At 63.8% G+C, this 57,347-nt stretch carries 48 protein-coding genes, 1 pseudogene and 1 riboswitch (2 of these 50 only partly in view); of the genes and pseudogenes, 27 read left to right on the plus strand and 22 right to left on the minus strand.

The features are described from left to right. From IFT44_RS01940 to IFT44_RS01955, 4 genes are all read left to right on the plus strand, one after another. Positions 1 to 659 carry the 3' portion of a PQQ-dependent sugar dehydrogenase gene (locus IFT44_RS01940; RefSeq protein WP_122478163.1) on the plus strand. The gene continues 487 nt to the left of window position 1, outside the view, so 659 of the gene's 1,146 nt are visible here — the last part of the coding sequence; its start codon lies beyond the left edge, outside the window; its stop codon occupies positions 657 to 659. A 107-nt stretch (positions 660 to 766) separates the two neighbouring features. Continuing rightward, positions 767 to 1,417: a glycosyltransferase gene (locus tag IFT44_RS01945; protein ID WP_192175315.1), complete on the plus strand. Its 651-nt coding sequence runs from the start codon at positions 767 to 769 to the stop codon at positions 1,415 to 1,417. 15 nt (positions 1,418 to 1,432) lie between these two features. Beyond that, entirely contained in the window at positions 1,433 to 2,278 is an 846-nt protein-coding gene (locus IFT44_RS01950) for a glycosyltransferase family 2 protein (protein WP_199861455.1), read from the plus strand. Between the two features lie 84 nt (positions 2,279 to 2,362). Continuing rightward, positions 2,363 to 2,821, plus strand: a complete 459-nt coding sequence (locus tag IFT44_RS01955) for an REP-associated tyrosine transposase (RefSeq protein ID WP_192057112.1) — start codon at positions 2,363 to 2,365, stop codon at positions 2,819 to 2,821. A 490-nt stretch (positions 2,822 to 3,311) separates the two neighbouring features. Here the strand turns inward: IFT44_RS01955 and IFT44_RS01960 are convergent, their stop codons facing one another. From IFT44_RS01960 to IFT44_RS01990, 7 genes and pseudogenes are all read right to left on the minus strand, one after another. Next, positions 3,312 to 5,285, minus strand: coding sequence for a response regulator (locus IFT44_RS01960; RefSeq protein WP_192057111.1), 1,974 nt, complete (start codon positions 5,283 to 5,285; stop codon positions 3,312 to 3,314). Continuing rightward, positions 5,275 to 6,150, minus strand: coding sequence for a sensor histidine kinase (locus IFT44_RS01965; protein WP_122478158.1), 876 nt, complete (start codon positions 6,148 to 6,150; stop codon positions 5,275 to 5,277). Before IFT44_RS01965 ends, IFT44_RS01960 begins: the two co-directional genes overlap by 11 nt. Beyond that, positions 6,143 to 7,159 (minus strand): annotated as a pseudogene (locus IFT44_RS01970) (ATP-binding protein). The gene IFT44_RS01965 and the pseudogene IFT44_RS01970 overlap by 8 nt, the downstream one beginning before the upstream one ends. Continuing rightward, positions 7,150 to 7,554 (minus strand): anti-sigma regulatory factor, encoded by a 405-nt coding sequence (locus IFT44_RS01975; RefSeq protein ID WP_049859585.1) that lies wholly within the window; start codon positions 7,552 to 7,554, stop codon positions 7,150 to 7,152. The pseudogene IFT44_RS01970 and the gene IFT44_RS01975 overlap by 10 nt, the downstream one beginning before the upstream one ends. After that, entirely contained in the window at positions 7,551 to 7,913 is a 363-nt protein-coding gene (locus IFT44_RS01980; RefSeq protein ID WP_122478154.1) for an STAS domain-containing protein, read from the minus strand. The genes IFT44_RS01975 and IFT44_RS01980 overlap by 4 nt, the downstream gene beginning before the upstream one ends. A gap of 4 nt (positions 7,914 to 7,917) precedes the next feature. Next, the gene (locus tag IFT44_RS01985) at positions 7,918 to 8,769 is read right to left on the minus strand and encodes an STAS domain-containing protein (protein ID WP_192056088.1); all 852 of its coding nucleotides are present in this window, start codon (positions 8,767 to 8,769) and stop codon (positions 7,918 to 7,920) included. Positions 8,770 to 8,905: 136 nt separating this feature from the next. Beyond that, entirely contained in the window at positions 8,906 to 9,268 is a 363-nt protein-coding gene (locus IFT44_RS01990) for a YkgJ family cysteine cluster protein (protein WP_122797656.1), read from the minus strand. 214 nt (positions 9,269 to 9,482) lie between these two features. On the opposite strand from IFT44_RS01990, the gene IFT44_RS01995 reads away from it, so the two are divergent. The 5 genes from IFT44_RS01995 to IFT44_RS02015 all read left to right on the plus strand — a co-directional run bounded on the left by IFT44_RS01995 (position 9,483) and on the right by IFT44_RS02015 (position 18,108). Next, complete coding sequence (locus IFT44_RS01995) at positions 9,483 to 10,223, plus strand: FadR/GntR family transcriptional regulator (protein WP_122478282.1); 741 nt, start codon at positions 9,483 to 9,485, stop codon at positions 10,221 to 10,223. 325 nt (positions 10,224 to 10,548) lie between these two features. Beyond that, entirely contained in the window at positions 10,549 to 11,910 is a 1,362-nt protein-coding gene (locus tag IFT44_RS02000) for an MFS transporter (protein ID WP_122478149.1), read from the plus strand. An 87-nt stretch (positions 11,911 to 11,997) separates the two neighbouring features. After that, a complete protein-coding gene (gene garD, locus IFT44_RS02005; protein WP_192057108.1) occupies positions 11,998 to 13,551 on the plus strand; it encodes a galactarate dehydratase in 1,554 nt (517 codons plus the stop codon). A 148-nt stretch (positions 13,552 to 13,699) separates the two neighbouring features. After that, positions 13,700 to 15,340, plus strand: coding sequence for a phosphoglucomutase (alpha-D-glucose-1,6-bisphosphate-dependent) (pgm, locus tag IFT44_RS02010; RefSeq protein WP_192175316.1), 1,641 nt, complete (start codon positions 13,700 to 13,702; stop codon positions 15,338 to 15,340). Between the two features lie 383 nt (positions 15,341 to 15,723). After that, on the plus strand, positions 15,724 to 18,108 hold the full coding sequence (locus IFT44_RS02015) for a UvrD-helicase domain-containing protein (protein WP_342214251.1): 2,385 nt from the start codon (positions 15,724 to 15,726) through the stop codon (positions 18,106 to 18,108). A gap of 1 nt (position 18,109) precedes the next feature. On the opposite strand, the gene IFT44_RS02020 is transcribed toward IFT44_RS02015, so the two are convergent. From IFT44_RS02020 to IFT44_RS02030, 3 genes are all read right to left on the minus strand, one after another. Next, positions 18,110 to 20,137: a response regulator gene (locus tag IFT44_RS02020; RefSeq protein WP_192175317.1), complete on the minus strand. Its 2,028-nt coding sequence runs from the start codon at positions 20,135 to 20,137 to the stop codon at positions 18,110 to 18,112. A gap of 2 nt (positions 20,138 to 20,139) precedes the next feature. After that, positions 20,140 to 21,624, minus strand: coding sequence for an ATPase domain-containing protein (locus IFT44_RS02025; protein WP_240998775.1), 1,485 nt, complete (start codon positions 21,622 to 21,624; stop codon positions 20,140 to 20,142). Between the two features lie 136 nt (positions 21,625 to 21,760). Continuing rightward, positions 21,761 to 22,816 (minus strand): tetratricopeptide repeat protein, encoded by a 1,056-nt coding sequence (locus tag IFT44_RS02030; protein WP_192175318.1) that lies wholly within the window; start codon positions 22,814 to 22,816, stop codon positions 21,761 to 21,763. Positions 22,817 to 23,001: 185 nt separating this feature from the next. Here IFT44_RS02030 and IFT44_RS02035 point away from each other — a divergent pair, with 185 nt between their 5' ends. The 9 genes from IFT44_RS02035 to IFT44_RS02075 all read left to right on the plus strand — a co-directional run bounded on the left by IFT44_RS02035 (position 23,002) and on the right by IFT44_RS02075 (position 35,674). Then, on the plus strand, positions 23,002 to 24,663 hold the full coding sequence (locus IFT44_RS02035) for an MFS transporter (protein ID WP_122478138.1): 1,662 nt from the start codon (positions 23,002 to 23,004) through the stop codon (positions 24,661 to 24,663). Then, positions 24,660 to 25,832: an HlyD family secretion protein gene (locus IFT44_RS02040; RefSeq protein WP_192175319.1), complete on the plus strand. Its 1,173-nt coding sequence runs from the start codon at positions 24,660 to 24,662 to the stop codon at positions 25,830 to 25,832. Before IFT44_RS02035 ends, IFT44_RS02040 begins: the two co-directional genes overlap by 4 nt. A 218-nt stretch (positions 25,833 to 26,050) precedes the next feature. Further along, positions 26,051 to 27,079, plus strand: a complete 1,029-nt coding sequence (locus IFT44_RS02045; RefSeq protein WP_192175320.1) for an ABC transporter substrate-binding protein — start codon at positions 26,051 to 26,053, stop codon at positions 27,077 to 27,079. Then, positions 27,076 to 28,116, plus strand: coding sequence for a FecCD family ABC transporter permease (locus IFT44_RS02050; RefSeq protein ID WP_122478133.1), 1,041 nt, complete (start codon positions 27,076 to 27,078; stop codon positions 28,114 to 28,116). The genes IFT44_RS02045 and IFT44_RS02050 overlap by 4 nt, the downstream gene beginning before the upstream one ends. Further along, the gene (locus IFT44_RS02055) at positions 28,113 to 28,868 is read left to right on the plus strand and encodes an ABC transporter ATP-binding protein (protein ID WP_122478131.1); all 756 of its coding nucleotides are present in this window, start codon (positions 28,113 to 28,115) and stop codon (positions 28,866 to 28,868) included. The genes IFT44_RS02050 and IFT44_RS02055 overlap by 4 nt, the downstream gene beginning before the upstream one ends. 31 nt (positions 28,869 to 28,899) lie before the next feature. Continuing rightward, positions 28,900 to 29,095, plus strand: a riboswitch (cobalamin riboswitch). A 90-nt stretch (positions 29,096 to 29,185) separates the two neighbouring features. Further along, positions 29,186 to 30,241: a cobalamin biosynthesis protein CobW gene (gene cobW, locus IFT44_RS02060; RefSeq protein WP_192175321.1), complete on the plus strand. Its 1,056-nt coding sequence runs from the start codon at positions 29,186 to 29,188 to the stop codon at positions 30,239 to 30,241. A 3-nt stretch (positions 30,242 to 30,244) separates the two neighbouring features. After that, positions 30,245 to 33,997: a cobaltochelatase subunit CobN gene (gene cobN, locus IFT44_RS02065; protein WP_192175322.1), complete on the plus strand. Its 3,753-nt coding sequence runs from the start codon at positions 30,245 to 30,247 to the stop codon at positions 33,995 to 33,997. A 13-nt stretch (positions 33,998 to 34,010) separates the two neighbouring features. After that, positions 34,011 to 35,018, plus strand: a complete 1,008-nt coding sequence (locus IFT44_RS02070; protein WP_192056076.1) for an ATP-binding protein — start codon at positions 34,011 to 34,013, stop codon at positions 35,016 to 35,018. Further along, entirely contained in the window at positions 34,943 to 35,674 is a 732-nt protein-coding gene (locus IFT44_RS02075; protein WP_192175323.1) for a VWA domain-containing protein, read from the plus strand. Before IFT44_RS02070 ends, IFT44_RS02075 begins: the two co-directional genes overlap by 76 nt. 2 nt (positions 35,675 to 35,676) lie before the next feature. Here IFT44_RS02075 and IFT44_RS02080 read toward each other — a convergent pair whose 3' ends face one another. Further along, the gene (locus IFT44_RS02080; RefSeq protein ID WP_122478126.1) at positions 35,677 to 36,369 is read right to left on the minus strand and encodes a DUF421 domain-containing protein; all 693 of its coding nucleotides are present in this window, start codon (positions 36,367 to 36,369) and stop codon (positions 35,677 to 35,679) included. Here IFT44_RS02080 and IFT44_RS02085 point away from each other — a divergent pair. Next, positions 36,368 to 36,544, plus strand: a complete 177-nt coding sequence (locus tag IFT44_RS02085; protein ID WP_192175324.1) for a hypothetical protein — start codon at positions 36,368 to 36,370, stop codon at positions 36,542 to 36,544. The two genes, IFT44_RS02080 and IFT44_RS02085, sit on opposite strands and share 2 nt — an antisense overlap. 36 nt (positions 36,545 to 36,580) lie before the next feature. Then, positions 36,581 to 37,510: a sigma 54-interacting transcriptional regulator gene (locus IFT44_RS02090; RefSeq protein ID WP_192056073.1), complete on the plus strand. Its 930-nt coding sequence runs from the start codon at positions 36,581 to 36,583 to the stop codon at positions 37,508 to 37,510. Positions 37,511 to 37,516: 6 nt separating this feature from the next. Here IFT44_RS02090 and IFT44_RS02095 read toward each other — a convergent pair whose 3' ends face one another. Together IFT44_RS02095 and pnuC are read right to left on the minus strand one after the other, a co-directional pair. After that, a complete protein-coding gene (locus IFT44_RS02095; protein WP_192056071.1) occupies positions 37,517 to 38,044 on the minus strand; it encodes an AAA family ATPase in 528 nt (175 codons plus the stop codon). Next, positions 38,041 to 38,604 (minus strand): nicotinamide riboside transporter PnuC, encoded by a 564-nt coding sequence (gene pnuC / locus IFT44_RS02100; RefSeq protein ID WP_192175325.1) that lies wholly within the window; start codon positions 38,602 to 38,604, stop codon positions 38,041 to 38,043. The genes IFT44_RS02095 and pnuC overlap by 4 nt, the downstream gene beginning before the upstream one ends. A 242-nt stretch (positions 38,605 to 38,846) precedes the next feature. Between pnuC and IFT44_RS02105 the strand changes: the two genes are divergently transcribed. Together IFT44_RS02105 and IFT44_RS02110 are read left to right on the plus strand one after the other, a co-directional pair. After that, positions 38,847 to 39,677: an undecaprenyl-diphosphate phosphatase gene (locus IFT44_RS02105; RefSeq protein ID WP_122478277.1), complete on the plus strand. Its 831-nt coding sequence runs from the start codon at positions 38,847 to 38,849 to the stop codon at positions 39,675 to 39,677. A gap of 52 nt (positions 39,678 to 39,729) precedes the next feature. After that, positions 39,730 to 40,107 carry a DUF1294 domain-containing protein gene (locus IFT44_RS02110; RefSeq protein ID WP_122478275.1) on the plus strand — a complete coding sequence of 126 codons (378 nt, stop codon included), beginning with the start codon at positions 39,730 to 39,732 and terminating at the stop codon, positions 40,105 to 40,107. A 24-nt stretch (positions 40,108 to 40,131) separates the two neighbouring features. Here the strand turns inward: IFT44_RS02110 and IFT44_RS02115 are convergent, their stop codons facing one another. Next, positions 40,132 to 40,893, minus strand: a complete 762-nt coding sequence (locus IFT44_RS02115) for an OBAP family protein (protein ID WP_192136804.1) — start codon at positions 40,891 to 40,893, stop codon at positions 40,132 to 40,134. A gap of 246 nt (positions 40,894 to 41,139) precedes the next feature. Here IFT44_RS02115 and IFT44_RS02120 point away from each other — a divergent pair, with 246 nt between their 5' ends. Then, positions 41,140 to 42,177, plus strand: a complete 1,038-nt coding sequence (locus tag IFT44_RS02120) for an alpha/beta hydrolase family protein (RefSeq protein ID WP_192102013.1) — start codon at positions 41,140 to 41,142, stop codon at positions 42,175 to 42,177. Here the strand turns inward: IFT44_RS02120 and IFT44_RS02125 are convergent. The 5 genes from IFT44_RS02125 to IFT44_RS02145 all read right to left on the minus strand — a co-directional run bounded on the left by IFT44_RS02125 (position 42,171) and on the right by IFT44_RS02145 (position 47,751). Further along, the gene (locus tag IFT44_RS02125) at positions 42,171 to 43,352 is read right to left on the minus strand and encodes an MFS transporter (protein ID WP_192056063.1); all 1,182 of its coding nucleotides are present in this window, start codon (positions 43,350 to 43,352) and stop codon (positions 42,171 to 42,173) included. The genes IFT44_RS02120 and IFT44_RS02125 overlap by 7 nt on opposite strands. A gap of 244 nt (positions 43,353 to 43,596) precedes the next feature. Beyond that, a complete protein-coding gene (locus IFT44_RS02130; protein ID WP_192175326.1) occupies positions 43,597 to 44,028 on the minus strand; it encodes a DUF1810 domain-containing protein in 432 nt (143 codons plus the stop codon). A 74-nt stretch (positions 44,029 to 44,102) separates the two neighbouring features. Beyond that, positions 44,103 to 44,912, minus strand: coding sequence for a DeoR/GlpR family DNA-binding transcription regulator (locus IFT44_RS02135; RefSeq protein WP_185793350.1), 810 nt, complete (start codon positions 44,910 to 44,912; stop codon positions 44,103 to 44,105). Positions 44,913 to 44,953: 41 nt separating this feature from the next. Next, positions 44,954 to 46,303 (minus strand): GntT/GntP/DsdX family permease, encoded by a 1,350-nt coding sequence (locus tag IFT44_RS02140; protein WP_185793349.1) that lies wholly within the window; start codon positions 46,301 to 46,303, stop codon positions 44,954 to 44,956. Positions 46,304 to 46,377: 74 nt separating this feature from the next. Beyond that, a complete protein-coding gene (locus IFT44_RS02145; protein WP_192175327.1) occupies positions 46,378 to 47,751 on the minus strand; it encodes a homoserine dehydrogenase in 1,374 nt (457 codons plus the stop codon). Between the two features lie 241 nt (positions 47,752 to 47,992). On the opposite strand from IFT44_RS02145, the gene otnK reads away from it, so the two are divergent. Both otnK and otnC read left to right on the plus strand, forming a co-directional pair. Then, complete coding sequence (gene otnK / locus IFT44_RS02150; RefSeq protein ID WP_192175328.1) at positions 47,993 to 49,282, plus strand: 3-oxo-tetronate kinase; 1,290 nt, start codon at positions 47,993 to 47,995, stop codon at positions 49,280 to 49,282. Continuing rightward, a complete protein-coding gene (gene otnC, locus IFT44_RS02155) occupies positions 49,279 to 49,917 on the plus strand; it encodes a 3-oxo-tetronate 4-phosphate decarboxylase (RefSeq protein ID WP_185793346.1) in 639 nt (212 codons plus the stop codon). Before otnK ends, otnC begins: the two co-directional genes overlap by 4 nt. 221 nt (positions 49,918 to 50,138) lie before the next feature. Here the strand turns inward: otnC and metH are convergent, their stop codons facing one another. After that, positions 50,139 to 53,831 carry a methionine synthase gene (gene metH / locus IFT44_RS02160; protein WP_192175329.1) on the minus strand — a complete coding sequence of 1,231 codons (3,693 nt, stop codon included), beginning with the start codon at positions 53,829 to 53,831 and terminating at the stop codon, positions 50,139 to 50,141. A 274-nt stretch (positions 53,832 to 54,105) separates the two neighbouring features. On the opposite strand from metH, the gene IFT44_RS02165 reads away from it, so the two are divergent. After that, positions 54,106 to 55,128, plus strand: a complete 1,023-nt coding sequence (locus IFT44_RS02165; RefSeq protein ID WP_192175330.1) for an acyltransferase family protein — start codon at positions 54,106 to 54,108, stop codon at positions 55,126 to 55,128. A 77-nt stretch (positions 55,129 to 55,205) separates the two neighbouring features. Continuing rightward, positions 55,206 to 55,790 (plus strand): Fe-S biogenesis protein NfuA, encoded by a 585-nt coding sequence (gene nfuA / locus IFT44_RS02170; protein ID WP_049859622.1) that lies wholly within the window; start codon positions 55,206 to 55,208, stop codon positions 55,788 to 55,790. An 88-nt stretch (positions 55,791 to 55,878) separates the two neighbouring features. Here nfuA and IFT44_RS02175 read toward each other — a convergent pair whose 3' ends face one another. Both IFT44_RS02175 and cobM read right to left on the minus strand, forming a co-directional pair. Next, complete coding sequence (locus tag IFT44_RS02175; RefSeq protein ID WP_192175331.1) at positions 55,879 to 56,877, minus strand: GlxA family transcriptional regulator; 999 nt, start codon at positions 56,875 to 56,877, stop codon at positions 55,879 to 55,881. Positions 56,878 to 56,891: 14 nt separating this feature from the next. Continuing rightward, positions 56,892 to 57,347 carry the 3' portion of a precorrin-4 C(11)-methyltransferase gene (cobM, locus tag IFT44_RS02180; RefSeq protein ID WP_122478107.1) on the minus strand. The gene runs 291 nt beyond the window's last position, so the window shows 456 of its 747 coding nt (coding positions 292–747); its start codon lies off the right edge, out of view; its stop codon occupies positions 56,892 to 56,894.

A 57,347-nucleotide genomic window follows, 5' to 3' on the forward strand; every position in this document is an offset into this window, starting at 1 on the left:
TGGTCTTCGACCGCGACGGCTACCTGTTCATCGCCCTGGGCGAAAACAACGAGCGTGCCACCTCTCAGGACCTGGACAAGCTGCAGGGCAAGGTTGTGCGCATCTTCGCCGACGGCAAGGTGCCCAAGGACAACCCGTTCGTGGGGCAGAAGGGCGTGCGTCCGGAAATCTGGTCATTCGGGCATCGCAACCAGCAAGGCGCTGCGCTGAACCCGTGGACCGGCACCCTCTGGACCCATGAGCACGGCGCCCGTGGCGGTGACGAGCTGAACATCATCGAGCGCGGCGCCAATTACGGCTGGCCGCTCTACACCCACGGGATCAATTACTCCGGGGAGCCGATTCCCGAGGCCCGCGGCAAGACCGGGCCGGGCATCACCGATCCGTATCATGTGTGGGAAAAGTCACCGGCCATCAGCGGCATGGCGTTCTATGACAACGACAAGTTCAAGCGCTGGAACCACAATCTGTTCATCGGTGCGTTAGCCTCCGAAGACCTGATTCGCCTGCAGTTCGAGGGTGACAAGGTGGTTCACGAGGAACGTCTGCTGGGTGAACGCGGCGAGCGGATCCGCGACGTGCGCCAAGGCCCGGATGGCTATCTGTATGTGTTGACCGATGACGACGACGGGGAATTGCTCAAGATCGGTCTTGAATGAATCTGCACGTTTCATCGTTTATCTGAAACCTCTCGTTCATCTTCGAGTCGATTGCTGGTCAATGGCCAGCATGGTCTCGACGATTTCGTCTCTTCAAGAGGTTCAGCATGATCGGCGTCATCATTCCTGTGCAAAACGAGCACGCCAGTCTCGACCGATGCCTGCGATCGGTCATGTTGGCTGCCGAGCACGGCACGCTGTGTACCGAACTGGTACGCATCGTCGTGGTGCTCGACGCCTGCAGCGACAGGTCGCGCGATATCGCCCAGCGCTATCCGGTACGGCTGATCGATACCAATGCCGCCAACAAGGTAGCGGCGAGGGCCGCAGGCGCCGCACACCTGGTACAGGCTGGCGCACGATGGCTGGCCTGGACGGAAGCGGATGTGCGGGTGCCTGATGACTGGCTGGCCGCGCAGCTAGCCTACGGAGTCGACGCTGTGTGCGGGCGGGTGGATGCCGAGCCGGGTGCCAGCCGCCTCGTACAGGGTCGGCGGCGGCGCTCGGTGACCATGGATGAACGGCGCTCGAACGTGCATATGGCCAATCTCGGTATGAGCACCTTGGCCTACACGGATGCCGGAGGGCTGAATGCGAGCTTGGGTCATGACGAGCGGCATCTGATCGAACAGGTGGAGGCCCGCGGCCGGCGCATTGCCTGGAGCGGCTCTGTGCGCGTCAGCCGATGTGCACCGGCGGGCAGCGGTTACGGCGAGCCGGCGCGGTTGCCGGGGTTGTGCAAGGTGAGTGGGTTCTGACGAGGTGAACGTGACATGGTGAGTGTGATCACACTGGTGCATGGCCGCGAGCGACAGCTGGACAATGTCATCCGTGGACTGGAGCAGGGCAACCTGATGCCCGAGGCGTTCTGGGTGGTGTTCATGAATCAGCCGGCGCGTGATTTGCACAGTGAGTGCTTTCCCATCCACTGCCTCGTGGTCGATGATGCGTCTCATGGCTTGCCGCTGGCGAAAGCGCGCAATGCCGTGCGCCAATGCGGGGGCGAGCATTGGGTGTTCCTCGACGTGGACTGCATCCCGAGCCAAAGCCTGCTGTCCGATTACGCTGCCGCGCTGCGCGAAAGGCCTGAAGCCCTGCACCTGGGCGAGGTCCGTTACTTGCCCAGTACCGCCCGGATGGAAGACTGGACTCAAGCCACGTTGATGCGCGACGGCGTTGCCCATCCGCTCAGCCAATACCGCGGGAAGCCGGGTTCGCTGCTTGCGCATCACCTGTTCTGGTCGCTGAATTTCGCTTGCACCCGTGAGGTATTCGAACGCATCGGTGGCTTTGACGAGGGGTACCTGGGCTACGGCGCCGAAGACACCGATTTCGCGTTCAGCGCACGTCACCATGGCGTGGAGCTACGAGTGGCAGCGGCCCTGGCCTTCCATCAATACCACCCGACCTGGCGTCCGCCGCTCAACCATTTTTCGGCGATCGTAGCCAATGCTCAGCGCTTTAACCAGCGCTGGGCGCAATGGCCGATGGAAGGCTGGCTCAGCGAATTTGCTGAACTGGGCCTGGTGAGCTGGACGTCCGACTCGCTGGAGATCCTGCATCATCCCACTGATGCCGAGGTCGATGCTTGCCTCGACCAGGCCGGCTCCGGGTTCTAAAAGCCTGGTCAGATTCGGCAATGATTGTGCGCTTGTCCAGGGGCCATCTGTTTTCTAAGGTGAAGGCTTTTCGGTGGACAGGGAATGTCGGCGTGCAGAAAAGCCTATGTATTGCGCAAGGGGCGCTTCAGCGAGCTAGGCCGGCTTTACTCGATCACCTGTGTGACGGCTGATCGGGCTGCCGTTTTTTCCTGCTTGCAAACCGCCCGGGCGCTGGTTGCTCAGTTGCGCGCCCTGCATGACGCAGGGGACGTAGAGTCGTTGGCGTGGGTGGTGATGCCGGATCATCTGCACTGGTTGTTTCAATTGCGAAAAGGCGATTTGGCTACGATCGTTTGCCGGATGAAAGCGCGCAGCAGCCTGGCCATCAATCGCCGCAACGGGACCTGTGGCCGACTCTGGCAGAAAGGGTATTACGACCGTGCCCTGCGCCGCGAAGAGGATCTCAGAAGCGCAGCGCGCTACATCATCATGAACCCGGTCCGCGCCGGGCTGGTTCAGAAGGTTGGCGATTATCCTTTGTGGGACGCGATCTGGCTGTGATCAGCGATCGCGTGCACCGCCGACGCGGCTCGCGCGGTGGTGGGTCAGGCGCAACGCGGACACCGCCGACGCGGCTTGCGCCGCTGCTACAGGCACCGAGAACCCCTGTAGCAGCGGCGCAAGCCGCGTCCGGGAGCGCTGCGGTGTGTCAGACGGAACGCGTGTACCGCCGACGCGGCTCGCGCCGCTGCTACAAATCGCTCGCCTGTAGCAGCGGCGCAAGCCGCGTCCGGGGGTGGTGTGGTGGGTCAGGAGGAATGCGTAGACCGCCGACGCGGCTCGCGCCGCTGCTACAAATCACTCGCCTGTAGCAGCGGCGCAAGCCGCGTCCGGGCGCGCTGTGGTGGGTCAGGCAGAACGCATAAACCGCCGACGCGGCTTGCGCCGCTGCTACAAATCACTCGCCTGTAGCAGCGGCGCAAGCCGCGTCCGGGAGCGCTGTGGTGGGTCAGGCAGAACGCGTGTACCACCGACGCGGCCTGCGCCGCTGCTACAGGGGATCGCGTTCGAGGAGGTGGGTGATGCGGCCGACCAGGTCACCCATGCGGAAGGGCTTGATGACCATGTCCATGCCTTCAGCGAGGAAGGTCTGCAGGTCCAGGGCGTTTTCCGCGTAGCCGGTCATGAACAGCACCGGCAGCTCTGGACGCAAGGCTCGAGCAGCGTCGGCGAGAACGCGGCCGTTCATTTGCGGCAGGCCGACGTCGGTCAACAGCAGCTGGATCGACGGGTCATCGCGCACGATATCCAATGCATCCAGCGCGCTTTCTACCTCGGTGCAGCGGTACCCTGCGTCGATCAGCGCCTCGACCACGAACATCCGTACCGACGCCATGTCTTCCACCACCAGCAAGTGCTCGCCGTTACCGCGGTTCTCCAACTGCACCGGCTCGCTGGGCTGCGGCAGCAGCGCCAGGCCAGCCGGCAGCATCAGGGTCACCTCGGTGCCGTGGCCAAGCAGGCTGCGGATCCGTACGTCGCCACCGGACTGCCGGGCAAATCCGTAGATCGTCGACAGACCCAACCCCGTACCCTTGCCAACGGCCTTGGTGGTGAAGAACGGGTCGAAGACCTTGTCGATGATGCTGTGATCGATCCCGGTACCGTCGTCACGCACCGACAGCACCACGTAGTCGCCATCGGCCAGGCGTGTGTCGCCCCGCGAATAGGCGGCGAAGGTCGACAGACGGATGTTGCCGCCTTCGGGCAGCGCGTCGCGGGCATTGATCACCAGGTTGAGCACCGCATTCTCGAATTGGATCGGATCGACCATGGCGATGGCTGCGCTGTCGGTCAGGTCCAGGCTCAGGGTGATCCGTTCACCGATGGTGCGGCGCAACAGGTCTTCCAGCGAATGCACATGCTGGTTGATCGCGATCGGCCGCGTATCGAGCGGCTGCTGGCGGGCGAAGGCCAGCATGCGATGGGTGAGGGCGGCCGCATTGGTTGCCGACTGCAGCGCCGCATCGGCATAGCGTGACACGGCTTTGTCGACGCTGCCGGTGGCACCTTGCACAGCGGAGGGCTCGACCCGCTTCTTGATCAGTTCCAGCGCCGTGATGATGCCGGTCAGCAGGTTGTTGAAGTCATGCGCAATACCCCCGGTGAGCTTGCCCAGGGCGTCCATTTTCTGCACTTGCAACAGTTGCGTCTCGGTGCGCGCGCGCTCGGCCACTTCCTGCGCCAGCAATGTCTGTGCGTCGGCCAACTGGATCTGCTGCTGACGCTCGCGCTGCCGGTGCTCGGTCACGTCCTCGATGAACACCAGGCTGTGCCCGGGCGCGCGATAGGGCGAGACCTGCCATTCGGTTTCACGCAGTTGATCGTCGACTCTGATGGTCAGGTTGCCACGCCAGCGTTCGCCTTTGCTCAAGCGCACCTGCAGGTCGTCCAGCACGCTTTCCTGCCCGGCCGCCAGTTGCGCTTGCAGGCTGGTGAGGGACACCGGGGTAGGCAGCAGTTGCGAGAACGCATGATTGCACTCGATCACCTGCAGCTGCTCGTCGATCACCGCGATGGGCGCGGCGATGTTGGCGAAAATCTCGCGAAAGCGTGCCTCGCTTTCGCGCAGCGCGTTCTCGGTGTCACGCACGCGCAGCAGAGTGCGCAGGGTGGCCAACAGCACGTCGGCGTCCACTGGATGGATGAGGTACGCATCGGCTCCGGCTTCCAGACCCGTGATGATGTCGCCGGTCTGAATGGACGCCGCCGACACATGGATGATCGGCAGCAGGGCGGTGGCTGGCTTGGCGCGCAGCAGTCGGACGATGTCGAAGCCGCTCATGTCCGGCAGGTTGACGTCCAGAATCAACGCGTCCAGTTGCTCGCTGGCGATCAGCGCCAGGCCATCGCCGCCAGTGCCGGCTTCCAGAATGACGATGCCGTGGCGTTCCAATCGGCGCCGCAGCGCGTAGCGAGTGGCGCTGTTGTCGTCGACGATGAGTACCCGCACTTCAGGTGTCATGGCCAGGCTCCGGCGCAATGGCCAACGGAATGATCACAAAGAATGTCGAGCCCACCCCCGGGCTGCTTTGCACGCCAACCGTGCCGCCCAGCAACTCGGCGAAGCGCTTGCACAGCGACAGGCCCAAGCCGGTGCCACGCAGGCGTTTCTGCACCGGCGAATCGATCTGGGCAAAGTCCTCGAACAACGTACCGTGCAGCTCGGCGGGAATGCCGATACCGGTATCGCTCACGGCGAAGCGGATCTGCGATGGCGATTCGAGCCTGGCCGACACCCGCACCTCACCTGCGAGGGTGAACTTCAACGAGTTGGAAATGAAGTTGCGCAGGATCTGCGCGAGTTTCTTGTCATCTGTATAGAGGCGTGGCAGTCCGACAGGCTCTTCGAAGATGAGGTCCACGGCGCTGGCATTGACGATCGGCCGGAACATGCCGCGCAACGCCGAGAACAGATCGAACATGTCGAACCATGCCGGCGATATGCTGATCCGACCTGCCTCGATCTTGGCCAGGTCGAGCAGGTCGTCGACCATGTCGCTGAGTTCCTGGGCGGCGTGAGTGATGAAACTCACCTGCTTCTGCTGCTCCGGCGCCAAGGGGCCGTCCAGTTCATCGGCAAGCAGGCCGGTAATGCTCAGGATCGAGCCCAGCGGGGTGCGGAATTCGTGGCTCATGTAGGACAGGAAGCGGCTCTTTAGGTCCGAAGCCTGGCGCAGTTCCTCAGCCTGGCCGTCGAGTTCGCCATACAGTGCCAGCACGCCCTGGTTGGTTTCATCCAGTTCGTCACGCAAGGCCTGGGCCTCGGCACGCAGTTGGGCGATCAATGCCGCACTGGCCTCGGCATCCAGATCGAGGGGTTCAGACATGGGGTGGCTCCAGAGCGATGACCAATACGGTGATGTCGTCGCGGCCGCGACAGAAGTCGCGGTACAGCACCGACGCAATGATGGCGGGGTGAAGGTGGACCAGACCCGGGTAGTCGGCCATGTTCCAGCGCGACTGCAACCCGTCGCTGTACAGAACGAGCAACTGCTCGTTCGCCTCGTCGAACGTGAAGGCTTGCGCGCGACGGAACTGTCCGCCGACGATGCCCGGATGGGACGCCAGTCCGCGGCTCTTGCCCGGCGATAGCAACATGGCGCCGATGTTGCCGATGCCGGCGAAACGCAGTTGCCCGGCGTGGTATTCGAACTGGGCAACGGCTACTGCGCCACCGCGTGTGCCGTTCATGGCCTGGTGCATGTCGTCGAGCACATGTTAGGGCCGTGCGAACGGTGCCTGAGCGAACGCCTGGCAACCTGCGCGTGCGGCCTTTTCGGCCTCTTCGCCATGACCGAGACCATCGACCACCACGGCGCTGATACCCTCGCCGGCGAACGTTACCTGCCAGGCATCGCCACACGCCGGGTCGTCGTGCAGCGAGCGCTGGGTCACGCCCAGGCGCAGGTCGGCGAGCTTGTCGCGCTTGCGGTACAGGCGTGCCAGCACCACTGAACCGCGGGCGTCGCTGTACGCATCGAACACTTCCGATTGCCGCGCCAGCGCGCCGAGGCCGATGCCTTGAGTGCCGCGCGTGGAATAGCCATCGGCCATGCACTCGTGCAGCTCGAAACCAGTGCCGCGGTCCACTGCCAGCAGCTCCACACCCGGTGAAGTTGGATGGGGCAGGGCACGCAGGTGCAGCTCGCCGTGGCCGGCATGCTTGAGGATATTGCTGGCCAGCTCGGTGGCCAGCAGCGCCACGCGGCCGCAGTCGGTTTCGTCCAGGCCCTGCGCCTGCGCCATCTTCTGCGCGGCACGGCGGGCTTCGCCGACCTGGCTGGGGTCCTGCAGTGCGATCACCTGGGTGATGACACTGCGCAAGGTCAGGTCCATCGAGTGATCGTCACGCGGGTGCCCTGGCCAGGCGCGGTGTCCAATTCGAATTCCTCGACCAGGCGACGTGCACCGGTCAGGCCCAGGCCAAGCCCGTTGCCCGAGGTCCAGCCGTCGGTCAGCGCCAGCTTCAGATCGGGAATGCCCGGGCCTTCGTCGCGAAACGTCAGGCGCAGGCCCTTGCGCACACCGTCGTCGAGAATCTGCCAGTCCATGTCGCCGCCACCGCCATAGACCACGGTGTTGCGCGCCAGCTCGCTGACCGCCGTCACCAGTTTGGTCAGGTCGATCAGGCGCATGCCGCAGTCCTGGGCCAGCTTGCGCGCGGTCTGGCGGGCCAGCACCACGTCCTGTTCGAGGCGCACCGGTTGACTGCCGCTGCTCTCGACGTTCATGAGCCGTTCACCCGTGCCTGCAGCAGGCGCATACCGCGCTCCACGTTCAGCGCGGTGCTCACGCCCGGCAGGTTCATGCCCAGCTCGACCAGCGTGATCGCCACGGCGGGCTGCATGCCGACCAGCACGGTTTCGGCGTCCATGATCCGCGACAGGCCGGAGATGGTGCCGATCATCCGGCCAATGAACGAATCGACCATGTCCAGCGCGGAGATATCGATCAACACGCCTCGGGCCGAAGTCTTGCTGATCTTTTCCGACAGGTCATCCTGCAGCGCCAGCGCCAGTTGATCGTGCATGTCGACCTGGATGGTCACCAGCAGGTACGCGCCCATCTGCAATATAGGGATGCGTTCCATGGGCTCAAACCGCCTTGCTGACGGTCAGGTTCAGGCGGCGCAAGGCCAGGGCCAGGGCGTCTGCCAGATTGGCCTTGGTGACCACGCCTTGCAGGTCCAGGCCCAGATGGACGATGGTCTGAGCGATCTGCGGGCGCACGCCGCTGATGATGCAATCGGCACCCATCAGGCGAATGGCGGTGACTGTCTTGAGCAGATGCTGGGCCACCAGGGTGTCGACCGTCGGCACCCCGGTGATATCAATGATGGCTATTTCCGAGCCGGTGTCGACGATGCGCTGCAACAGCGATTCCATCACCACCTGGGTACGCTGCGAGTCCAGCGTGCCGATCATCGGCAGGGCCAGTACGCCTTCCCACAGCTTGACGACGGGCGTGGAGAGTTCGAGCAGTTCTTCCTGCTGACGCTTGATGACCATCTCGCGGGACTTTTGGAAAGTGCGGATGGTGTGCATGCCCAGCCCGTCGAGCAGGTCCGAGACCAGCAGCACCTGCTCGGCAAGCTCGGCCGGATGGCTGGCGTACGCTGCCTGCAGCACGGCGAACAGCGGGCGCTTGAGGGCAAAGATGAAATGCGCGGTCTGGTGCGAGTCGTGGCCCAGCAGCGCGCGGCTGTGGGACAGTTTCTCCAGTACCTGACGGACATCGGCCCATTGGCTGCCGGCAATGTTGTGGGTCTGACTGGTTTCCAGGGCGATGATCAACTGGCTGAGCAGCTCGCTGCTCTGCTGCCGAAGGTCGGCTTCCTTGATGTTGCGCGTCGCTCCGCTGGCTTCAAGGCCTGCGAGCCACTGCTCGACAATGGCATTTTGCTGGGATTTGAAAGCGTCAACGGTTTGCGTGTTCAGCGCGGCCATGCAAGAACTCCTGGTACAGAGATGGGGCGAGATAGCGTAATGATGGCCGATTATCTGCTAAACGCCGAATCCCGTCGATGGCCAAAAGCGCACGGCATCCGGCTGCTCTCGGCGCAGAGCGCGGCGCTTGAACCGGCTAGCTGGCGAGGAGGGTCATGACCGGCTCCGGCAACGGCGGCAAGCCATGGGCTGCACGCGCCTTGTCGCACGCCGGGTTATGTTCGCCGTGTTCCCAGGAAGCGTCGAACTCGCGGCAGGTACTGGAGCGCTGGGCATACATCGTACAACCGATTCCGACCTTGCCCACCTCGCCGGCGAGGGCGACGCAGCGCGTGGGCTTGGCGTCGGTGCCGAGCATCGCCACCCGATTGTGGGTGACCTGAATGACCTGCTCGTCAGGCACCAGGCCGCCCGCAGACTGGCATTCGCCCCAATAGAAGGACACACGGAAATGCGCGCAGCAGGCGCCGCACTCAAGGCAGGGATTGGCTTTGGACATGTTGGCTCGGGAGGGGGGGCAACAGCGTTATTGGGGACCGCGACCACGCCGCCATTCTAGGCCTGCCGTAGCGGTTGGGAAGGGGGGGTTCAAGGTATATTTCAAGGGCGCCGCACCTACCGCGAACACCTCGAAAGGCGGCATGTTCGCGCTGTCATCACACAACTTGCTGATATATGATCGGTTTTCCTTTTCCAGCCATGATCGCGCCGCCATGAGCAACGACATCGTCACCGCCGACATCACGCGTCGCAGGCCGGGCAACCTGGCCCAGAGCCTGGTGGACGATGTCTGCAGGATGATCAGCCAGGGTGTGGTCAAGCCCGGAGACAAGCTGCCCACCGAACTCGAATTGATGGCGGTGGGCGGTGTAAGCCGGGCTACCGTGCGCGAGGCACTGTCCCGCCTGCAGGTGTCGGGCATCGTCGAAACCCGTCGCGGCATCGGCACCTTCGTCCTCAACGTCCCGGGTTCGACCGTATCGCGCCTGGACCCGGCCACTATCGTCACCCTGCAGGACGTCATCGCCATTCTCGATGTGCGCATCAGTTTCGAGATCGAAGCGGCGGGGTTGGCGGCACTGCGGCGCAGCGACGACCAGTTGGCGTGTATCGAAGACGCGCTGAAGCGCTTCGAACAGGCGTCCGACACCAGCGGGTCCATCGTCTCCGACTTCCAGTTCCACCTGCAGATCGCCCAGGCTTCCAACAACCGCTATTTCGCCGACATCATCACGCATTTCGGCACCAGCATGTTTCCCCGTGCACGCCTGGACACCGTGGCCATCGCACGTCTGGACCGCCAGCAGAAACACGAACGGCTGGTCCGCGAACATGCGCACATCTTCGAAGCGGTCGCCCGCTGTGACTATGATGCCGCCCGCGCCGCGATGCGCATCCATCTGGCCAACAGCCGGGCGCGCGTGGTCAAGGCGCACGAAGATCTGTCCATCTGACCCTCCAAGTCAGCGCCTGCAACGTAGTACGATGACTTCCCGCCCACATCGCTACATCTTTGGAAATAATTCATCTCCGAGGTATGGATATAATCAGCGTTGTACGATAACGTAACTGCAGTACCGGCACAGACCGGTGTCCCCTAATAATTCCAACGTCCAGGGTGCTGCAACCATGATTATCCACGTGATGTCTTCCCGCTGTTGTCCGACTTCCTCCGTCCTACAGGGCCATGGTTTGCAGCCCGGCTGAGTCAGCGACACCTGAAATACCCGGCTTCATACCCTCTACCCGCATAAAAATAACTCGTGGGAGTACCTTCGCATGCCAGCGACGAAGAAGACGCATGTGCGCTACATGATCCTGTTCCTGTTGTTCGTGGTGACAACACTGAACTACGCGGATCGCGCCACCATTTCCATCGCCGGTGCCAGTCTGCAGAAAGACCTGGGCATCGACGCCGTCACCCTCGGCTATATCTTCTCCGCGTTCGGTTGGGCTTACGTCCTGCTGCAGATCCCCGGTGGCTGGTTGCTCGACCGCTTCGGCTCGAAGAAGGTGTACGCCTGGAGCATTTTCCTTTGGTCGCTGTTCACGGTAATGCAGGGGTTCGTCGGCTACCTGCCGATGGCCAACGCGGTGATCGCGCTGTTCATGCTGCGCTTTCTGGTCGGCGCAGCCGAAGCGCCGTCGTTTCCCGGTAACGCACGCATCGTTGCGGCCTGGTTCCCGACCGCCGAGCGCGGCACGGCGTCGGCGATCTTCAACTCGGCGCAATACTTCGCCACGGTGCTGTTCGCTCCGCTGATGGGCTGGATCGTGCACTCCTGGGGCTGGGAGCATGTCTTCGTGGTCATGGGCGGCCTGGGCATCCTCTTTTCGGGCGTATGGCTCAAGTACATCCACAATCCCAAGGAACACCCAAGCGTCAGTGCCGAAGAGCTGGAGTTCATAGAGCAGAACGGCGGGCTGGTGGACATGGACCAGGCCAAGGGCGGCAAGTCCAAGCCGAAGTGGAACTACATTCGCCAACTGCTGACCACGCGCATGATGCTTGGTGTGTACCTGGGGCAGTTCTGCATCAACGGCATCACCTACTTCTTCCTCACCTGGTTTCCGGTGTACCTGGTCCAGGAACGCGGCATGACCATCCTCAAGGCAGGCTTCATTGCCTCGCTGCCGGCCATCTGCGGCTTCATCGGTGGCGTGTTGGGCGGGGTCATCTCGGACAGCCTGCTGCGTCGCGGCCATTCCCTGACCTTCGCGCGCAAGACGCCGATCGTCTGCGGCCTGATGCTGTCGACCACCATGGTGATCTGCAACTATGTGCAGGCCGAATGGATGGTGGTGGCGTTCATGGCTTTGGCGTTCTTCGGCAAGGGCGTGGGTGCGCTGGGCTGGGCCGTGGTGTCCGACACTTCGCCCAAGCAGATCGCCGGGATCAGCGGCGGCTTGTTCAACATGTTCGGTAACGTGGCGTCCATCACCACGCCGATCGTGATCGGCTACATCATCAGTGCCACCGGCTCGTTCAAGTACGCGCTGGTCTACGTCGGTGCCAATGCCCTGGTAGCGGTGTTCAGCTACCTGGTGATTGTCGGCCCGATCAAGCGCGTGGTACTGCGCGAAGAGAACGGCGACCCGGTCGTCGACGATGCACCGCAGCTCAATGCCGCTCGTCCCTGAAGCGTCTGCAGCCAACGACAAGACCGCGGCCGGCACTGCCGGTACGCGGCTCTGGATTCAGCCTGAATTGATTGGAAGGGCCAAGCCATGCAATTGATCGAACATTCCGATTCTCCCCGCTACGTGCGCCTGCACGCAGACGATAACGTCGTGGTCGTGGTCAACGATCAGGGCGTGGCCGAAGGCAGCCGTTTTCCCGATGGCCTGACGGTCATCGAAGGTGTGCCGCAGAGCCACAAGGTCGCCACCGTCAACATCGCCGAGGGCGGTGCTGTGGTGCGTTACGGTCAGATCATCGGCTACGCACTGGAGCCGATCCGTCAAGGCAGTTGGGTCAAGGAAAGCCAGCTGGCCATGCCTTCGGCGCCGCCGTTGGACAGCCTGCCGATGTCCGACGCGGTACCGCCGGCTCTGCCGCCGCTGGATGGCTTCACCTTCCAGGGCTACCGCAATGCCGACGGTACCGTGGGTACGCGCAATATTCTGGGGATCACCACCACGGTGCAGTGCGTGACCGGAGTGCTGGACCACGCGGTTAAGCGCATTCGCGAAGAGCTGCTGCCCAAGTACCCCCACGTCGACGACGTGGTGGCGCTGACCCATAGCTACGGCTGCGGCGTGGCCATCAATGCGCGCGATGCCTACATTCCGATTCGCACCGTACGCAACCTGGCGCGCAACCCGAACCTGGGTGGCGAAGCCCTGGTGATCGGCCTGGGTTGCGAAAAGTTGCAGGCCGGGCAGGTTATGCACGAGGACGATCCCTCGGTAGACCTGAGCGAGCCGTGGCTGTACCGCCTGCAGGACTCCGGGCATGGCTTCGGTGAAATGGTCGAGCAGATCATGGCGCTGGCCGAGACGCGGCTGGCCAAGCTGGACCGTCGGCGTCGCGAAACGGTGCCCGCCAGCGAGCTGATCCTGGGCATGCAGTGTGGCGGTAGCGATGCGTTCTCCGGGATCACCGCCAACCCGGCCCTGGGCTTCGCCTCCGACCTGCTGGTTCGCGCCGGGGCCACGGTGATGTTCTCCGAGGTCACCGAGGTGCGCGATGCCATCTATATGCTCACCTCGCGGGCCGAAACCCACGAAGTGGCTACCCAGCTCGTGCGCGAGATGGACTGGTACGACAATTATCTGGAACGCGGTGCGGCGGACCGCAGTGCCAACACCACACCGGGGAACAAGAAAGGCGGTTTGTCCAACATCGTCGAGAAGTCCCTAGGGTCGATCGTCAAATCGGGCAGCAGCGCCATCAACGGTGTGCTCGGTCCGGGCGAACGGGTCAACCGCAAAGGCCTGATCTACTGCGCCACGCCCGCCAGCGACTTCGTTTGCGGCACGCTGCAATTGGCTGCGGGGATGAACCTGCACGTGTTCACCACGGGGCGCGGCACTCCCTACGGCCTGGCGATGACGCCGGTGGTGAAAGTGTCTACCCGCACCGAGCTGGCCGAGCGCTGGCCTGACCTCATCGATATCGACGCCGGGCGCATTGCCACCGGGCGGGCGACCATCGAGGAACTGGGCTGGGAGCTGTTCCATTACTACCTGGCCGTGGCCAGCGGTGAAAAACAGACGTGGGCCGAGCGCTATCGCCTGCACAACGACATCACCTTGTTCAACCCCGCGCCGATCACCTGATCAGGCGTCCCGAAGGGCAGCAGGCAACCTGCTGCCGGTCGGTTCGACAAAAGAAGCGTCAAAAAAGGGAATCAAATAGCTACCTCCAGTGTCGAAGTGCCACTAAACTGTCATTCTCCGTTTCGGTACCTACACTAGAGGTTTTTGCATGAAGCTCAGTCCGTTTGCGGGCAAACCTGCTCCAGCCCAGCTGCTGATCGACATCCCGCGTCTGGTCACGGCCTATTACACCGGCCAGCCGGATGCAAGCGAGCCCACTCAGCGTGTGGCGTTCGGGACCTCGGGGCACCGCGGCAGCTCGTTCGACTTGAGCTTCAACGAGGCCCATGTGCTGGCGATCAGCCAGGCGATCTGCCTCTACCGCAGCAGCAATGGGATCGACGGCCCGCTGTTCGTCGGCATCGACACCCACGCGCTGTCGACCCCGGCAGGCGCCAGCGCCCTTGAAGTGTTCGCCGCCAATGGCGTGCAGGTGATGTTGTCCAAGGACGACGAATACACCCCGACACCGGCGGTCTCCCACGCGATCATCTGCTACAACCGTGAGCGCAGCAGCGGCCTGGCGGACGGTGTGGTCATCACGCCGTCGCACAACCCTCCGCAAAGCGGTGGTTTCAAGTACAACCCACCCAATGGCGGCCCGGCCGACGGTGACGTGACCAAGTGGATCGAAGCCAAGGCCAACGAGCTGCTTGCCGATGACCTGCGCGGCGTCAAGCGCATGCCTCACGAGCAGGCGCTGAAGGCTGCCACGACTCACCGGCACGACTACATCGGTCACTATGTGGCCGACCTGGTCAATGTGATCGACTTCGACGTTATCCGCAAAGCCGGCCTGCGCCTGGGTGTGGATCCGCTGGGTGGGGCAGGTGTGCGCTACTGGTCGGCCATTGCCGAGCACTATCGGCTCGACCTGCAGGTGGTGAACACCGAAGTCGATGCCACCTTCCGCTTCATGTGCGTGGACTGGGACGGCCAGATTCGCATGGACCCATCGTCCAGCTACGCCATGCAGGGGCTGATCGGCCTGAAGGACCGCTTCGACGTGGCCTTTGCCTGCGATCCCGATCACGATCGTCATGGCATCGTTACCCCGACGGGCGGGTTGCTGGCCCCCAACAACTACCTGGCGGTGGCGATCGACTATCTGTTCCAGAACCGTCCGCAGTGGCGCACCGACGCGGCCGTGGGCAAGACCGTGGTCAGCAGCGGCATGATCGACCGCGTCACTGCGCGCCTGGGGCGTCGTCTGCATGAAGTGCCGGTGGGCTTCAAGTATTTCGCCGACGGTCTGTTCGATGGCTCGCTGGGGTTCGGCGGTGAGGAGAGTGCCGGTGCGTCGTTCCTGCGCATGGACGGCAGTGTGTGGACCACCGACAAGGACGGGTTGATCCCGGCCCTGTTGGCCGCCGAAATGACCGCACGTACGGGCCGCGATCCAAGCCAGGCGTATGAAGCGCTGACCCGGAGCCTGGGCGAGCCGTTCTCCACGCGCGTGGAGGCCAAGGCCAACCCGCAGCAGAAAGCGGCCTTGAGCAAGCTGTCGCCCGAACAGGTGAAGTCGACCGAACTGGCAGGTGAGCCGATCGAGCAGATCCTCAGCCATGCGCCAGGCAATGGGCAGGCGATCGGTGGCTTGAAAGTCATCACGGCCAACGGCTGGTTCGCCGCGCGTCCCTCGGGCACCGAAGACATCTACAAGATCTACGCCGAAAGCTTCATCGACGAGGCGCATCTGCAACGTCTGGTAGCCGAAGCGCAAGTGCTGGTGGATTCCGCCATCGGCTGATCCCGCACGCACCTTCCGTGGTGGCGGGCATCGGCCGCGAAGAGGGCGCTGCGGAGTATCTGATAGACCGAGTCGCCCGTTTCGCGGCCGCGGACCGCTCCTACAGGAAATCCGGTATCGCGTAGGAGCGGTCATCGGCCGCGAAGAGGGCGCTGCGGAGTATCTGATAGACCGAGTCGACCGTTTCGCGGCCGCGGACCGCTCCTACAGGAAATCCGGTATCGCGTAGGAGCGGTCATCGGCCGCGAAGAGGGCGCTGCGGTGGGTCAGGTACACCGCACAGGCCGCCGACGCGGCTTGCGCCGCTGCTACGGAGGGTGTGCAGCGTTTGAAGGTGGGATCTTTGGTATATTGCGGTCCTCGCGATATGCCCAGGAGTTTTCGTGTCATCGCAACCTACCGACAAAGACCGTCAAGCCCCAGGCCTGATCGCCCGGGGCTGGCGTTGGCTGCGCTCGCAGCAGCGTGACGCCTGGTTTCACACGCCGCTCACAGAAGCTACCGCGCCGGCCCCGCCTGTCGAACCACCCCCCGAGTCACAGTCGAAACGGCCACCCCGCGCGCCGAAAAAACCCGTCAACTCACAAACGCCACAGCCGTTGCTGTTCGCGCCCTGGCAGCTCGAACTGACGCCAGCGCTGAAGAAAACCATCAAGGCTGACGTCGCTACCCGCCTGCCCGAACACGCCCAGCCCAGCCCTGCGCAGTGGAAAATGATCTTCAGCACGACACCCGCCACGTGCGTGGTGGCTGGTGCAGGTGCAGGTAAATCCACATCGTTGGTACTGCGCGTGCTTGTGCTTCACCACTACATGGGCTTCGAACTCGACAGCCTGAGCGTGGTGACCTTCACCCGGGAATCACGTCGAGACTTTATCAAGAAGTTGTGCCAAGTCTTTGATATGTGGGAAGTACCTTACGTATTCGAGAAAGTACGTGAAATGGTCAGAACCTATCATTCCCTGGTTCTGCCGCTGATTCACGCGCTGCCTGGGCTGGCTGAGGTGCGCGCTTTCGAAAACCTCGGGGCGGCAGCAACGGGTAGCGAGGAAGCGAATCCGTTCCAACTGCGGCTCAACGACACCCAGCGTCAGTTGATGAACGAATGCTATCGCAGCCTGATGAGTAGCGATCCTTCGTTCAGTGGTCACATCGGCAGCTTGCGCGCGAGCGCAGCCCAACTGCGCAAGCTGGACCCGCAGGATCCCGATGTGCAGAAGCGGCTCAAAGCCCTCAGCCTGGCCAGCGCTCGCGACGCCGAACTGTGTGACTTGATCGAAGAACACTGGCGTGCGCAGGATGCCTGGCCTATAAAGGGGATCAAGATAGATCGACAAGCCATTGATATAAAAGGTTTTACCTTTCATACACATGGCTACATTGCACGCTTGAACACCTGGGTCGTGCTAGGGTTCGAACCCGGTACCGATGCCCAACTCACCCGGCCCACGGCCAAGATTCCAATCTGGGGCGAATGGGCAGTCAAGCGCACCCTGTTTCAAGCTTTCTGTGATAAGCCGCTGATATGGCTGGATAATCCTTCCGATGCCAAGAAGGTTTTGACGTCCTTGAACAGCAAAGGGTTGACCGGGCCCGGGTTCGAATACCAGTTGCCCGGCGAACTTGCCCCGGCGCCGCTGCTGGACTGTTTCGTGGCTGCCGCGACCTTCATCGAGAACCTCGGAGTGCAGGTCGTCGACGCCATCGACCGGATGAGCTGGAACGCGGAAGATTCCGAAGCGGACTTTTTCGCTGCCTTGCGCCTGTTCTGGCCGGCACTCGAAGCGCATCTGCAAAACCAGACGCCGCCAGTCATGCTGTTCAATCGCATGTTCGCCTTGCTTGGCGAAGGGCCAGGCTCGCGAGTCAGCGAACTGCCTGACGACGCACTGCGCCCCATGTCCCATCTGCTCGTCGACGAATTCCAGGATATTTCCGCACAGATCGTTGGCTGGTTGAGGGCCAGTCTTGCGGAAATCCTGCGCCGCAGCACCGCGTTGGCCGGTGAGCGAGCCGCGCAGCACAGCTCGCTGATGTGCGTTGGCGACGACTGGCAGTCGATCTATGGCTGGCGCGGCAGTAACCCAAGCTACTTCATGCAGTTCAACCGCACCTTCAGCGCTCACAAGCACACGCGCGTACTGCTGATCGACAACTACCGCAGCCATCAGGCGATCATCGACGCCGCCGAGCATATCGTGGCGTCGGCACCGGCCATACCCGGCAAGAAGGCCCTGGCCCGTCGTGTATTCGATCGCGAGCCATCGCCTGTGACCCTCTTGAGTCGAGACCTTGCCGATCTGGCACGGCGCGCCGCCGAGCATCACGCTGCAGGCGACTCGATTCTGGTGCTCTATCGTCGCAACAGTGACCGCCAGGCTTTGGCCGAGCATATCCAGGGCCTGCTGCAGGCAGATCAAGCGTTGCCAGCCGAGCAGCGTCGTTTGCGCCAGCTCACGTTCCACAGCGCCAAGGGTCTGCAGGCCGACGCGGTATTTCTGCTGGGCGATTGCCAGTATGCCAGTCGCTCGCCCTACAAGAACCAGGTCTATGCCCTGGCGGGCCTGGCGCAGGCGGATCAGGTGGACGGTTACGACAGTGCCCAGCACGAGGAAGCGCTGCGCCTGGCCTATGTCGGCATCACCCGGGCCATCCACAGCTGCTATTGGTATGTGGAAACCGCTGCCAAACCAGGCGCCCGCGCCTCGGATCGAGTGGACGCCAGAATGCCGTGCTTCAACGATGTGCGGACCAAGCCCAAGCGCTGATTCAGGCCTGGGACATCTCCCGCACCTTGGCCGTGAGCACGTCGAACGCGAACGGCTTGGTGATCATCTGCATGCCGTCATCGAGAAAACCGGCGCGCACTTCGGCGTGCTGGGCATAGCCGGTGATGAACAGCACCTTGAGTCCCGGCCGCAGATGGCGCGCGACTTCGGCCAGTTGCCGACCGTTCATGCCGGGCAGGCCGACGTCGCTGATCAGCAGGTCGATGCGCTGCCCGGACGCCAGGATCGGCTGCGCGGCGCTGGCATCGGCTGCCTCCAGATAGCAGTAACCCAGTTCGCGCAGGACTTCGCACACCAGGCTACGCACGGCATGGTCATCCTCGACGATCAAAACCGTTTCGCCATTGGTGGCCATCGGCGATTCGATCACCGGCGCAGTGGCCTGGGGCAGTTGCGAGGCATAGCAGCGCGGCAGGTAGAGCTGCACCGTAGTGCCCTGGCCGGGGGTGCTTTGGATCGCGACGTGGCCCCGCGACTGCTTGCTGAACCCGTAGATCATCGACAGGCCCAGGCCAGTGCCCTGGCCAATGGGCTTGGTGGTGAAGAATGGATCGAATGCGCGATTGATCACGGCCTGGTCCATGCCCGACCCGGTGTCGCTCACACTGAGCATGATGTAGTCGCCCGGTGCCAGGTTCTGGTGCGCACTGGTAAAGCTCTCATCGAGGTGCCGGTTGGCCGTTTCGACGATCACTTCGCCACGCCCTGGCATGGCATCGCGGGCATTGATCACCAGGTTGAGCAGGGCACTTTCCAGTTGATGGGGGTCCGCCTCGGCTATCCACAGTTCAGGATCCAGGTGCATGCGCAGCGCAATGCTTTCATTGAGGCTGCGGTGCAGCAGTTCTTCCATCGACTGCACCAGTCCGTTCACCTGGACTGGCTTGGAATCCAGTGACTGGCGGCGGGAAAACGCCAGCAGGCGGTGAGTGAGGGATGCGGCGCGGTTGGCCGAGCTGATACCCATGTCGATCAGCTTGGGCAGGTCGTCGAGCTGGTTGCGGCTCAGGCGTCGGCGCATCAGCTCCAGGCTGCCGATGATGCCGGTGAGCATGTTGTTGAAGTCGTGGGCGATACCGCCGGTCAACTGGCCCACCGCTTCCATTTTCTGCGCCTGGCGCAGGGCCTCTTCGTTGATCCGTACCTGGGCCGTGCGTTCCTCGACCTGCTGTTCCAGATTGCCGTTGAGTTCACGCAACTGTTGTTCGGCGGCTTTCTGTTCGGTGATATCGGTGGTAACCCCGACCAGTGCCTGGATGCGTCCCTGCCTGTCGGGAATGGCGCGGGCGCGCATGTCCACCCAATGCACTGAACCGTCAGGCCAGCTGTTGCGGAACTGCAAGGCGAAGTCGGCGCCCAGCTGCAGGCTGTTGATCAGTGCCTCCTGCATCATGGCCTGATCGCCCGGATGCACGCACAGCAGCCAGTCTGAGTAGTCGAAACGGGTGCTGGGCTCGATGCCGTAGTGGGTGCGGGTCCGGTCCGAGCAGTTCAACTGCAGCGGGTTGCAGGTCAGCTCCCAGGCTCCCAGGCGCCCGGCACTCATGGCGTGCTGCAAACGCTGTTCACTTTCGCTCAGGTCCAGCAGACGGTCACGCGCTTCATATTGACGGCGCCGACCACGAATGGCCGTCTTGGCCAGGCTGATCAAGGTCAGCGGGTGAAACGGGCGTTCCACGAACGTGACGTTGCCCAGGCGCGCAGCGAGCAGCATGGACTGCGCCTGGTCGGCCGCGCGTTGATGGGTCATCAGCACGATCGGCAAGTCGGACCAGGCCGGCTGCTGGCTCAGGTACACCAGCAACGGCTGCATCCTGGCTTCGGACAGCGCTTCGTTGGCGACAATGCAGACACCTGCGCCTTCGCGCTGCAGGTGCGCACAGAGATCGTCGACGTCGGCCACGGCGATGCCTTGAATACCCGCCTGTCCGAGAATCTGCAGGGCCACCTGGCTGTCGCGTCCCATGGGGGCAAGCACCAGCACTCGTTCCGATGTGGGTATCGACATCTTCACTGATCATCTGCTTCAAGCAGGGGACGGGCTTCGCCGACGTAGGTCGGGACACCGCGCAACACCCCCTGGAAAGCGCTCAGTGGCTCACCGACCTTCATGCCCTGGCTGCTGATCTTGTATTCGCGAATGGTGTTCTCGTGGCCGCCAAAGCGCTTCTTGATCACCGACACCGCACGCCGCACGTTGCCCAGCGCCTCGAAGTAGCGCAGGAGAATGACGGTGTCGGCCAGGTAGGTGATGTCCACTGGCGCCTTCATGTCGCCGACCAGCCCCTGTTGGGCCACGGTCATGAAGGTCGAGGCGCCCAGGCGGTTGAGGTACAGCAGCAGCTCATGGATGTGCAGCACGGGTGTGCTTTCGCCCATCATCGCGGCGTGGTAGCCATTGATGCTGTCGATCACCACTGTCTTGATGTCGTGCAGGATGACGCTGGTGCGGACCATGTGGGCAAATTCGCCCGGCGACTGTTCAGCGGCGTCCACCTGCTGGATGACCATCTTGCCACTGCGCTGATAGGCTTCCAGATCGATGCCCAGGTTTTTCATGCGCTCGAACAGCAAGCTGAGCTCTTCGTCGAAGATGAACAGCGCGACTTTTTCGCCACGGGCCACGGCCGCAGCGGCGAAAACCATGGAAATGAGCGATTTGCCGGTACCCGCGGGGCCGATGATCAAAGTGCTCGAACCGTTCTCGACGCCGCCGCCCAGAAGGGCGTCCAGCTCCGGGATGCCCGAAGTGAGTTGGGTACGCTCGTAGCGGGCGCGATGTTCGGCCGCAACCAAGCGCGGATAGACGTGAATCCCGTCCGCCTGAATGGTGAAGTCGTGATAACCGCCGCGGTATTTCTGCCCGCGGTACTTCATGATGCGCAGGCGCCGGCGCTCGGCGCCGTAGTCCGGCGCGGTTTCTTCCAGGCGAATCACGCCGTGGGCGATGCTGTGCAGGGTCTTGTCCAGTGGCTCGCTGGTCATGTCGTCGAGCAGCAGGACGGTCGCATTGAAACGCGCAAAATAGTGCTTGATGGCGAGAATCTGCCGCCGATAGCGCAGCGAGCCCTGAGCCAGCAGACGTACCTCGGACAAACTGTCCAATACCACCCGTGAAGGCTTGACCCGTTCGACTTCGTCGAAGATCTGCCGCGTCGCTTCGCCCAGTTCAAGGTCGCTGCTGTAGAGCAGGCTCTGCTGCTGTTGCAGGTCGAGCACCAACTCCGGCGGCGTCAGCTCGAACACGGTGACGCGCTCGTCCAGTTCCCAGCCGTGGGAGCGAGCGCCTTCGCGCAGTTCCTTGGTGGTTTCGGACAAAGTGATGTAGAGACAGGTTTCGTTCTGCGCAACGCCTTCGAGCAGGAACTGCAGGGCTACCGTCGTCTTGCCCGCACCTGGCTGACCCTCGAGCAGGAAGATATGGCAGCGGGTCAGACCTCCACCAAGAATGTCGTCCAGCCCGGCGATACCGGTGGCTGCTTTGGCCGTCGTCAAAAAGGTGTCCTCGGGTAGCGGAAGGGGCTGCAGTGCAGAACGCGACGCAGCTTGATACTGGACACCGGGCCGTGGGCGGGGTTCCGAGCTCATTCAGACAAAAACGGGCGAGGGTGGCCCTGAAAAAGGCGCGACTTCACAACCCCTGCTGCAGGCTGGGGTCGTCGGCGTTCTGCTGCTCGAGTTCGGCCAGCAGCACCTGCACGTTCTGCAACTGACCGGTTTCTTTCCAGTACTGGATCAGCAACACCCGTGCGCGGCGGTTGGCCGGGTCACGGCGCAGGATCTCTTCGAGCTGCTTCTGCGCCGCTTCCACCTGCTGCAGGTCGTGCAGGTTGGTGGCCAGTACATAGCGGTAGTCAGTGTTGTCCGGTGCCAGCTCCACCGCACGAGCGAGGGCGAGCAGGGCGTATTCATCCTCGTCATGGGCCATCAGCCACAAGCCCAATTGCTGCTGCAACAGGGCCGATTGTGGATGCACCAGCAACTGTTCGGCCAGCAGGCGCCGCGCCTGGTCACTTTTGCCCTGGTGCTCGTACAGCTCGACCTGCATGGCAATGGCTTCCAGGTCGTCGGGCTCGAGCAGGCGATAGCGGGCCAGCGCCTGCTCGGCCTGAACATGCGCGCTCTCGTGCAAGTACAACCGGGCCAGCGCCAGTTGGGCGGCAGCGCTGTCGGTCTGGCCCTGCAGGGCAGCAATCCAGGCGTTCACCACCTTGTCCAGGTGGCCGAAATACAGGCCCAGTTCATCGGCTGGCAAGCCGAGCAACCCCCGCGCGGCGTGAAAGCGGATCGACTCGTCACGGTCTTCCAGCAAGGGCCCCAGCAGTACGCTGCGCTGGCTCTCGGGCACCAGGCCGATGACGGCATCGATTGCCGCATGGCGGACGTCGACAAGCTCGCTCTGCAAGTCGGCAGTGGCGAGTTTGAGGGCTTGAGGACTGGGGTAGTTGGGCAGTTCGGCGTACAGCGCAGCGCGCCGCTCGGCGCTGAGGTCAGTGCGGGCCAACTGCTGATAAAGGACTCGTGCGGCGCCCGGCTGACCATGACGAGCCTGGCTCAGGGCTTTGCCGTAGCCCTGCTGCGGCGCTGCCGGAACCGTAAGGGCCGCAGGGCGCCAGGCGTACCAGAGCGCTATCAGCAGCAGTGCCACGAGCAGCAGGGTCAGCGGAAGGCGAACGCGTTTGAACATGCGGGTATCCGAAAGGGCGCAGGCTTGGCCGGGGCATTCAGCTTGGGTCACTGCCGGGGTGCAGTCAAATCATGGCAGCGACGAGCATTGGCAAGCCCCCCGCCGGTGAGGTTTACTAGCGCCCGATCTTCGTCGTTTCTTCGTCGTTTCTTCGTCGTTTCTACGCTCCCCGCCAAGGCCACCGCATGACCCGCTACACGAGCCGCGATTGGCTGCCCCACGAAAAGCCGAACTTGCCGGGCTCTCCCTCGACGCCTCTGCATTCGACGCGCAAGCGCCTGGCGTTCGGTATCGTCGGCCTGCTGGTGGCACTGACCGGCGGCCTCGGCAACTCGCTGGTGGTGGCGAACCTGCAATTCCTGCAGGGCTCGCTCGGCGCCACGGCGGCGGAGATGGCCTGGCTGCCTGCGGCCTACGTGATGACCAATGTGTCGATGAACCTGCTGCTGGTGAAATTCCGCCAGCAGTTCGGTCTGCGCACGTTCACCGAACTGTTTCTGATGCTGTATGCGCTGGTCACCTTTGGCCATCTGTTCGTCAACGACCTGGGCTCGGCGATTGCCGTTCGCGCCGCCCACGGCATGGTCGGGGCGGCGCTGAGTTCCCTGGGTCTGTACTACATGATCCAGGCGTTTCCTGCCAAGTGGCGTCTCAAGGCCCTGGTGCTGGGCCTGGGCACCTCGCAGCTGGCCTTGCCGCTGGCGCGGGTGTTTTCCGAGGACCTGCTGCAGATCGCCGAATGGCGTGGCCTGTACCTGTTCGAACTGGGCATGGCGCTGCTGACCCTGGGTTGTGTGTTCCTGCTCAAACTGCCGCCGGGCGACCGCTTCAAGACCTTCGAGCCGCTGGATTTCCTCATTTTCGCGATTCTTGCCTCCGGCATTGCGCTGCTCTGCGCGGTGCTGTCCCTGGGCCGGATCGACTGGTGGCTTGAGGCACCCTGGATAGGCTGGGCCTCGGCTGGGGCCATCGTCCTGATCCTCGGTGGCCTGGCGGTGGAACACAATCGCAGCAACCCGATGTTGATGACTCGCTGGCTGGGCAGCGGTGTCGCCATCCGCCTGGCCCTGGCAGTGATTCTGACGCGCATGGTGCTGTCGGAGCAGTCCACCGGGGCGGTCGGTCTGTTGCAAGCGTTGAACATGGGCCAGGAGCAGATGCGCACCCTTTATTGCGTGATGCTCTTCGGCGCGGTGGCGGGGCTGGCCGTGAGTGCCTGGACCATCAACCCCGAGCATCTGTTCATGCCACTGATCATTGCCCTGGCGCTGATGGCGGTGGGTTCGGCCATGGACAGTTTCTCCAGCAACCTGACGCGTCCGGCCAATATGTACGTCAGCCAGTTCCTGCTGGGCTTCGGTGGCACGTTTTTCCTGGGCCCGACCATGGTGCTGGGCATGCGCCACGTGTTGACCAACCCGCGCAACCTGGTCAGCTTCTCGGTGCTGTTCGGTATCTGCAACAATTTGGGCGGGTTGATCGGCGCAGCGTTGCTGGGCACGTTCCAGATCGTCCGCGAGAAATACCATTCGAGCATGATCGTCGAGCACCTGACCCTCATGGACCCGCTGGTCCAGGCGCGGGTCAGCAATGCCGCCGCCAGCTACCTGGCGCACATCGCCGACCCGGCCCTGCGGGCCACTTTGGGCACCCGTGCGCTGGCGACGGCCGCCACGCGCGAGGCGAACGTCATGGCCTACAACGATGTCTTCATGCTGATCTGCATCATTGCCGTATTGACCATGCTGTGGATCTTCGTCCGCAGCCTGTGGCTGATGAGCACCACCCGGGCGGTGACCACCGCCGCGACACCTACCGTATCCACCAGCGGCGCCAGCACTTCATGACCGAACCGACGTCCACGACCACCAATGCCATCGCCGCCACGCCCGAAGGCCAGACCCCACCGCCCAATCCAGCGGCCACCGAACCGCGTTCGCGGCGGGTGCGGGTACTGTCCAGCCTGATTTTCGCCAGCATCGCGTTGGTGGGGGTGGCGATCGTGCTGTATGCCTGGCAATTGCCTCCGTTCAGCAGCCACATCGAAAGCACCGAAAATGCCCTGGTGCGTGGCCAGGTGACGATCATCGGGCCGCAACTGGCAGGCTATGTGTTCGAAGTGCCGGTACAGGACTTCCAGTTCGTCAAGGCAGGCGACCTGCTGGTACGCCTGGACGACCGTATCTACCGCCAGCGCCTGAACCAGGCGCTGGCGCAGGTCCAAGTGCAGAAGACCGCCTTGGCCAACAACCTGCAACAGCGCCGCAGTGCCGAAGCCACCATTACCCAGCGCCAGGCGGCGGTGGCGAACAGCGAAGCGCAGGCGCGCAAGGGCGCTGCCGATCTGGGCCGCAACCAGAACCTGATCAGCGACGGCTCGGTGTCGCGCCGCGAGCTCGATGTGACCCGCGCTGCCAACGCCCAGGCGCTGGCCTCGGTGGCACAGGCCAAGGCTGCGCTGGCCATTGCCCGCGAAGACCTGCAGACGGTGATCGTCAACCGTGACTCGCTGGCCGCCAACGTCGCCAACGCCGAAGCCGCGGTAGAGCTGGCACGCATCGATCTGGACAACACGCGCATCCTGGCGCCGCGCGACGGCCAGCTGGGGCAGGTCGGCGTGCGCCTGGGTGCCTATGTGAATTCCGGTGCGCAACTGATGGCGCTGGTTCCCGATACGCTGTGGGTCATGGCCAACATGAAGGAAACCCAGATGGCCGATGTGCGCATCGGCCAACCGGTGACCTTCACCGTCGATGCGCTCAATCACCTGCGCCTGCGCGGGCACGTACAGCGCATCTCGCCTGCCACCGGCTCGGAATTTAGCCTGTTGCAGGCCGACAATGCCACCGGCAATTTCGTCAAGATCGCGCAGCGCATTCCGGTGCGCATCACCGTGGACCCGGACCAGGACGGGGCCCATCGGCTGCGCCCCGGCATGTCGGTGGTGGTCAGCATAGACACGGGCTATGTGGTCGAGCAGGACCGTACCGACCGGCCCCGCGACGGCGGCCCCTAGGCAGGCAATCGGGGTATCCACAGCGCGTTGCGCGGGTTAAACCATTTGATCTTTGCCGACGGGTCGCCTACCGTCTGCGCCGCTTGTCTTCGCCCAGAGCAGGAAGCCGGTTCGAATCCGGCGCGGTCGCGCCACTGTGATCGACATGTTGCATGTCGTCAGCCAGACCTTGCTGGGGGTTTCTTCGATCTGTTGGACGCGCCATCCAAGGAGTTGCAATGAATCTTCCTGCCGTATTCGTCCGCGCCAGCGTCGCTGCCGTCGGTCTCTTCGCTGCCGTCGCCAGTCACGCCGCCACCCACTATCCACTGACGTTGCCCAACTGCGGCGCGCCCTTGACCGTCCAGGCCGCGCCGCAGCGTGCCGTCAGCCTGGGCCAGGCCAGCACCGAGATTCTCCTGTCGCTGGGCCTGGCGCCACGCATGGTGGGCACCGGGGTCTGGTTCGGGCCGTTGCCCGAGCCTCTGCGCGCGGCCAATGCCCAGGTGCCACGCCTGGCCGACAATGCCCCCAGCTTCGAGGCAGTGGCTACTACCGCGCCTGACATCGTGGTGGCGCAGTACACCTACCACGTCGGACCCAACGGCGAAGTCGCCAAGCCCGAGCAACTGGCCAGCCTTGGCATCCCTTCCTATGTGTCGCCCAGTGACTGCGACGGCAAGGAAGTCACCGCCACCTCCAATGCCGACGGCAGCCGCAGCCAGGTGTTTTCCATGGCACTGGTGGACAAGGAAATCCGCGAGCTGGCGAGCATCTTCGATGTCGAGGCGGCCGGGGAGCGCCTGACTGACCAGTTGCACGCACGCATCCAGAAAGCCAGCGAGCGCGCCGGCAGCGCCGGGCACGCACCGCTGTCGGTGGTGTACTGGTTTTCCAGCACGCGCCTGGAAGGCGACCCCTGGGTGGCCGGCAAGAGCGGCGCGCCCGGCTATATCAACCGTCTGCTGGGCCTGCGCAACATCGTCGACAGTGACGAGGAATGGCCTGGGGTGAGCTGGGAAAGCATCGCTGCGAACAATCCCGATGTCATTGTCGTCGCGCGCATGCAGCGGCGTCTGTACCCGGCCGACGATGTCGAGAAAAAGCTGGCGTTCCTGCGCAGCGACCCGGTGACCCGTGAGCTGGATGCCGTGCGCAATGGCCGCATCATCGTGGTCGATGCGCAGTCGTTGAACCCTTCCATGGATGTCGTGCGCGCGGTGGAAGACATTGCTGCCGGCCTCGAGCGTACACGGGCCACACCTTGATCCAGCGCCTGGCGCGTGAAGATGGCTGGGTCTGGCGCCTCCTGTTGGCGCTGCTCGCCCTGGCGACGTTGAGCGTGTCGATCGCCCTGGCGGTGTCGGTGGGGGAAATGGGCATTGCCCTGGCCACGGTCGGCAAGGCGCTGCTCAATGGCGTGGGGCTGGCCGACTACCCGGTGCCGAGAATCATCCAGGGCATCATTTGGGAATACCGCCTGAGTCGCGCGCTGGTTGCCGCCTGTTGTGGCGCCGGCCTGGCGATCTGCGGCGCGGTGTTGCAGGCGCTGCTGCGCAACGTGCTGGCCGAACCCTACGTGCTGGGCATCTCCGCAGGCGCCTCGACGGGCGCGGTGGTGGTGATGCTGCTTGGGCTGGGCGGCGGCGTGATCGGCATTTCCATGGGCGCGTTTCTCGGTGCGGCCCTGGCGTTCGGCCTGGTGCTGCTGCTGGCTGCCGGCACTCGCAGCGGCCCGGCGCAGGTGATCCTTGCCGGTGTCGCCGGATCGCAACTGTTCAATGCGCTGACGGCCTATATCGTCTCGACCTCGGCCAATGCCGAGCAGGCACGCAGTGTGATGTTCTGGCTGCTCGGCAGCCTGGGCGGGGTGCGTTGGCCCGACGTAGGCCTGGCCGCGGTGGTGGTCGGGGCGGGCCTGGTGCTGTGCCTGTACTTCGCGCGGGCGCTGGATGCCTTCGTGTTCGGCGAAGACGCTGCCGCCACCCTTGGCGTGCCTGTGGTCGCGGTGCGGCTGGTGTTGTTCGCGACCACCGCGCTGATCACTGCGACCATGGTCAGCATCGTCGGCGCAGTGGGTTTCGTCGGTTTGGTGGTGCCCCACATTGCGCGCTTTCTGGTGGGGCCCAGCCACGTCCGGCTGTTGCTCGCCTCGGTGCTGATCGGCGCCAACTTCATGGTGCTGGCCGATATCGTCGCGCGCATCATCGTGCCCGGCCAGGTGTTGCCCATCGGGGTGGTCACGGCCCTGGTCGGCGCCCCGGCGTTTGCCTTGATCCTCTACCGCGCGAGGCGTCGAGCATGAGCCTGCAATTGCACCAGGTCAGCTGGAAAGCGGGTGGGCTGCTGATTCTCGACGACGTCAGCCTGGCCATCACGCCCGGCAGCATGGTCGGCCTGATCGGCCCCAATGGCTCGGGCAAGTCGTCGCTGCTGCGCCTGCTGGCCGGGCTCGGGCGTCCCAGCCAGGGGCAGGTCACACTCGACGATCAGCCCATGGCGGACGTATCGCGGCGAGCGGTCGCACGCCAGGTGGCGATGGTGGAACAACACGCCAGCACCGAGGTGGACATTCGCGTACAGGAGGTGGTGCGCCTGGGGCGCACGCCGCACCGCTCGCCGTTCGCACCGTGGCTGCGCGAAGACGACCTGGCGATTGCCCAGGCCCTGGCCCAGGTCAACCTGAGCGGCCATGCACAGCGGCGCTGGCACACCTTGTCCGGCGGCGAGCGGCAACGGGTGCAGATCGCTCGCGCCCTGGCCCAGCAGCCTAGCGAACTGCTGCTCGACGAGCCCACCAACCACCTCGACATCCAGCACCAGCTGGAATTGCTGCAACTGATTCAGAACCTGCCGTTGACCTGCGTGATGGCGATTCATGATCTGAACCTGGCGGCGATGTTCTGCGACGTGCTGGTCGTGCTCAAGGGCGGCCGTCTGGTTGCCAGTGGTGCGCCGGCGCTGGTCTTGACCGAGCGGCTGATCGCCGAGGTCTATGGTGTTCATGCCGAGGTTAGCCTGGCCGGCGGCCGCCCCCATGTACGCTATCGGGTCTGAGCCGTATCACTGACACGTCCCGTGCCCTGTGGTAGCCTTGCGCGTTCGAGGTTCTCTGCCCAGCAGAGCTAAGACGGGAACGCGGTCCAAGCCGCGGCTGCCCCCGCAACTGTAAGCGATGAAGGCTGCGCCAAGGCCACTGCGAACGCTCGCGGGAAGGCGCCGCAGCCTGGGCCAGAATGGCCGGCATCGCGAGCCAGGAGACCTGCCTCGACTGTTCTTTCCTATTCAACCGGGCGGGGTGATCCGGTGACGAATGCTGGCGCCTGCCGTTGCGGCGCTCGTCTCGTGCCCTGCCGCGCAATCAGGGCGACCCGATGAAAACGCTGTCCAAACTACCCGTCACCATCGTCACCGGCTTTCTCGGCTCGGGCAAGACCACCTTGCTGCGCCATATGCTCGACAACGCGCAGGGCCGGCGCATCGCCGTGATCGTCAACGAATTCGGCGAGCTGGGCATCGACGGCGAGATCCTCAAGCAGTGCACCATCGGCTGTACCGAAGAAGAAGCCAATGGCCGGGTCTACGAGCTGGCCAACGGCTGCCTGTGCTGCACCGTGCAGGAAGAGTTCTTCCCGGTCATGCGCGAGCTGGTGGCACGGCGCGCCGACCTCGATCACATCCTCATCGAAACCAGCGGCCTGGCCTTGCCCAAGCCGCTGGTCCAGGCCTTCCAATGGCCGGAAATCCGCAGCGCCTGCACGGTCGATGCGGTCATCACCGTGGTCGACAGCCCGGCCGTGGCGGCGGGTACCTTCGCAGCCTTCCCCGAGCAGGTCGATGCCCAGCGCAAGCTCGATCCCAACCTGGACCATGAATCGCCGCTGCACGAGCTGTTCGCCGACCAGTTGGCCAGCGCCGACCTGGTCATTCTGAACAAGGCCGACCTGATCGACGCAGACGCCCTGGCTGCGGTGCGCGCCGAGGTCGCCGAGGAACTGCCGGCGGCAGTGAAGGTGGTCGAGGCCAGCAGTGGCCGTTTGCCGCTGGCGGTACTGCTGGGCCTGGGCGCAGAGTCCGAGCAACACATCGACGGCCGCAAGACCCACCACGACCACCATGAAGGCGACGACCACGATCACGACGCCTTCGATTCGATCTCCATCGAGCTGCCGCAGGCCGAAGAAGCCAAGCTGCTGCAGGCGCTCAACGCTGCCGTGGTCCAACACGGCATCCTGCGCGTCAAGGGCTTCGCGGCCATTCCAGGCAAGCCGATGCGCCTGCTGATCCAGGGCGTGGGCACGCGTTTCGACAAGCACTTCGATCGTGCCTGGGGCGCAGACGAAGCGCGCAGCACGCGCCTGGTGCTGATCGGTCAGGAACTGGATGCAGCATCGCTGCAAGCGCAACTGCGCGCCGCGCTGGAAGCCTGACCTATGCACCTGCTGAGGACCCAACCCGGCGGCTTCGTGCCGGACGACAGCATCGCCGACCTCGGCCAGACGCCCGCCGAACTGGTCATCCTCTGCAGCGGCGATTCGCACCTGGCCTTGCTGGCCGAGGCCAGCGAGCGTCTGCCGGCCGACTACCCGAGCCTGCGCCTGGCCAACCCCATGCAGGTGCAGAATCATTCTTCGGTCGACCTCTATGTCGACCAGGTGCTGCGCCACGCCAAGGTCATTCTGATTTCCCTGCACGGCGGCATCGGCTACTGGCGCTACGGCGTCGAGCAGTTGATGCAGCTGGCCGAGCGGGGCGTGCAGGTCATCCTGGTGCCAGGCTGCGATCGCCCCGATCCCGAACTGGCCGAGCGCTGTACGGTGCCTGCCGAACAAGCCGACCGCCTGTGGCAGTACCTGCGCCAGGGCGGCATGGAAAACGCACGCAACCTGTTCGGCTACCTCGGCAATACCTGGTTCGGACGCACCGAACCGTGCGAAGCGCCTCAGACGCTGCCGCGCACGGTCATCTACCATCCGACGCAACCGACCGCCGACCTGGCCTACTGGCAGACGCAGTGGCAAGCTCAATGGCCTGTGGTGCCGTTGCTGTTCTATCGCTCGCACCTGCAGGCGGCCAACACCGGTTTCGTCGACACCTTCTGTGCCAGGCTGCAGGCGGCCGGGCTCAATCCGTTGCCGATCGCCGTGGCCAGCCTCAAGGAAGCTGCATGCCTGGCGCAGGTGCAGGACTGGATGGACGAGGCGGGCGCCGCGATCATTCTCAACACCACCGGCTTTGCCCAGTCCAGCCCGGAAGCACCGCACCTGCGGCCGTTTCGCCGTGACATTCCGGTGATCCAGGCCATCTGCGCGCAAGACAACCAGGCATTGTGGCAGGCGAGCGAGCAGGGTCTGGGCGCGCGCGACCTGGCCATGCACATTGCCTTGCCGGAGCTGGACGGGCGCATCATCAGCCGGGCCATCAGCTTCAAGGACCTGGCCTGGCACAACGAGCGCAGCCAGAGCGATGTGGTGTGCTACACGGCGCATGTCGAGCGCATGGATTTCGTCGCCGAACTGGCGCGCAAATGGGCCGCTTTGGCGCGCCTGCCCAATGTCGACAAGCGTGTCGCCCTGGTGCTGGCGAACTATCCGACCCGCGATGGCCGAATCGGCAACGGCGTAGGCCTCGACACTCCGGCTGCGGCGCTGAACATCCTGCGCGCGATGCAGCAGCAGGGCTATCCGGTGGCCGATCTACCCGACAGCGGTACGGCGCTGATTCACCTGCTGCTCGGCGGCGTGACCAACGATCTGGAGCAACTGGACCTGCGCCCCTGTGCCCAGAGCATGGCGCTGGACGACTACCTCGCCGCCTTCGCCTTGCTGCCGGCGGCCAATCAAGCCGCCGTGCGCGAGCGCTGGGGCGAGCCAGGTGCCGACCCCATGTGCCGTAACGGCCGCATGATGATCGCCGGTCTGCGCATGGGCCTGACCTTCGTCGGCATCCAGCCGGCGCGCGGTTACCAGGTGGACGTCAGCGCGGTCTACCACGACCCTGATCTGGTGCCGCCCCATGGTTACCTGGCGTTCTATTTCTGGCTGCGCCACACCTACGGCGCCGATGCACTGATCCACGTGGGCAAGCACGGCAACCTGGAATGGCTGCCGGGCAAGGGCGTCGGGCTGTCCGAGCAGTGCTGGCCCGATGCGGTACTGGGGCCAATGCCGAATATCTACCCGTTCATCGTCAACGATCCGGGCGAGGGCGCCCAGGCCAAGCGGCGCACCCAGGCGGTGATCATCGACCACCTGATGCCGCCGCTGACCCGCGCCGAGACCTACGGGCCGCTGCGCGATCTGGAACTGTTGGCCGACGAGTACTACGACGCGCAGATGCTCGATCCGCGCCGCGCCCAGGCCCTGGAACAGGACATTCTGGCGCTGGTGCGCGAAACCCGCATCGATCACGAGCTGCAGATGGCCGAGGGTGCCGAAGCGGCGGTGTGGCTGCCGCGCCTGGACACCTATCTGTGCGACCTCAAAGAGTCGCAGATACGCGATGGGCTGCACGTGTTCGGCGAGTCGCCCCAGGGTCGCCTGCGTGCCGATACCCTGCTGGCACTGCTGCGCATTCCTCGGGGCGACGGCCGCGACGCCCAGGCCAGTATGCTGCGAGCATTGGCCAAGGCTTTCGAACTGGGTTTCGATCCGCTCGACTGCGACCTCGGCGCACCCTGGGACGGACCACGGCCGACGGCCCTGGCCGCGATCAGCGAGGAGCCCTGGCGCAGTGCCGGCGACAGCCGCGAACGGCTCGAACTGTATGCCGCCCAGCTGATCGAGCAGGCCTTGAACGGTCCGCTGGAACTGGGCGAAGGCTGGAGCGACGTGCAACTCATCCTGGGCCACCTGTGCGACACCGTGGCACCGCGTCTCGATGCCTGCGGACCGGCCGAAATGCACGGCCTGCTCAGCGCATTGTCGGGCCGTTTCGTGCCCGCCGGGCCGAGCGGGGCACCCAGCCGCGGGCGCCTCGACGTGTTGCCCACCGGGCGCAACTTCTTTTCCGTGGACGTGCGCAACCTGCCGACCACCACTGCCTGGCGCATCGGCTTCGCCTCCGCCAACCTGATTCTCGAGCGGCACCTGCAGGACCATGGCGATCACCTGCGCCAGCTGGGCCTGTCGGTCTGGGGCACGGCGACCATGCGTACCGGCGGCGACGACATCGCCCAGGCCATGGCGCTGATGGGTGTGCGCCCGGTGTGGGCCACCGGCAGCCAGCGGGTGGACGATTTCGAGATTCTGCCATTGAGCCTGCTCGATCGCCCGCGGGTGGACGTGACCTTGCGGGTGTCCGGGTTCTTTCGTGATGCCTTCGCCAACCTGTTGCGCCTGTTCGATGCGGCCGTGCAGGCCGTGGCGGCGCTCGACGAGCCCGACGATCTCAACCCGCTGGCAGCCAAGGTCCGTGCCGAACAGGCGCAACTGCTGGCCGAGGGCGTGCCTGCCGAGCAGGCCGCCCGCGAGGCGGGCTGGCGTATCTTCGGCGCCAAGCCCGGTGCCTATGGCGCCGGGGTGCAAGGGGCCATAGACGGCCGCCTGTGGCAGACCCGCGAAGACCTGGCCGAGGCCTACCTGAACTGGGGCGCCTATGCCTATGGTGCGGACGACGAGGGGACCGCCGCACGCGCACCTTTCGCCCGGCGCCTGGGGCAGGTCCAGGCCGTGCTGCAGAACCAGGACAACCGCGAGCACGACCTGCTCGATTCCAACGATTACTACCAGTTCCAGGGCGGCATGCTGGCCGCTGCGGAAACCCTGGGCGGGCAGAAGACCGCCAGTTACCACGGCGACCACAGCCAGCCAGACGTGCCGCGCGTGCGTACCCTGAAAGAAGAGCTCAACCGCGTGGTGCGCGCCCGCGCGGCCAATCCGAAGTGGATCGAAGGGGTCAAGCGGCACGGCTACAAGGGCGCCTTCGAACTGGCCGCGACGGTCGACAACCTGTTTGCCTTCGATGCGACCACGCACCTGATCGACGATCACCAGTACGCGTTGCTCACCGACGCCTACCTGCTGGATCCTTCCACCCGCAGTTTTCTGCAGGAGCACAATCCGGCGGCGCTGCGCGACATGGCCGAACGTCTGCTCGAGGCTCAGCAGCGAGGCCTGTGGGCTGAACCGGGCGACTACCGACAAGCCGTGGAAGACCTGCTGCTGGATACCGAAGAAGATGCCTGAAGAGATCCCTGCAATGACCGACACTCTGCACTTTCCCCTGGCCGCCGTGGTCGCCGCCGATTCGCTGAAACTGGCGTTGTGTCTGGCCGCTATCGATCCGCGCATCGGTGGCGTGTTGATCGAAGGGCCACGGGGCATGGCCAAGAGCACCCTGGCGCGCGGGCTGGCCGATCTGCTCGCCGGTGGCCAGTTGGTGACCTTGCCGCTGGGTGCCAGCGAGGACCGCCTGGTCGGCACGCTCGACCTGGAAGCGGCGCTGGGCGAAGGGCGGGCACGCTTCTCGCCAGGCGTGCTGGCCAAGGCCGACGGTGGCGTGCTCTACGTGGATGAGGTGAACCTGCTCGCCGATCACCTGGTCGACCTGTTGCTCGACGTCGCTGCCAGCGGCGTCAACCGCATCGAGCGCGATGGCATCTCCCACGCCCATCCGGCGCGCTTCGTGCTCATCGGTACCATGAACCCCGAGGAAGGCGAGTTGCGTCCGCAGCTGCTCGACCGCTTTGGCTTCAACGTTGCCCTGGATGGCCAGCCCGCGCCGGCCGAACGCAGCCAGATCATTCGCCGCCGTCTGGCATTCGACAGCGACCCCCAGGCGTTCTGCGCGCAGTGGGCTGCCGCGCAGGCGGCGCTGCGGCTGCGTTGCCAACAGGCGCGGGAGCGTCTCGAGTCGATTCCGCTGAGCGACCAGGCGCTTGAATCGATCACCACCCGTTGCTTCGCCGAAGGCGTGGACGGCCTGCGCGCCGACCTGGTCTGGCTGCGCGCGGCGCGCGCCCATGCGGCCTGGCGCGGCGGCGACGCTATCCTCGACGAAGACGTCGACGCGGTTGCCGAGTTCGCCCTGCGCCATCGCCGCCAGGCTAGCCGGCCGCCAGAGTCCAGCGCAACACCGCCACCGCCGCCCGCTCCCAGCACCGCGCAACCCTCCGGCCCCGGTCAAGGCCAGTGGGGCGACATGCCGGCGCAGGCCGTTCCGGTGGGCGAACGGCGCACGGTGCCGAGCTGGCCAAAAAAGCCCTGAGCATCCGTCCGCGCCCGGCGGATGCTCGGCCCGGCAAGGGCAACCTCGAACAAGGGCGGCAAGGCGCGGCGCGCGCGGCATCGGCCGGCAAGGTCGACTGGCCGGCTACCCTGCTGCAGGGGCGGCCGCGCCAACGTGACGACCTGCGTTGGCAACAGCGTCGCAGTGCCGCCCAGCAGCTATGGCTGATAGTGGTGGACGCGTCGGCTTCGACCCGCCGACATGGCGCCCTGGCCGAGGCCAAGGGCGTGCTGGCCCAGGTCTTCGACGATGCCTACCGGCAACGCGCCCGGCTGGCGTTGCTCACCGCCAGCGGCACCGGGCCGGCCTGGCAATGCCACGGTTTGAAGGCTTCGGCGGCGTTGCAGCCCTGGCTGGCCGAGCTGGGCGCAGGCGGCGGCACGCCACTGCTGGCAGCACTGGACCAAGCTCGCGAATGGCTGCAACAGCGCGCACGCCAGCACCCCCAGGAAGCACAACGCTGCCTGGTGTTCACCGACGGGCGTCTGAAGTCACTGGAAGGCGCGGTGCCAATGGCCTGCCCGGCATTGCTGGTGGACATGGAGAAGGGCCCGATTCGGCTGGGTCGCGCCCGCGCTCTGGCCGCGGCGCTGAACGCCGGGTATCAGCATCTGGACGACTTGCCGCGCCGGTAGCCTCAGGCCGCCCGTGGATTGCAGAGCGCCTTGCTCCACACCGGATTGTCGCAACGCGGGCAGGGCAGCGCCTGCTGGTGAACCAGGGTTTCCAGGTGGCCGCAATACTCGCAGGCATACAGGTCCTCGCGATCGGCCGTGGTCAGCGACTCCCGATGCTCGGGCGGGAGGATCGACAACCCAGGCTTTACATCCTCGCGTTCGTGGAAGTACAGGCTGACGTCACCATTCACCTCGAGGATACCCAGCCGCACCTGGCCCAGGTGCTCGACGCCGCGAAGGCGCAGTTCCATCAGGAACTCGGCGTGGGTGATGTTGCCGCTCTGCAGCGCCTTGAGCTCGAACACACCGTCGCGAATGATCAGAAACGGCTTGCCCTCCAACCATTCGCCGAAGCGGCCGCTGCGCTCGGTCAAAAAGGTGGTGAGGCGATACAAGATGATCATCGCCAGGAACACCACCAGCACGGGCAATACGGGTACGTCCTCATAGAAGGTCACATCGCCAGCCGCCGAGCCCAGCGTCAGGATCACCACCAGCTCGAACAGCGACAGCTGGCGCACCCCGCGCCGTCCGGCGATTTTCAGAAACAGGAAGACCACCACATAGGCCATGAGCGTACGCGCGACCACCTCGCCCAGAAATCCCGTGTTGACATCACCCAGCAGCACACGGTGCCAATCGAACGCGTTCATGCTCATCCTTGCCGATACTGAAAAGCGGCGATTGTACACCGGCGTCGCGCTCGCTCCGCGAGACGTATCGCTGACGCGCCAATGTCGCGCGACGACGATCAATGACCAGCCCGAAGGGGTTAAACGTCAATTTTCCGTTACCGTTTTGGCACAACTTGCAAGCCGCTGTTTTTGATGTATTTTCCCGATCACGTCCCAGCAAGGAAAGGCCATGCCTGTGAATTCGAACGCCTACCCCTGCGAGCCTTGCGGACTGTTGGGCGATAGTCAGCCCATGCGCGACTTGTACAAGCTCATCAACAAGTTCTCGACCACCGATTCCCCGGTCTTGATCCGGGGTGAAGCGGGTACCGGCAAGCAGTTGATCGCCCGCGCACTGCACCAGCAGTCTGCGCGCCGACTGCAGCCCTTCATCGTCTTCGACTGCCAGGCTCGTGCCCACCGCCCGGGCCAGACGCCACTCTTCGCGCCTGGCTGTGGCGAGACCAATGTGCACCCGTTGTCCGGCAGCGTGCTGCAGGCCGCCCATCGCGGTACCTTGCTGCTCGAGCAGGTACATGGCTTGCCGCTGGACATCCAGGAGCAACTGCTGCGGTTTCTGCAGCGCAAGGGCTCAGGCGAGGTGGACGTGCGCGTGGTGGCCACCAGCGACAGCGACCTGGCAGGCGCCATGCGCAAGGGGCAGCTGCGTGAAGATCTCTACTACCGGCTCAACGTGCTGGAGATCGTAGCGGTACCGTTGCGCGAACGCTATGGCGACCTGGCCATGCTGGCCAATCATTTCGCCCAACGCTACAGCCGCGAGAACGGTCGGCGCCATCGCCCGTTCAGCCAGGAGGCACTGATCGCCATGGGCGAGCATGACTGGCCGGGCAATGTCCGTGAGTTGTCCACCCGGGTTCGCCAGGCCCAGGCACTGGCCCACGGCAACCAGATCGAAGCCGGGGACCTGGGGCTGGGCACCGAGACCCTGGTCGCCGCGCCTTTGGGGACGCTGCAGGATTACAAGCACCGCGCCGAGCGTCAGGCGCTGGGCGACGTGCTGCTGCGCCATGGCGGCAACCTGAGCACGGCGGCCAGGGTGCTTGGCGTGTCACGCCCGACGCTGTATCGCCTGCTGCACAAACACCACATGCGCTGACGCACGTTAGGGTTGATCCAGAACATGCCGAATGCTCGCCAGCACCTGTGTTTCACGCGCTCGCCAATCTCCGCTGATGACGGTGCAGGGCAGCGCGTGGGCCAGCAGCCAGGCCCGGCTTTGGGCAAAGAAGGCCTGGCGCTGGGACAGCTCGGGTTGACAGCGCTGGCCATCGGCAGTCCATTCCACGCCCTCTGGCGAGAGCAGCAAGTGCGCGTCGTAGTGCCGTTGCAGCAGCGCCGTTTCCAGCCACGCCGGGCAGTTGCCGAACAAGGTCTCACTCCAGAGCATATTGCTCAGCAAGTGGGTGTCGAGCACCAGCAACGCCGGTTGCGCGCGGCGGGCGGCATCTTCCCAGGCCAATTGGCCGCGGGCGATGGCGTCGATGTCGGCGTAGCAGGTGTCACGCTGTTCGCGGTCGATGAAGTGGCGCACGTATTCGCCCACCACCACCGCACCCAGTTGCACGCGCATGCGTTCGGCCAGCCAGCTCTTGCCCGACGATTCGGGCCCGCACAGCACCACGACCTTCATGCGGCCACCGCCACGCTTTTGCGCCACTGGTGCCAGCCGTGAATCGCCAGCAGCAGGAACAGTGCGTACAACCCTGCCGTCAGGTACAGCGCCTGATGCACGAACAAGCCGACGAAAATCGCATCGAGGACGATCCACAGCGGCCAGCACTGCTCGCGCTTGGTGGCCATCCACCACTGTGCGACCAGGCTGAAGCCGGTCAGCAGGGCGTCCAGCCACGGCTGGCTGGCGTCGCTCCAGGTGGCCATCGCCGCTCCCAGCGCAAGCCCTGCGACCAGGCCGATGAGCAAACCGCCGAGCAGCGGCGCTGGTGCCAGGCGCGTGACCGGTCGACCATTGGCCATCGCCGCACCACGGGTCCAGTGCCACCACCCGTACACCTGCACGCCTGCGTACACCACCTGCAACAGCATGTTGGAGTACAGCTTGTAGTCATAAAACACATACGAATAGATCAGTACCATGACCAGGCCGATCGGCCAGCACAGCCAATTCTGCTTGACGGTCAACCACACCGCGATCACGCCCAGCGTGGCGGCGAACAATTCCAAAGGCGACATGGACAATCCCTGGCAGGTGCATGCAATGCATCGAAGGCCGGGATTGTAACCTGCGCCACACTCGCGGCGCGCGTTGCGTGCCGTGGACCTGCCGTAAAGATGAAACTTCAACTCAATCAACGCTCGACGGCGCCGGCATGCGGATTTGCACGACCTGCTCTGATAGCATCGCGGGGCCCGACGGCAATGAGTTCTATTAAACAGACAGGACCGCGCCAGGCGCGCGTCCAATTGGGGGAATGATGGATTTTTGGACCGCCATGCAGGCGTTGATTCTGGGCATCGTGGAAGGCTTGACCGAGTTCCTGCCCATCTCCAGCACGGGCCATCAGATCATCGTGGCCGACCTGATCGGCTTCGGAGGCGAGCGGGCCATGGCCTTCAATATCATCATCCAGCTGGGTGCGATACTGGCCGTGGTGTGGGAGTTCCGCCGCAAGATCCTCGAAGTCGTCACCGGCTTGCCGACCCAGCGCAATGCGCAGCGCTTCACCATCAACCTGCTGATCGGCTTTCTGCCTGCAGTGGTGCTGGGGGTGATATTCGCCGACAAGATCCACGAATACCTGTTCAACCCCATCACCGTGGCCGTGGCGCTGGTGCTTGGCGGCTTCGTCATGCTCTGGGCCGAGAAGCGCGAACATGCCGTGCGGGTTCACCACGTCGACGACATGCACTGGAGCGATGCGCTCAAGGTCGGCTTTGCCCAATGCCTGGCGATGATTCCCGGCACTTCGCGCTCGGGCTCGACCATCATCGGCGGCCTGCTGTTCGGTCTGTCGCGCAAGACGGCCACCGAGTTCTCGTTTTTCCTGGCCATGCCGACCATGGTCGGCGCCGCGGTGTACTCCGGCTACAAGTTTCACCATCTGTTTCAGCCAGCGGACTTCCCGGTGTTTGCGCTGGGCTTCGTGGTCTCGTTCATCTTCGCGATGATCGCAGTGCGCGGCCTGCTCAAGTTCATCGCCACCCATAGCTACGCGGTGTTCGCCTGGTACCGCATTGCCTTCGGCCTGATCATCCTGGCCACCTGGCAGTTCGGCTGGATCGACTGGTCCAGTGCGCAAGGCTGAAACGGCGCCCAGCCGGGCGCCGTCACCGCTGCGCGGAGGGCAACAGCGTCCCGTGCGATTCCTGGCGCTGAAACTTACGGCCTTCATCCTGCTGTGCCTGTTGCCGTTCCTGGGCGTATTGCGCCTGGCACTGGCCGGGCACCCGGCGCTGCTGGCAGTCTATGCCCTGATGAGTCTGCTTGCGGCCGGGTTGTACTGGCATGACAAGCGCCGCGCCACGGTGCAGGGCCAGCGCATTCCGGAAAGACTGCTGCACGGCGTCGAGCTGCTCGGCGGCTGGCCGGGTGCGCTGCTCGCCCAGCAACTGTTCCGACACAAGACGCGCAAGGTGTCCTATCAACTGGTGTTCTGGCTGATCGTGGCGCTTCACCAAGCGTTCTGGTTCGATCAGGTCATTTTTGCCGGACAGCACCTGGGTATCACGTTCTGACGCCACGGCTCTGCACTTGCAGGCTCAATGCGCGTGACGACTGCCGGTGGGGTCCTGGATCTGGATGACGCGACCCTTGCTCCAGGCGTCGGCGCCTGGGTCTATCGCCGGCGCGGGGATATCGGCGCGGGCCGCTTTCTTGCTGTCGCTGTCGACACCGAAGCGTTTGTCGCGCTCGCGCACCAGCGCCGGATCGATCTGACCATCAGCGGTGAAACCCATCATCAGTTGCGGTACGCCCAGGGGCAGCTGCTTGTCCAGATCGGTGTGCCAGGTATGCCAGGTCTTGCCGTAGGTGTTCACCAGTTTTTCCATCAGGGCATGTTCGGCCGGCGCGGGAATGCCCGGCGCTATCAGTTGGCCGGACTTCACTTCGTGGACGTGGCTGTGCCACAACGCTTTCTCGGCCGTGGGCAGTTTGGCGAAGAGCCCGGCGCTGATGATGTATTCGACGCCCATCAGCTTTGCATCCTTGACGTTACCGTCATAAATGACGCACTGAATCACTTCTTCATTGAGGATGGCGCAATAGTGATGGGCTTCCATCTGCGCGCCGGGGTGTCCATTGTAGAAATGAAAGCCATCCAGGTAGGCGTTCAACTCATCGATGGGTGGGCGCGACTGCAGCGCGTTGGCGCCAGCGTCCAGGGTCTTGGTCAGAGCCGTGGCCGGCACGCCGGGCGCGTCCACCTTGGATGCGCTGTTATTGCCGGCGCAGCCCGCGATGGCGAGGGCGGCAAGGCACGTCAACGAGGTGCGCGTGGCAAGGGCCTTTCGAGTGTTCATGCTGGAATCCTTTTCATGGGGGCGAAGCGCAGCCAAGGCTTTGTGAGCGATGGCCGGCAACACTTCAGGGGCACCTTCATAGAGCCGGACCACGGACGAGGGTTCAGCCGATCAGACCCTGGTTGCGGTCAGTGGAGGGTTTTCAGCCGCGCCTGCGTAATATTTCACGGAACCGGCGTGTGACTTGGCCCATCCTATGCTGTGTCAGAACCTACCCCCAAGGTTTTGCCAAGGAAGAGCGCCGCGATGGTCCGTCGTTGTGCAGTATTGGTTTTTCTGCTGCTGTTGAGCCTGTTTTCGGTGCAGGCTCAAGCGCTTCCCCATGCCCGCTGGAACGTGGGTTATCACCTGCTGACCTTCAACGACCCGCTCGACGACCAGCCCATGCAAGCCTATGCCTTCTACCCCACCCAGGGACGTACGCATCCGGCGCGATTGGGCGGCTACAGCATCGACGCGCAGCAGGATGCCCCGATCGCCATCGGTCGCTTCCCGCTGCTGATGCTGTCCCACGGCAACACCGGCACCCCCTTGGCCTTGCACGATCTGATCACTGCACTGACGCGCAAGGGCTTCGTGGTGGTGGCGGTGGTCCATCCGGGTGACAACGCCCAGGATCACAGCCGTTTGGGCAAGCTCAGCAATCTGTACGGGCGGCCACTGCAGATCTCCCAGGCGATCAGCGCAGCGTTGGGCGATTCGATGTTGTCGCCTTTCGTCAATGCCAACGCGGTTGGGGTGATCGGCTATTCCGCAGGTGGCGAGACGGCATTGATCCTCTCCGGCGCGCGCCCCGACCTGCAGCGCTTGCGCAAGTACTGCGAAGAGCGGCCCTACGACGCCGATGCCTGCCAGACCCGTGGTGAACTGGAAGCCGACCGCGACGACCTGAACCCCGAAGCCGACCCACGGGTACGCGCGCTGTTGTTGATGGCGCCGTTGAGCCTGATGTTCGGTCGCCAGACCCTGGCTGAAGTCCATTTGCCAACCCTGATCTACAGCGGCGACAACGATCAATTGGTGGCCATCGACAAGAATGCCGAGGCGCTGGCGCGCAAGCTGCCGGGAAACACGGACTATCGACTGCTCCCCGGCGCCGGTCACTTTGTGTTCATGGCGCCATGCACGGACGAGCAACGTGACGCTTCGCCGGCCCTGTGTACCGATGCCGACGGCGTGGACCGTGAAGGTATCCACCGCGACCTGATCCACGAAGCCGGCAAGTTCTTCACTCACACCCTGGGTCGGCCTTCACGCGCGGGCCTGCAGACCGCCGATCACTGATCCTGGCGCGACAGCCACGCAGTGAGCCCCAGTGCCGCGAGGGACAGCCCGGCGGCCAGAGCGAAAATCGATCCATAGCCGAACCCGGCCGCTACTGCGCCCATCACCGGTCCGGCAATCGCCAGGGCCAGATCGAAGAAAACCGCGAAGGCGCTCAAGCCTGCACCGCGGCTGGTGCCCGGTACCTTGTGGATGGCCAGCACCCCCAGCGCAGGATAGACCAGCGACAACCCCAAGCCGGCCAGCGCTGCACCCGCGAGCGTGAAGGTCGGCGAGGGCGCCAGCCAGAGCAGGCTCAACCCGACCACCTCCGTGGCGATACAGGCCATGGCCACCGTCGAACCGCCCAGGTGATTGATGCTGTTGATGAACACCAGGCGCGCCGCGATGAAGCTGATGCCGAAGGCGGTCAGGCACCAGGCCGCGCCTTCCCAGCCGCGCTCCACGTAGTAGAGGGTGATGAACGTGGTGAGGGTGCCGTAGCCGATCGACGCCAGCATCAGGCTCATCCCGTGCGGTGCGACCCGGCCGAAGGCCGCCCAGAACGGCATGCGTTCGCCACGCACCACGGGCGCGGCAGGCGTATCGTGGATCATCCACAGCGCCAGCGCGCTCAATAGCATCAGGGCGATGCCCAAGGTCCAGAAGCCGGCGAACCCCACCATCAGCACGCCCAGCGGCGCGCCGATGGCGATTGCGCCATAGGAGGCGATGCCATTCCAGGAAATCACCTTGGCCATGTGCTCGGCGCCGACGCGGCTGATGCCCCAGCTGCTGGTGCCCACGCCGATCGCACCCTGGGACAGGCCGAGGACCACACGCCCGGCGATCAACACCCCCAGGCTCCACTGCGGCGCGCTGTGCAGGAACACGGATACGAAGGTCAGCGCGCCACTGATACCGATACCGATCAAGCCGTAGACGATGGTGCGTTTGGTGCCCAGGGCATCGGCCATACGCCCGGCACTCGGGCGGCTGAGCAGGGTGGCCAGGTACTGCGCGCCGATCACCACGCCAGCCGCTACGGCGCTGAAGCCCAGCTGATCGTGAACGTAACCCGGCAACACGGCAATCGGCAGCCCGATGGAGATGAAGGCAATGAAGGTGTAGAAGACGATGGAGATGATTTGCAGGTTGATGGACGACGAAGGGGTAGGGTGGGCAGACTCGGTCATGGGCTCGTTCGCAGGCGTGCGCTTGAGGTCCCCTCGGACAGGGAACGTTGGTTAAAGCAAAGCAGGCTATCGATTATTTGCAACTCTTCGACACAACGCGACGCTGCTACAACCACAACGCAAGCCGCGTCATCGCAGATGGCGCGGCTTGCACGAATCCCTGTAGCAGCGGCGCAAGCCGCGTCCGGGTTCGCCGCGCTGCGTCTGGCACACCACACTGGCCATGACGCGGCTCGCGCCGCTGCTACAGGGGCTGTTCCAGCAGCGCAACGGTTTTCTCGTCGGGCTCACCGTTGAAGAACCGGTCGAGCACTTGCTGGAAGCACGCCTGCTCAGGTGCGACGCTGGCAAACAAGGTCATGCATGAACGCAGTTTCATATCATCGGGACTGCCGAACATGGCTGTCACGCTCTTGCCCGAATGCTCGAGCACGGTCCGTGTGCACTCCAGAAGCCGAGCGCCCAGTAACGGATCGTGCAGATAGGCCACTGCTTCGGCAGCGCCGCTGATCGCGTAGAAACGCGCCGTCTCGCTCCGCCCTAGGCCCGCCAGTTGGGGAAAGACGAACCACATCCAGTGAGTGCGCTTGCGGCCGCTGCGCAATTCTTCGAGGACATCTGAGTACACCACGCGTTGGGCGTCGATGAAGCGGTTCAGATCGAAGGTGTCGTTCATGGCAGGTACTTCCCGCAGGAATTGTGTGCAATTGTGGCCGCTGTCAGGCAGTGGAGTTCCATCTACCCGTATCGTCACTCTTGGGCCAACAGTACTTCCACGCCCAGCTTGCGAATCGCCTCGGCTGCCACGTCAGTCAACTCGCTGTCGCTGATGACCACATCGAACTGCTCGAGCCCGGCGATCTTGTACATCCCGAACGTACCGTATTTGGAACTGCTGGTGATGAGCACCCGCTGAGACGCCGACTGCATCGCCACCTGCTTGACCTCGACCTTGAGCGCCGAAGGCGTGGTGATGCCCCGTTGCAGGTCCCAGGAACTGGTGGACATGAAGGCAATATCGGTCGCCAGCTGGCGCAATGTGGCCACTGCCAAACCACCCACGCACGAGCGGTTGGGATGGTCGAGCAGCCCGCCGGTGTGAATCACGTCCACATGCAGCGCTTCGGCCAGAGCATGAACGATGCCGAAGTCGTTGGTCACCACGGTCATGCCCGAGAGGGCCGCGATATGCGGAACAACCTCCAGTGTGCTGGTGCCAGCATCCAGATACACCGTCATGTCATCGTGTAACAAACCTGCGGCGAGCCTTGCCATCGCCTGTTTCTGCGGCTGCTCGGCGACCGCCTTGGACTGATGGCTGGGTTCGCTGTGCAACTGGCTGGCAATGCGCACGCCACCGGGCACCGAGTAGGCGCGGCCTTCCTGCTCCAACACACTGATATCGCGGCGCACGGTCATGTGCGAGCAATCGAACATTTCCGTCAGTTGGTGCACGCTGAGCACCTGGTGCTTGCGCAACTGGCGCAGGATCTGTTCCCGGCGCTGGTCGGGAATCATCGGTGCGGCGCCAGTGATGGCGAGGTCCTCGTCGGTGGGCATTCAGGCTCCGGGGCGTGCAGGCAGATGGTCAGGCGGCCATCTTAGCGAATCACCGCCTCGATCAATAGAACGCCGATCAAACCGATCACCGATTGCAGGCACAGCATCAGGGTCCAGGTGCGGAAGGTCTGAGCCACACTGAGTTGGAAGTACTCCTTGAACAGCCAGAAACCCGAGTCATTGACGTGGGAGAGCATCACGGCACCCGAGGCGGTGGCCAGTACCAACAGCTCCGGTGACAGGCCCGGATAGGCCAGTGCCAGGGGCGCGACGATCCCGGTGGCAGCGACGGTGGCGACTGTCGCAGAACCGACGCAGATGCGCAGCAGTGCCGCGATACCCCAGCTTAGAATCAGCGGATTGACCGCCCAGCCAGAAGCATGGTGAGTGATCAGTGCATCCAGGTGAATGGTAGTGAGCATTTCCTTGAAGCCACCGCCAGCGCCCAGAATCATCACGATCGCGCCCAGTGGTGCCAGGCCCTGGCTGGCCATCTTCTGCACCTGGCCCAGGTTGAACCCGGCGCGCAGGCCCAAGGCGAAGAAGGCAAAGATGACCGCGATCAACAACGACAGGATCGGGTTGTTCAGGGCGTTGAATACCCCGTAGGCCATCGAGCCCTTGACGCTGAAGGCCAAGCCCAGGGTGCCGACCAGCATCAGGCCGGGCGGCAGCAGCACGGCGATGATCGATGACAGCAGCGACACCTGGTTTTGATCCGGGCTGACTTCCCGCGCGCCCACTGGGCCTGCGCTGAGGTCGGGCGCCGGGCCGAACCAGGGGCTGATCAGGCGGGTGAAGATCGGGCCGCAGATGATCGCGGTCGGCACGGCGATCAGCAGGCCATAAAAGATGGTCAGTCCGGTATTGGCATGGAACGCTGCGACCGCCAGCGTCGGGGCCGGGTGCGGCGGCAGCAGACCGTGAGACACGTACAGGCCGGCGGCCAGAGGCAGACCTATGTAAAGCAGATGGCTATTGGTGCGTTTTGCCACCGTATAGACCAGCGGGGCCAGCATGATGAAGCTGACGTCGAACAGGTGCGGCATGCCGATCAGCAAGGCGGCGGCGCAGATCGCCCAGGGCGCGTACTGCACCGGACGCTGGCCGATAAAGGCATTGGCGATGCGGTCGGCGCCGCCCGAGCCCAGCAGGATACCGCCCAGCAGCGTACCCAGGCCGATCACCGGGCCGGTCTTGGCCAGCGCCGAGCCGAAGCCCTTGGCGAAGCTGTCGATGGTCTCGCCGGCGCCCGCACCACTGAGCAGGCCAAGGCCGATCGCGGTAAGGGTCAGGGCCAGGAACGGGTTGAGCTTGAGCTTGGTGATGAGCAGGATCAACACCACGATGGCGCCGGCGGCCATCGCGAAAATCAGCAGTTCGCTATTCATGTTTTTATGGAACCTGTGAAGTGGACGTCGGTGCCCGTGTTGGGCACCGGTATCGGCTGAAAGCCGCTGTGCGATCAGGCCGATTGCAGGCCGGTCTGCCAGGCGCGGTGCAGTTCATCGTTGTACTGCCCGATGTCACTCATCAGCAGCAACTCGCCGGCTTTGATGTCCCGCGCGGCGGTGGCGTGGGCTGCCAGGTACAACGGAGCGATATCGTCGGGGGCATCCGAACGCCCGATCAGCACGGCCTGCACACCGGTGACGTCGTGGTGGTGGCCACCCATTTTCAGCACGGTGCCTGCGGCGATATCGATCGTGGCGCGTCCGGCCAGAACGGTCGACTGGCTCGGTTTGTCGGTGCCCGACGCACGTTTGTGCAGCACAGCGTTGAGCAGGGTGATCGGCGTTTCCACACCCATGAAGTGGTAGGGCAGGTACAGGCAGGCGTAGCGTCCGTTGCGGCTGACCACGTGGCCTTTCTGCGCAAGCAATTCCCAGGTCGGTTTGTCGTGGGTGCGGATGATCACGAACACACCCCCGGCAAAGCTCGCCTCGTCGGGTAGACGCAGCACGTTGAACACCTCGATCACGCCGCTGCGACCCAGCACACCACCGTCTTCGCGCAAGGCGTAGATGTCGGCCAGTTCGCTGGTACGAGCAATCGGGTAGTGCAGCAGTTCCACGTCCGGCACCAGGCCGGTGTTGGTAGCCACCACCGACATTTCGCAATAGTCGGCGGTGGCGGACGTCTTCAGGCCATTCAAGGCGGCGCGGCGTGCTGCAAGGGTGGCTGGAATGTCATCGCCCAGGCGCAGCAATTCGCCCATGGCTGGCGCGGAAATGGTGGTATCAAGCTGGGTGATGCTGCCGTCCTCGGGGTTGAACACCAGATCGTATTCACTGGACTTGCCCGCCGCGACGATGTCCAGCTTGAGCACACGCGCCCAGCTGACCCAGCCGATCAGGTTGGCCGGCTGATCGCCGTCGGCGGTGGTGTAGACCACATCGTGTTGTGCGGCAAGGCGGGACAGGGCGATACCCGCAACCGAGTCCACTTCCTTGCTGACCATGGCGACGTGACGACCGTCCTCGATGGCGCGCCGGGCGACCTGGTAGCCAATCGCAGGGTTGCCGGTGGCTTCCACCAGGATGTCGTAGCGGGCAGCCTGCAGCAGGGCGACGTCGGCGACCAGCACAATGGCATCGGACGGTGCGCTGGCAACCGCGGCCGCATCCTTGCAGATGCACAGCTGTTCTGCGGCAAAGCCTAGTTCGACGCACAACCCATGCAGGCCGGGCACGTCCAGGTCGCACAGAACGGCGGGGACCAGGTTGGGCATCAGCTGCGTCTGGGCCAGCAAGGTGCGCGAGAAACCACCCTTGGCGCCGGTGAGTGCGTAACGTACGGCCTGGCCGGCTTGTGCAGCGAACAGCAATTCGAAATTCATGGTTCGTCCTCGGTGAAGGGAAAATCGGCAGCGACCACCGGATGAACAATATTTGTTATGGATTCGTAGCTCCCGAGTGACAGCACGATAGTGCGGTTTTCACATTAAGGTCAATTTATTTAACATGGATTAACACTAAGCTTGCTTTCGCTTGTAGTATTGGGTCATTGAATCGCTCAAATGAACCAATAATTAACATGCGCCGTGCCCGCCACGGTGACCTGTGCAGGAGATGCCACTCATGACCGCTGTCCATCGCCCGCTGCTCGGCTGCATTGCCGACGACTTCACCGGTGCTACCGATCTCGCCAACATCCTGGTGCGCGGCGGCATGCGCACGGTGCAATCGATTGGCGTTCCAGACAGTGATCTGGCCGAGTTCGCCGAGGCGGATGCCATCGTCATTGCTCTAAAATCCCGTACCACGTCGGCGGCCAGCGCCGTAGCCGAATCGTTGCAGGCGCTGGCGTGGCTGCGCGAGCGTGGCTGCCAACAGTTCTTCTTCAAATACTGCTCGACGTTCGATTCGACCGCAGTGGGCAACATTGGCCCGGTCACCGAGGCACTCCTGGAAGCCCTCGGCAGCGATTTCACCATCGCCTGTCCGGCGTTCCCGGAGACCGGCCGCACCCTGTTCCGCGGTCATCTGTTCGTTCAGGACAGCCTGCTCAATGAATGCGGCATGCAGCACCACCCGCTCACACCGATGAAAGATGCCAACCTGGTCCGCGTGCTGGATGAGCAAACCACCGGTGCGGTGGGTCTGCTGCGCTACGACGTGGTCGGGCAGGGCGCCTCTGCGGTGGCCATGCGTATGGACGAACTGCGAGCCGAAGGCGTGCGCGTGGCCATTGCCGATGCCGTGAGTGACGACGATCTACAGACGCTGGGGCGTGCCTGTGCGAACCTCGCCTTGATCACCGGCGGCTCGGGGGTGGCCCAGGGCCTCCCGGAGAACTTCCGCCGCCAGGGCCTGTTGCGCACAGGCGACGCATCCGCCATGCCAGTCATCGAAGGCCGTGCCGTTGTGTTGGCAGGCAGTACCTCCAAGGCTACCAACGGACAGGTCGCTGCCTGGCTGGAAGCAGGTCGCCCGGCCTTTCGCATCGACCCACTTGCAATCGCCCGAGGCGAACCGGTCGTAGCCCAGGCTGTAGCGTTCGCCGACCGTGACCCAGCGGTGCTGATCTACGCCACCAGCAGCCCCGAGCGAGTGGCTGCCGTGCAACGGGAGTTGGGTGCCGAACACGCAGGCGCCATGATCGAGGCGGCGCTGGGCGAGGTCGCGACACAACTGCAAGGCAAGGGCTGGCGCCGCTTCGTCATCGCGGGCGGGGAAACTTCCGGTTCGGTGGTGCAGGCGTTGCGCGTCAAAGGCTTGCGTATCGGCCGGCAGATCGATCCTGGCGTGCCGGCTACCGTAGCCTTTGGCGGCTCCAATGCGCTTGCGCTGACGCTGAAGTCAGGCAACTTTGGCAGCGTGGACTTTTTTCCCAAGGCGCTGGCTTGCCTGGCGGGAGATTTTTCGTGAGAAATGAAAACGACCTGCGCGAAGAAATCTGTGAAGTCGGCCTGAGCCTGTTCGGGCGTGGGTATACCGTCGGCAGCGCCGGCAACATCAGTGCACGCCTTGACGACGGTTGGCTGATCACCCCTACCGATGCTTGTCTGGGCAGGCTGCAGCCCCACGCCATTGCCAAGGTCACCACGGCGGGTGAATGGGTCAGCGGTGACAAACCTTCCAAGACCCTGGCCCTGCACCGGCAAGTTTACGACCGAAACCCAGGAGTCAACGGCGTGGTCCACACCCACTCCACTCATCTGGTGGCCCTCACTTTGGCTGGGGTGTGGAGCGCGCAGGACATCTTGCCGCCGCTCACGCCTTATCAGGTCATGAAGGTGGGCCGCATCCCGTTGATCCAGTACCAGCGCCCAGGCTCGCCCGACGTGGCGACGCAAGTTGCCGCACTGGCCGATCAGGTGAGGGGGGTCATGCTGGAACGGCTTGGCCCGGTTGTCTGGGAAAGCTCGGTGTCAAAGGCCAGCCATGCGCTGGAAGAACTGGAGGAAACCGCACGGCTGTGGCTGATGACCGAGCCACGACCTGCGCCCTTGAGCCAGGCAGCCGTCGAAGAACTCAAGAGGGTGTTCGGTTGCGCCTGGTGAGGCATTGACCCTACTTGTGAAAAGGCCATCGTTGGGCTTTACTGGAACCAGCGTCCTACAAAAATCACAAGAGACGAAGCTGATGAGCAATTCCGTGAAGATTCGCAAAAGCGACAGCCATGTCGATGCCTGGGCCATAGGCTTCATGATCGTTGTGATCGTGGCGACGGCGGTGTACTGGTTCAGTCGCGGCTGAACCCGTACCCGCCACGGAATCTGCGTTAGTTGTCATAACCCAGGTTCGGCGCCAGCCAGCGTTCGCTGACTGCCAGCTCCTGTTTCTTGCGTTCGGTGTAGGCCTGCACCTGATCGCGATCGACCTTGCCCACGGCAAAGTACTGCGCCTGTGGGTGGGCGAAGTACCAGCCGCTGACCGCAGCCGCGGGGAACATCGCGTAGTGCTCGGTCAGGGTCACGCCGCTTTGCCCGTTGTCATCGAGCAGATCGAACAGCGTGCCTTTCTCGGTATGGTCCGGGCACGCGGGGTAGCCAGGGGCAGGGCGGATGCCTTTGTACTGCTCCCTGATCAACGCCTCGTTGTCCAGTGTCTCTTCGGGGTCGTAGCCCCAATGCACCTTGCGCACCTGCTGGTGCAGCCATTCGGCGCAAGCCTCGGCCAGGCGGTCGGCCAAGGCCTTGACCATGATCGAGTTGTAGTCGTCGCCGTTGTCCTGATAGGCCTTGGCGACTTCTTCGGCGCCGATGCCAGCGGTGGTAATGAAGCCGCCCACGTAGTCGGTCACGCCACTGTCCCTGGGTGCGACGAAGTCGGCCAGGGAAAAGTTCGGCTTGCCATCGGTCTTGATGGTCTGTTGGCGCAGGTGATGCAGGCGCGCCAGCGGCTGGCCATCGTCGCCATACACTTCGATATCGTCGTGTTCCACCTGGTTGGCGGGCCAGAAACCGAACACCGCGCGGGCGCGGATGAGTTTCTCATCGATCAGCTTGCGCAGCATCACCTTCGCGTCCTCGAACAACGCGGTGGCCGCTTCACCCACCACCTCGTCGGTGAGAATGCGCGGGTACTTGCCGGCCAGGTCCCAGGATATGAAAAACGGTGTCCAGTCGATGTACTCGGCCAGTACGTTGAGGTCGATGTCATCCAGTACCCTGGCGCCGGTAAAGGTCGGCTGCACGGGGTGGTAGGTACTCCAGTCGAAGGTGGCCTTGGCCGCGATGGCGTTGGTATAGCTCAAGCGCTCGGTGCGCGCACTGCGGTTGGCCGTACGCTCGCGAACCTCGATGTATTCCAGGCGAGTCTTCTCGACGAACGCCGGCTTGAGTTCCTTGGACAGCAACTGGGTGGCAACCCCCACCGCCCGCGAGGCGTCGGTCACATAGATGACCGCGTCATTGCTGTACTTGGGCTCGATCTTCACCGCCGTGTGCGCCTTGGAGGTGGTGGCCCCACCGATCATCAGCGGCAGGTGGAAGTCCTGACGCTGCATTTCCCGGGCAACGTGAACCATCTCGTCGAGCGAAGGGGTGATCAGGCCGGACAGGCCGATGATGTCGCACTTCTGCTCGCGTGCGACCTGCAGGATCTTGTCGGCGGGCACCATGACGCCCAGGTCGACGATGTCGTAGCCATTGCAGCCCAGCACCACGCCGACGATGTTCTTGCCGATATCGTGGACGTCGCCTTTCACCGTGGCCATCAGGATCTTGCCCTTGGCTTCGGGCTTGTCGCCTTTCTCAAGCTCGATGAACGGAATCAGGTGAGCCACGGCCTGTTTCATCACGCGCGCCGACTTGACCACCTGGGGCAGGAACATCTTGCCCGAGCCGAACAGGTCGCCAACGATGTTCATGCCCGACATCAACGGGCCTTCGATGACCTCGATCGGGCGCTTGAACGACTGCCGAGACTCCTCGGTGTCTTCGACGATGTGCGTGGTGATGCCCTTGACCAACGCGTGTTCCAGACGCTGGTTGACCGGCCAGCCGCGCCATTCTTCGGTCTCGGCTTCCTTGACGCTGCCGTCGCCCTTGAACTTGTCGGCGATGGCAAGCAGGGCGTCGGTGCCTTCCGGGGTGCGGTTGAGCACCACGTCCTCGACACGGTCACGCAGCTCGGCCGGGATCTGGTCATAGATCTCCAACTGGCCGGCGTTGACGATCCCCATGGTCAGGCCGTTGCGGATGGCATGCAGCAGGAACACCGAGTGGATCGCCTCGCGCACCGGATTGTTGCCACGGAACGAGAACGACACGTTCGACACGCCGCCGCTGGTCAATGCATGGGGCAGCTCATCGCGGATGTAGGCGCAGGCATTGATGAAGTCGACGGCATAGTTGTTGTGTTCTTCGATGCCGGTGGCCACGGCAAAGATGTTCGGGTCGAAGATGATGTCTTCCGGAGGGAAGCCGACCTGGTCGACCAGAATGTCGTAGGAGCGCTTGCAGATTTCCTTCTTGCGCGCCTCGGTGTCGGCCTGGCCAGCCTCGTCGAAGGCCATGACCACCACCGCCGCGCCGTAGCGCTTGCACAGCTTGGCGTGATGGATGAAGGCCTCCACGCCTTCCTTCATGCTGATCGAGTTGACGATGCCCTTGCCCTGGATGCACTTGAGCCCGGCTTCGATCACTTCCCACTTGGAGGAGTCGATCATGATCGGCACCCGCGAGATGTCCGGCTCGCCAGCGATCAGGTTGAGGAAGGTGACCATCGCCTTCTGCGAGTCGAGCATGCCCTCGTCCATGTTGATGTCGATCACCTGCGCGCCGGCTTCCACCTGCTGCAGGGCGACTTCCAGGGCCTCGGTGTAGTTGTCCTCGCGGATCAGCCGCGCGAAGCGCGCGGAGCCGGTGATGTTGGTGCGCTCGCCGACGTTGACGAACAACGACTGACGGTCGATGGTGAACGGCTCCAGACCCGACAACCGGCAGGCTTTGGGAATGTCCGGGATCGCCCGCGGCTCATAGCCGGCCACTGCCTTGGCGATGGCTTCGATATGCCCCGGGGTGGTGCCGCAGCAGCCACCGACGATGTTGAGAAAGCCGCTCTGGGCAAACTCTTCGATGATCTTCGCGGTTTCCGAAGGCAGCTCGTCGTATTCACCGAAGGCGTTCGGCAAGCCCGCGTTGGGGTGCGCCGAAACGTAGGTCCCGGCCTTGTTCGACAGCTCTTCCAGGTAGGGGCGCAGCTCGCTGGCACCCAGCGCGCAGTTCAGGCCTACCGAGATCGGCCTGGCATGGCTTACCGAGTTCCAGAAGGCCTCGGTGGTCTGCCCGGACAGGGTGCGACCGGACGCATCGGTGATGGTCCCGGAAATCATGATCGGCAGCTCGAAGCCCAGTTCCTCGTACACCCCCTGCACGGCGAAGATCGCCGCCTTGGCGTTGAGGGTGTCGAAGATGGTCTCGATCAGGATCAGGTCGGCGCCGCCCTCGATCAGGCCTTTGGTGGCTTCGGTGTAGTTTTCCACCAGCTCGTCGAAGGTGACGTTGCGGTAGCCGGGGTTGTTGACGTCGGGGGACAGCGAGCAGGTGCGACTGGTCGGGCCCAGCACGCCGGCGACGAAGCGCGGTTTGTCCGGGGTTTCCAGGGTCTTGGCGTCGGCGACGCGACGGGCCACCCGCGCACCTTCAACGTTGAGCTCGTACACCAGCGACTCCATGCCGTAGTCGGCCTGGGACACCTGGGTGGCATTGAAGGTATTGGTTTCCAGAATGTCGGCGCCCGCGTCCAGGTAGGCCTTCTCGATGGCGGCGATCACATCCGGGCGGCTGAGCAGCAACAGGTCGTTGTTGCCCTTGACGTCGCTTGGCCAATCGGCGAAGCGCTCACCCCGATAATCCTCTTCCTCGAGCTTGTAGCTCTGGATCATCGTGCCCATGCCGCCGTCGAGAATCAGGATGCGCTCTTTGAGGGCTTGCTGGAGGGCTTGAAGGCGAGCACTGCGGTCGGACATGGGAACCACTCTTTCAGAAAATTCGGACACTGTGACAGGTGGCGGATGATAGCAAACCTGTGCGCTATTTGATCATCACGAGGATTGCCATGAATTTCACTCATGTTCGGAACGCCGGGCTCGTGCTTTTCCAGTCCCTTGCACAAGGCCCCGGAAGAAACTTGCAGCCGGTCAGTCATTAACGCGTGTCGCGACCTTTTCGAGATTTTTGCAGTCCCACCCCTCGGAATGCCCTGAAAAGGGGCGCGAATTCTCGTTTCAAAAGGCGGTACGCATGCTGATTTCGCTTCAAGCTTTAAGGGCCCTGGCCGCCTGGATCGTAGTCTGCCATCACTTCATGCAGATTTTCTTCGACTTCCATGCCGCAGGCCCCATCGGTCAGTTCTTCACTGACCGAGGCGCGGTGGGCGTCGATATCTTTTTCGTCATCAGTGGGTTGGTCATCTACCTGTCGACCCAGGACAAGCAGATGCCCGCGGGGCGCTTCCTGCTCAACCGTGTCATTCGCATCGTACCGGCCTATTGGCTGTACACCGCCTTGATGGGGCTGATGCTGGTCAGCCTGGGCCAATGGCTGCCCCATGCCGCGATAGACCTGCCGCATTTCATCCTCTCGCTGCTGTTCATTCCTTCGGAAAATCCCGGTGGCTACGGCCTGTACCCGACGCTGAACGTGGGCTGGACACTCAACTACGAGATGTTCTTCTACCTGCTGTTCTCGCTGGTGTTCACCGTGCCGCAGCGTTACCGCCCGCTGATCGTCGCCGCCGCGCTGGTCGCGGTCAGCGAAGTACTGGGCCGCTATGGGGTGGTCAGCCGCTTCTATCAGAACAACATCATCTACGAGTTCCTGCTGGGCATCGGTATCGGCATGCTCTACCGCCGCGGCTGGATCGCCCAGGGCTTGTGGCTACCCCTGGCCGTGATCATCGTGTCGGCGGTGCTGATCTATCACCTGGATTCCAGCGACCGGCTGCTGCACTGGGGCTTGCCCAGCGCGCTGATTGTCCTGGCCTGCGTGGCCATGGAGCCGCACTTCCGTGGCAGCCGCCTGCTCAAGACCCTGGGCGATTGTTCGTATTCGGTGTACCTGGTGCACGTGCTGGTGCTCTACGCCGGTTGGCTGGCCAGCGTCCACTGGCATCTGAACCCGTATTGGGTGTTTGCGTTCTGCGTGCCCACTATCGCCCTGGTGTCGTGGGCCAGCTACGTGTGGATCGAAAAGCGTCTGTACCACCGGGTCAAGCACTGGACCGACGCTCGCCTGGATTCGACCTCGATGGCCCGTACCGGGTGATTCCCGACCAAAACAGTCAGGCTTTGTCAGCGTCGCCGGATTCGCGTAAACTGCTGGCAAGTCTGTGAGGAACCACTATGAGCGCTATAACGATTACCGACGCTGCGCACGATTACCTGGCCGATCTGCTGAGCAAGCAGAACACGCCCGGAATCGGCATTCGCGTGTTCATCACCCAGCCGGGCACCCAGTACGCAGAGACGTGCATTGCCTACTGCAAGCCGGGTGAAGAAAAGCCGGAAGACACCGCCCTGGGCTTGAAAAGCTTCACCGCCTGGATCGACGCCGTCAGCGAAGCCTTCCTCGACGACGCCGTGGTCGACTACGCCACCGACCGCATGGGCGGGCAGCTCACCATCAAGGCGCCCAACGCCAAGGTGCCGATGGTCAACGCCGACAGCCCCGTCAACGAGCGCATCAACTACTATCTGCAAACCGAGATCAACCCCGGCCTGGCCAGCCACGGCGGGCAGGTCAGCCTGATCGACGTGGTCGAAGACGGCATTGCCGTGCTGCAGTTCGGCGGTGGTTGCCAGGGTTGCGGCCAGGCCGACGTCACCCTCAAGGACGGTATCGAGCGCACCCTGCTCGAGCGCATCCCGGAGCTCAAGGGCGTTCGTGATGTCACCGACCACACCCAGAAAGAAAACGCCTACTACTAGGTAGGCAAGCTAGGTAGGCAAGCTGCCCCGCGCCAGAACGCGGGGCCCACATCCGATTCGCTGCGCCCAAGCAGCACGATGCGGGCGGCTACTGGCCGAAGCGCTGGGCGTAACCTTGCGGACTCACCCCAAGCACCTTCTGAAAACTGCGCCGCAGGTTTTCCGCATGGCCATAGCCGCACAGGCGCGCCACGCTCTGCAGCGACAACTGCCCGCCCTGGATCATCGCCCGGGCCGCTTCCAGGCGGACCCGTTCGATATGCCGCGCCGGCGTGATGTTCAGTTCGGCAAAGAAAACCCGGTACAACGTCCGCGGCGTCATGTTGGCCTTGTGTGCCAGCGCTTCCAGGGACAGATCGGCGCTCAGGTTCAGTGCAATCCATTCAAGCAACTCGGTCAGCCTCGACGTCGGTCCGTTGCAGCGCGCAAGGTGCGGGCTGAATTGCGTCTGCCCACCCGAGCGCTTGAGAAACAGCACCAAACGACGGGCGACGGCAAGGGCGAGGGGTCTGCCCAGGTCGGCCTCGATCAACGCCAGCGCCAGGTCGATCCCGGCGGTGACGCCTGCCGAGGTGAAAATGTGGCTGTGCCCGTCCTTGTCCGAAGGGTCGTAGGTGTGCAGCCGATCGCCTTGCACCTGCACATTGGCAAACGCCTGCAAGGCCTCGACATCGTCCCAGTGAGTGGTGGCGATCAAGCCGTCCAGCAAGCCCGCGCTGGCAAGCATCAGGGCTCCCGAGCACACCGAACCCAAGCGTCGGACCGTGGGCGCGGCCTCGCGCAACCAGGCGAGCAGGGCAGTGTTCGCGCACTGTTCGGCATCGCTGCTGCCGCCGGGCAGCAGCACCGTGTCCAGGGTGCTGCAGTCCACCGACAGCCAGCTGGCGTCGGCATGCAGTTTCAACCCGGCGGAGGTCGCCACGGCGCCCGCTGCCTCCCCCAACAGCTGCAATTGGTAGAGTGGCGCCAGGCCCTGGCGGGCCAGCTCGACGTTGGCCGAGGCGAACACCTGCATCGGGCCGGTCACATCCAGGCTCATCACCCCGGGATAGATCAGGCAAGCGATCACTTTGGTGGAATCAGCCATGCAGTCCATGTCGTTCAAGAACGGTACAGGTGGGCATGGCCCGCACGGTACAGCGCCGAGTCGGCGAAACTGTCCGTGTGCAGCACGTGCCCCACGAGAATCAGCGCACTACGCCGGAAGTCCTTGGCTGCGACCTTGAGCTGGATATCCGCCAAGGTGCCCAGCACGAAGTCCTGATCCGGCCAGCTGGCCTTGTGAATCACGGCAACCGGGCAATCCGCGCCGTAGCTGGGCAGCAGTTCGGCGACGATTCGATCCAGATTCTTCACTCCCAGGTGAATGGCCAACGTCGCGCCGTGCCGGGCCAGGCTGCCCAAGCTTTCACCCGGCGGCATCGGCGACTTGTCGCCATAGCGGGTGAGAATCACCGTCTGCGCCACATCGGGCAGGGTCAGCTCCACGCCCAGCAGCGCTGCGCAAGCGGCCGTAGCGGTCACGCCAGGAATGATCTGGTAGTCGATACCGTGCTC

Origin of the sequence: Pseudomonas sp. CFBP 13710, from assembly GCF_014842235.1 — a bacterium.
Taxonomy (GTDB): Bacteria; Pseudomonadota; Gammaproteobacteria; order Pseudomonadales; family Pseudomonadaceae; genus Aquipseudomonas; species Aquipseudomonas baltica.

Excerpts from the sequence above, each read along its gene's own strand:
- IFT44_RS02165 (WP_192175330.1), top strand. The coding sequence starts at position 54,106 with ATGCTGATTTCGCTTCAAGCTTTAAGGGCCCTGGCCGCCTGGATCGTA.
- IFT44_RS02020 (WP_192175317.1), bottom strand. The coding sequence starts at position 20,137 with ATGTCGATACCCACATCGGAACGAGTGCTGGTGCTTGCCCCCATGGGA.
- IFT44_RS01945 (WP_192175315.1), top strand. The coding sequence starts at position 767 with ATGATCGGCGTCATCATTCCTGTGCAAAACGAGCACGCCAGTCTCGAC.
- IFT44_RS01975 (WP_049859585.1), bottom strand. The coding sequence starts at position 7,554 with ATGAACGTCGAGAGCAGCGGCAGTCAACCGGTGCGCCTCGAACAGGAC.
- IFT44_RS02095 (WP_192056071.1), bottom strand. The coding sequence starts at position 38,044 with ATGAAGGTCGTGGTGCTGTGCGGGCCCGAATCGTCGGGCAAGAGCTGG.
- IFT44_RS01995 (WP_122478282.1), top strand. The coding sequence starts at position 9,483 with ATGAGCAACGACATCGTCACCGCCGACATCACGCGTCGCAGGCCGGGC.
- IFT44_RS02040 (WP_192175319.1), top strand. The coding sequence starts at position 24,660 with ATGACCGAACCGACGTCCACGACCACCAATGCCATCGCCGCCACGCCC.
- IFT44_RS02115 (WP_192136804.1), bottom strand. The coding sequence starts at position 40,893 with ATGAACACTCGAAAGGCCCTTGCCACGCGCACCTCGTTGACGTGCCTT.
- metH (WP_192175329.1), bottom strand. The coding sequence starts at position 53,831 with ATGTCCGACCGCAGTGCTCGCCTTCAAGCCCTCCAGCAAGCCCTCAAA.
- IFT44_RS02145 (WP_192175327.1), bottom strand. The coding sequence starts at position 47,751 with ATGAATTTCGAATTGCTGTTCGCTGCACAAGCCGGCCAGGCCGTACGT.
- pgm (WP_192175316.1), top strand. The coding sequence starts at position 13,700 with ATGAAGCTCAGTCCGTTTGCGGGCAAACCTGCTCCAGCCCAGCTGCTG.
- IFT44_RS02175 (WP_192175331.1), bottom strand. The coding sequence starts at position 56,877 with ATGGCTGATTCCACCAAAGTGATCGCTTGCCTGATCTATCCCGGGGTG.
- nfuA (WP_049859622.1), top strand. The coding sequence starts at position 55,206 with ATGAGCGCTATAACGATTACCGACGCTGCGCACGATTACCTGGCCGAT.
- IFT44_RS02000 (WP_122478149.1), top strand. The coding sequence starts at position 10,549 with ATGCCAGCGACGAAGAAGACGCATGTGCGCTACATGATCCTGTTCCTG.
- IFT44_RS02085 (WP_192175324.1), top strand. The coding sequence starts at position 36,368 with ATGCTCATCCTTGCCGATACTGAAAAGCGGCGATTGTACACCGGCGTC.
- IFT44_RS01955 (WP_192057112.1), top strand. The coding sequence starts at position 2,363 with ATGTCGGCGTGCAGAAAAGCCTATGTATTGCGCAAGGGGCGCTTCAGC.
- cobW (WP_192175321.1), top strand. The coding sequence starts at position 29,186 with ATGAAAACGCTGTCCAAACTACCCGTCACCATCGTCACCGGCTTTCTC.
- pnuC (WP_192175325.1), bottom strand. The coding sequence starts at position 38,604 with ATGTCGCCTTTGGAATTGTTCGCCGCCACGCTGGGCGTGATCGCGGTG.
- garD (WP_192057108.1), top strand. The coding sequence starts at position 11,998 with ATGCAATTGATCGAACATTCCGATTCTCCCCGCTACGTGCGCCTGCAC.
- IFT44_RS01950 (WP_199861455.1), top strand. The coding sequence starts at position 1,433 with ATGGTGAGTGTGATCACACTGGTGCATGGCCGCGAGCGACAGCTGGAC.
- IFT44_RS02035 (WP_122478138.1), top strand. The coding sequence starts at position 23,002 with ATGACCCGCTACACGAGCCGCGATTGGCTGCCCCACGAAAAGCCGAAC.
- IFT44_RS02105 (WP_122478277.1), top strand. The coding sequence starts at position 38,847 with ATGGATTTTTGGACCGCCATGCAGGCGTTGATTCTGGGCATCGTGGAA.
- IFT44_RS01985 (WP_192056088.1), bottom strand. The coding sequence starts at position 8,769 with ATGGCCGCGCTGAACACGCAAACCGTTGACGCTTTCAAATCCCAGCAA.
- IFT44_RS02135 (WP_185793350.1), bottom strand. The coding sequence starts at position 44,912 with ATGCCCACCGACGAGGACCTCGCCATCACTGGCGCCGCACCGATGATT.
- IFT44_RS02125 (WP_192056063.1), bottom strand. The coding sequence starts at position 43,352 with ATGACCGAGTCTGCCCACCCTACCCCTTCGTCGTCCATCAACCTGCAA.
- IFT44_RS02130 (WP_192175326.1), bottom strand. The coding sequence starts at position 44,028 with ATGAACGACACCTTCGATCTGAACCGCTTCATCGACGCCCAACGCGTG.
- IFT44_RS02030 (WP_192175318.1), bottom strand. The coding sequence starts at position 22,816 with ATGTTCAAACGCGTTCGCCTTCCGCTGACCCTGCTGCTCGTGGCACTG.
- IFT44_RS02090 (WP_192056073.1), top strand. The coding sequence starts at position 36,581 with ATGCCTGTGAATTCGAACGCCTACCCCTGCGAGCCTTGCGGACTGTTG.
- IFT44_RS02080 (WP_122478126.1), bottom strand. The coding sequence starts at position 36,369 with ATGAACGCGTTCGATTGGCACCGTGTGCTGCTGGGTGATGTCAACACG.
- IFT44_RS02055 (WP_122478131.1), top strand. The coding sequence starts at position 28,113 with ATGAGCCTGCAATTGCACCAGGTCAGCTGGAAAGCGGGTGGGCTGCTG.
- IFT44_RS02120 (WP_192102013.1), top strand. The coding sequence starts at position 41,140 with ATGGTCCGTCGTTGTGCAGTATTGGTTTTTCTGCTGCTGTTGAGCCTG.
- IFT44_RS02070 (WP_192056076.1), top strand. The coding sequence starts at position 34,011 with ATGACCGACACTCTGCACTTTCCCCTGGCCGCCGTGGTCGCCGCCGAT.
- IFT44_RS01960 (WP_192057111.1), bottom strand. The coding sequence starts at position 5,285 with ATGACACCTGAAGTGCGGGTACTCATCGTCGACGACAACAGCGCCACT.
- otnK (WP_192175328.1), top strand. The coding sequence starts at position 47,993 with ATGACCGCTGTCCATCGCCCGCTGCTCGGCTGCATTGCCGACGACTTC.
- cobN (WP_192175322.1), top strand. The coding sequence starts at position 30,245 with ATGCACCTGCTGAGGACCCAACCCGGCGGCTTCGTGCCGGACGACAGC.
- IFT44_RS02045 (WP_192175320.1), top strand. The coding sequence starts at position 26,051 with ATGAATCTTCCTGCCGTATTCGTCCGCGCCAGCGTCGCTGCCGTCGGT.
- IFT44_RS01980 (WP_122478154.1), bottom strand. The coding sequence starts at position 7,913 with ATGGAACGCATCCCTATATTGCAGATGGGCGCGTACCTGCTGGTGACC.
- IFT44_RS01990 (WP_122797656.1), bottom strand. The coding sequence starts at position 9,268 with ATGTCCAAAGCCAATCCCTGCCTTGAGTGCGGCGCCTGCTGCGCGCAT.
- IFT44_RS01965 (WP_122478158.1), bottom strand. The coding sequence starts at position 6,150 with ATGTCTGAACCCCTCGATCTGGATGCCGAGGCCAGTGCGGCATTGATC.
- IFT44_RS02140 (WP_185793349.1), bottom strand. The coding sequence starts at position 46,303 with ATGAATAGCGAACTGCTGATTTTCGCGATGGCCGCCGGCGCCATCGTG.